A 56,876-nucleotide genomic window follows, 5' to 3' on the forward strand; every position below is an offset into this window, starting at 1 on the left:
GTTCCTGAAGGTGGCGCCGGACCTGGAGGCGGGCGAGGTCGAGGCGATCGTCGAGACCTGTGTCGCCAATAGCCTCGCCGGGATCATGGTCTCCAACACCACCGTCTCGCGCCCGGGCCTCAGGTCGCGGTCGGCCGGCGAGGCGGGCGGGCTCTCCGGCGCGCCGTTGATGACGCTTTCCACGCAGATCCTGACCGAATTCGCGCAGGCCGCGGCCGGGCGCCTGGCGCTGGTGGGGGTCGGCGGGATCGCCAGCGGGACCGACGCCTACGCCAAGATCCGCGCCGGCGCGGGCGCCGTGCAGCTTTATTCGGCCCTGGTCTTCGAGGGGCCGGGCCTGGTGACGCGGATCAAACGCGAGCTCGCCGCGCGCCTGCGGGCCGACGGTTTTGCGGCCCTGGGCGAGGCCGTGGGCGCGCGATAGGGGCGGCGCGGGGCTTGCAGGGGCCATCCGGTCGCGTTGCCGAAGCGGCGCGGCTGGATTAACTCGGAAGGATCATGGCGGACGCCGCCCCCACGCCGCAGGAGACCGACCGGCCGAGACGGCCCCGCCTCCTTTGGCCGGGCGGCCTCTCGGCGCGCCTGCTGACGCTCACCATCCTGTTCGTGGCCGCCGCCGCCGCCTTCGCCCTGCCGCCGGCGCTGGCCTCCTTCGAGCAGCAATGGCTGCTGGACCGCATCCGCGCCGCCGAGCTCGCCTCGCTGACCCCCGACGCCACGCCGGACCGCAAGGTCTCCCAGGCGATCGCCGCGCAGCTCCTTGAGGGCGCCGGCGTCAACCGGGTGGGCATCCAGGCCGACGGGGTGCGCCGCCTGGTGCTGGGCGGCCCGGCGCTGAAGCGCACGCCCTATGTGGTGGACCTGCGCTCCCAGGCGCCGGTGTCCTGGCTGCTGGCGCCGTTCCAGACCCTGTTCGGCGGCGACGGGCGGTTCGTGCGCGTGGTGGCCAGCCCCACCTTCCTGCACGCCGACTTCGTGGAGGTGGTGGCGCCGGACGCCGAGTTGAAGGCCGGCCTGGTCGCCTATCTCTGGAAGCTGGTGCTGGTGGCGGCCTTCGTCTCCACGGCGGCGGGCATCCTGGTCTACCTGACGCTCAACTTCTTCCTGGTGCGGCCCATGCAGCGGATCACCTACGCCATGGAGCGGTTCCGCGCCGATCCGGAGGACCCCGAGGCGCGCGTCCAGCTGTCCGGCCGCCGTGACGAGGTGGGCCGCGCCGAGATGGAGCTCGACCGCATGCAGGCCGATCTGCGCGTGGCGCTGAACTCCCGCGCGCGGCTCGCGGCGCTCGGCGAGGCGGTGGCCAAGATCAACCACGACCTGAAGAACATGCTGACGAGCGCCCAGATCGCCTCGGAGCGGCTGGCGGCGCTGAAGGACCCCAAGGTCAGCCAGGCCCTGCCGCGCCTGGAGCGGGCGCTGGACCGGGCGGTGAAGCTGGCCTCCGGCGTGCTGGACTACGGCAAGTCCGAGGAGGCCGCTCCCGAGCCCCGGCCGATCGTCCTGGCCGCCGCCGTCGCCGCCGCCGCCGACGAGGCCCGGCTCGCCGAGCACCGGATCCGCCTCACCCGCCAGATCGGCAAGGCCGAGCGGGTCCGCGCCGATCCCGACCAGCTGCACCGCATCCTGGCCAACCTGCTGCGCAACGCCCGCGAGGCCATCGAGCACCAGGAGGGACGCCGCGCCGCCGGCCGCATCACCGTCACCCTGACCCGGCTCGGCGACTCGAGCCTGGTCCGCGTCGCCGACAACGGCCCCGGCCTGCCGGAGCGGGTGCAGGAGCGCCTCTTCCAGCCCTTCGCCGGATCCGGCCGGCCGGGCGGCACGGGCCTGGGTCTGGCCATCGCCCGCGAGCTTGCCCAGGGCCACGGCGGCGACCTGACCCTGGTCGCCACCGGCCCCGACGGCTCGGTCTTCGAACTGCGCCTCCCCGGCGTCCCGCCGCCCGCCGCGCCGGGCCGCCGCGGGCCGGCGGCGAAGAAGGGCTAGATCGCCGCAATGCCTCCAAGATCCTCCCCCTCAGGGGGAGGTGGCGGCCGGAGCGAAGCGATCGGCAGACGGAGGGGGAAACCTAGCCGCCTCCCGCCTCGTGCAGGATCATCCGCACCGCATCGTCGAGCGATTGCAGGACATAGGCAGCCGACAGTCGCAACGTGCGAATCCCCTGCGCCGTCAGCCAACGATCCCGCCGCATGTCGCGACCGGGTTGGGCCCCAACGCCATGGCTCTGGCCGTCGATCCCGATCGCCAGCTTGGCGCTGTCGCAATAGAAATCGAGCACATAGGGACCGACAGGATGCTGCTTGCGGAAGTGCAGCCCATCCGTGCGGCGCCCCTTCAGCCTCCGCCAGATCAGCACTTCTGGCAGGCTCATTGTTCGGCGCAGCGCTCTGGCCCGTTGGCGGGTATTCAGCGGGGCTTCCAGTTTCCCCCTCCGTCACGTCTCGCTGCGCTCGCCGCGACACCTCCCCCAAAGGGGGAGGATTTTGCGACGGCGTCCTATCAATACCCCCGTGCGACGCCCTCGCGCCTCGGGTCGGCGCCGCCACGCAGGCCGTTTGGGGTCATCTCGATCCCCTGCTCGCCGGAGCCCTCGCCAAAGCCGCCGCCGCGCAGGGCGACGCCCTTGGCGGCCAGGCCAGCCACCACGCCGGGCGGATAGCGCGCCGGCTCCGAGGCGTAGATGGTGTCGAAGGCGATGAGGTTGGGCAGGTTGATCGCCTCCTGCACCGGCAGCTTCCAGGCCATCAGCCCCACCAGCACCTTGAGGTTGAAGGCGATGATCGACGGGCCGCCCGGCGAGCCGGCCCCGGCGACGAAGCGGCCTTCCTTGTCCAGCACGATGGCCGGGGCCATGGACGAGCGCGGCCGCTTGCCGCCGGCCGGCGCGTTGGCGGCCGGGGCGCCGTCCTGGTCCTTCGGCGAGAAGGAGAAGTCGGTGAGCTGGTTGTTCAGGAAGAAGCCCGCGACCATCTTGCCGTCGCCGAAGATGCTCTCGACCGTGGTGGTCATGGAGACGGCGTTGCCGTCCTTGTCGACGATCACGAGATGGGTGGTGCCGCCGGGCTCCCGGGTGCGGTCGGGCGCGCGGACCCCGGCGCCTTTCGGCGTCCCCGGACCGGGCGGCGGGCCGGCGCTGGCCGGATTGATCAGCTTGGCGCGGGCGTCCAGGTAGTCCGCCGCCAGCAGGCCTTCCATGGGCACGGAAACGAAGTCCGGGTCGCCGTAGTAGCGGTCGCGGTCGGCGTACATCAGCCGGCTCGCCTGGCTGAACAGGTACCAGCCCTGGACGTCGTTGGGGTGCTTCTCGATGTCCGTGCGCTGCAGGAGGCCCAAACCCTCCAGCACCGCCGGGCCGCCGGACGGCGCCGGGGGCACGCAGACGGTGTACTCGCGGTAGGGCCGGCAAACCGCCGGGGTGGCCTTGGGCTTGTAGGACGCCAGGTCCTTCAGCGTCATGGCGGTGGGGTAAGGCCCCTCGCGAAGCTTGGCCACGATCTCAGCGGCGATCGGGCCCTCCAGGATCGCCTTGGGCCCTTCCGCCGCGAGCCGCTTCAGGGTCGCCGCGTAGGCCGGGTTCTTCATCAGCTCCCCGGCCTGCACCTTGGTCCCGTCGGGCTTGGTGAAATAGGCGACGGCGTCCGGCTGCCGGGCCTGGGGCGCGCCGGAGACGGCGGCGTCGGCCATCCGCTTGGGCACGTGGAAGCCGTCGGCGGCGAGGTGCTCGGCGTCCCCGAACAGGTCCTTCCAGGCCAGCTTCCCGTGCTGGCTCTGCGCCAGGTAGAGCATGGCGATGGCGCCGGGCACGCCGGCCGAGCGGCCGCCGACGATCGCCTGGCCCTTGGGCATGGGCTTGCCGTCCGGGCCGTAGAACAGCTCGGGCGTCGCCGCGGCGGGGGCGGTCTCGCGGCCGTTGTAGGCGGTCACCTTGCGGGTCTTGGCGTCGTAGTAGGTCATGAAGGCGCCGCCGCCGAGGCCGGAACTCTGCGGCTCCTCCAGGCCCAGCACCGCCTGGACGGCGACCGCGGCGTCCACCGCCGAGCCGCCGGCCTTCAGCACCTTCAGGCCCGCGTCCACCGCGTCCGGTTCGGCGGCGGCGACCATGGCCGTCGGGCCCTTCTCAGGGGCGGCCAGCGCCTGGGTGGCTGGCGCGGAGACGGCCAGGACGGCGGCGGCGGCCACAAAGAAAGCGGAGGGGCCGAGGGACAGGAAACGCTTGGCGACGGTCACGTGACGGGCAGCTCCGGATTGGGGGTCAGCGCCACCATAGCGGCGCGGCGCGTGCGGACAACAAACTGCCGCTCACGAAATTCTAGGCGCCCGGCGGCTTGCGCTTCGCCACGTCCGCGACTAGGTTCCGCGCCCTCGCCGTCAGGCGGTGCGCGCCCGTAGCTCAGCTGGATAGAGCATCAGACTACGAATCTGAGGGTCGGACGTTCGAATCGTTCCGGGCGCGCCAATTTCTTGCGGAAAATCAAAGATCTAAGGCGAGCAACCAATCGCCACCGTCCTAATTTTCGAATTAGGACGGTGTTTAGGACGGTGTATTTTGGGCAACATTCCGAGAACGTTGCCGGGAATGCGAGGGCCTTCGCCGCCCTGCGAAGGCCTGCGATTCATGGTTGGTTCTCCCGCGGTCGCAGCGTTGCCGCAGCGCTGTCGCGGATTGCGGCGCTTGAAATGCCTGCGCCCCGCCGGATGACCGCGTTTTTTATTCACGCGGTGGGGCGCAATTTACGCCGACGCTGATGCAGCGGCCGATGCGCCGAGCGGAGCAGCTTGGCCACGGACGAAGCCCGCCGGCTCGTAGTCATAACCCCGGCGTTGGCTCCCTGACGCCAAGCGACGCTGATGCGCGCACGGCGCAGCAGGTCCCGAGAGTAACGCCGCCATGGCGTCGACCTCGCGACAGATCCGGTCGAGCTTGCGCCGCATCATGTCGGCGACGCTCTCTTGGTCGCACGCATCTTGTGCGATCGTCCGGCAATCGACCTCTAGCCAAAGCCGCGTCAATGCCGTGCTGAAGGCCGGATTTCGCACTTCGTAGTGTGGGACCTCGTTCAGGCAGACGTAGACGATCGTCATGTCAGAACGCCAACCCGCCACCAGGTTGGCGAGATCTTCACAGGCGCCAAGAGCCTTCAGGTCATCGAGATGCGCCTCGGTCCTGGCCTTCGCTTCGAGGCCGAGATCGCGGCATAGCCGCACCAGAGCATTGAAGTCGTCGGCCTTCTCAAGCCGCACGCGACGGCGCTCAAGGTGGGCCGCGAGCACATACCAGCCCAGCAGGATTATCGAGCAGACGGCCTGGACGACAGCGGTCGCGGTTTGCAGTCGGGCGGCTTGATCCATCACGAAGACTCCTGGAGCGGAAGGCAGGTGCGCCGGCAGCTCAAAGGCTGACGGCGCACCCGATCAGGGGAGCGTCAGACCACGGCGGCCTGAGCGTCGGACGAGGTGGCTTTGGCGAGGGCCAGGCGGTCGGCCAGGAAGGCCCATGTTCGGCCGTTCGCGAGGGCCGCGGCCTTAGCGTCGTAGTGCAGACCGGTATGGCGGGCGAAGGCGTGGTTGCAGCCGGGATAGCTGAAGACCTCGACGTTCGACTTGCCCGCCAGCGCCGCCTTGATCGCCGCCTGGGCGGGTTTGGAGATGAACTCGTCCTCCTCGGCGAGGTGCATCAGCATCGGCGCTTTGATGGCGGGAGCTTCGTCCAGGTACTTTTCGGTGTCGCCGCCATGATAGGCGACGACGGCGTCGACCTGGCCGCGCGCCGAGGTGAGGAAGCCCATCAGGGCGCCCAGACAGAAGCCCTGGATGGCGACCTTGCCGGAGGAGCCCGGCATAAGGCGCGCCGCCTCAATCGCCGCCTGAATATCCTTCACGCCTTGGTCCCGGTCGTAGGCGGTGTAGAGGGCGACGCCCTTTTGCCACTCGGCGTCCGACCACATGCTGAGGCTCACGCCCGGCTCTTGGCGCCAGAAAAGGTCCGGAGCGATGGCCAGGAAGCCTTTGGCGGCCAGCTCCTCACAGGTCTGCTTGATGTCGGCGTTCACGCCAAACACCTCGTGCAGGACGATCACCACCGGCGCGGTCTTCGAGGTGGGCCGGGCCACATAGGCGCTAAAGTCGCCATCGGCGGTGTGGATGATCAGGGTGTCGCTCATCGTCTCGTCCTTTCCGGTTGGGGGTGCGTGGTCGTCTGGGGCCACCAATCTGCTCACTCTCTGCCCGCGCCAATTGAACGATGCCGCACCGTTTGGAGTGATTGCGCCGCGCGAAGACGGCGTTTCCGTTCAAGTTGCGACGCCGGCAAACAGCGGAATGGAAGGCGCGGCTCTGACGTGCGCTAATCCCGCAGGCGGACCCGCGCACACCAGGGAGGGCGCATGTCATCGACGATCCGGATCCTGGCGGCGCTGGTGGTTGGCGTGATCGCGGGCGTCGTGCTTTCAGGCCTCGCGCCGGCCTCCGTCTCGCCAGCCGTGACCGTCGCCAAGAGCGTCGGCGGACTCTGGCTCGACAGCCTCAGGATGACCGTCGTCCCGATGATCTTCGTCCTGGTTGTCACCGGCGTGGGCGCGACGTTCGGCGTGGTCACCGCCGGCGGCATGACAGCGCGCACCCTTGTGCTGTTCGCGATCCTACTCCTGGGCGCCGCCATCTTTGGCGTCCTGCTGATGGACGCCATCCTTATGGTGTTCCCCATTCCCGGCGCTGCAAGCGTCGCAATCCGCGACGCCATGGCTGCCGGGCGCGTCGCCACACCCGTCGCGCCACCGGCGGCTGATTGGCTGAAAGGATTCATCCCGGCCAATCCCGTTGCCGCTGCGGCTGACGGCGCGATCGCACCTCTCGTGGTGTTCAGTCTGATCTTCGGCTTTGGCGTAACCCGAATTGCAGCCCCGCTCCGCCAGTCGCTGCTGCAAGTCTTGGACGCCATACTCCAGACGCTGCTGGTGATCGTGGGCTGGGTCCTTAGGGCTGCGCCCCTTGGCGTGGCGAGCTTGGCTTTCGTCGCTGCGGCGCAAGCCGGCTTGGCTACGGCCGGCACGCTGCTTCACTACGCGCTGACCGGGGCGCTGTTCTGCGCGATCCTGGTTCTTGTCCTTTATCCTCTCACGGTCGTCTGCAGCGGCGTGTCGGTCATCCGGTTCGCCCGCGCTGCGGCGCCGGCGCAACTGGTTGCCTTCAGCACGCAGTCCTCTGTCGGAAGCTTGCCGGCGATGGTCGAGGCCACGACGGCGCTGGGCGGCGAACCCGCTGTGGCGCAGGTTGTACTACCACTTGCGGTCTCACTGTTTCGGCTGGGAAGTGCTGCCTCCGGTGGCGCCATCGCGCTATATGTGGCGCGGCTATCGGGAATCGCGCTGACGCCGATGCAGATGGGAATCGCGGCTGTCCTTTCCGCCCTGATCAGCTTGGCGGCCGTCGGCCTTCCGAGCCAAGCCTCGTTCGTCACCGTCATGAGCCCGATATGCCTTGCGGTGGGCGCGCCGCTCGAAGCGCTCGTGCTGTTGATGGCCGTCGACAGCCTGCCTGACGCCGTTCGCACAGTCGTCAACGTCACGGCCGACATTTCGGTCACCGCGATCAGCGATCGCTGGCGCAAGGCACCGGCGTCAGCCGCGCTCGGCCAGGAGGGCGTTGGCGGCTCTTAAGTCGGCGGTATCGAATCCCTCGCGGAACCGGCCGACCACGGAGGCGAGGCGCTCGGCCGAGGCTGCCGTGTTGCTCTGACACCGGGCCAGGGACAACGCGGCGCGCAATTCCCAGGACAGCGCGCCCTGCGCCGAGGATGTTTCCAACGCCTCGGTGAGGCTGTCGACGGCGTCGGACGACCGATCCAAATGATGGAGCGCCTCGCCGCGGATGCGCAGCAGTTCAGCCCGCGTCCAGCCTTCGCCGGTTCGTTCGGCGCGCGCGATCGCGTCCTCGACGATGCGCAAGCCTTCCGCGGCCTGGCCGTCCCCCACGAGGGCCTCGGCCAGCACGCCAAGGAAGGCGGTGTGGTAGCAAACGAACCCAGCTGCCTCGAGCTGGGCGATCCCTGAACGAAGCAGCGCCACGCCCCGTTCACGCTCCCCGCGCCGCACGCAGACCTCGCCTTCAAAGCAGTCCCCGTAGGTTCGCCAGACATCCAAGGCTTGGAGCCCGGTATGCTGGCGGAGCAGTGCGATGTAGCGGTCCGCCAACTCCAGGTCGCCGCGCCAGAGCGCGAGGAAGCAGGCCGCGTCGGAGAGCACGTGCGCCAGCGACAAGGTATGGTCATCGGCCGTCACAGTAGCGATGTTGTCTTCGACGTCCCGCAGAGCCTGATCGGCGTCGCCGCGCAACCACAGAGCGCGCGCAAGCGTGATGCGGGCCGTGCTTCGCTGGTCGTACTGGAAGCGCGCCACATCGGCCGGCCGGGCCGTTGCACCATAGATCCGCAACATGGCTGTGATGTCAGCTGTGGCGGCTTCGAGATCGCCCAGCATTAGGCGGGACCAGGCGCGAATCCGCTGTGCAATGAGTGGGTCAGCGGCGTCCGGCGCGCTGGCCGAAAGCCTCGCGAAGCGGTCAGCGAAGTCGAGGGCTTGGCGAGCTTCACCACTATTCACGCGGTCCGTCCAAAGCGCCCAGAGCGCGCGCGCCTGATAGTCGGCATCGCCAATCTGCTCGGCGATCTCCAGGACCGAACGCCAAGCGGCGACCCCGCTAGGAAAGCCGGTGATCGCGCGCATCTGCGGGAATCCGAGGCCCGCATAGAGTCGCATGCGCACCCGCAAGTCGGGATCTGGTGAGCCGTCCAGCCAGGTGAGGGCGGCCTGCACGCGGCCCAGGCATTCGTCGACCAGCGAGAGCTGGAACCATAGCGGCACGGCGTCGGCCGTCAGGGCGACACCGATCGATCCATCGCCATCTGGCGAAAAGGCCCAGTCGAGGGCCGCCCGTAGATTGCCAAGCAGGCCAGCGGACTCCGCCAATCCCTCGGCAGGGCGCGTGGCAAGCACCTCCTCCGCTGCTGCGAAGTGATCACGATAGTAGGTCGCGTGGCGACGCCGGCGCAGGTTGGCCTCGCCAGAGGCTTCCAGCTTCTCGCGCGCGTAGGCGCGCGTGGTGTCCAGAAGTCTGTAACGGACCTCGTCGCCCTCCACCTCGGCGTTGAGCAGCGACTTTGCGGCCAGATTCAGCAGGCCGTCTTCGATCGCATCTGCTGCATTGTCGGCGGCTACCGCAATGGCGGCGGCAACGTCGAAGGGACCGTTGAAGACCGCCAGCCGCTGGAGCAGCAGCTGCTCGGCCACAGGCAAGATCCCGTAGCTCCAATCGACGGCGCCCCGCAGGGTCTGGTGGCGCGGGAGGGCTGTGCGCCGGCCACGCGTGAGCACTTGAAAACAGTTGTCCAGCGACCGCCCCAGAGCTTCAAGGCTCATACTGTCCAGGCGAGCTGCAGCCAGCTCGATCGCAAGGGCGATCCCGTCGAGGCGACGGCAGATCTCGACCACCCTTGGCGCGCCGGCCTCGTCGAGGCGGAAGCCGCCCAGCACGGAGGAGGCGCGCGCGACGAAGAGCTGTACGGCTGGAAATGCGAGCGCGTCAGCCGCCGTAGAATTCGCAGTCTCCGGGGGAAGCGCAAGGGGGCTTAGGCGATGCACCCATTCGCCATCCGCTCTTAGGGCCTCGCGGCTCGTCGCCAGCAAGGTGAGGTCGGGCGCGAGGCCCAGGAGGCGCTCTGCAAGTGTAGCCGCGGCCTCGATCACATGCTCGCAGCTATCGAGAACCAGCATGAGGCGGCGGCCGCGCACAGCCTCGGCGATCTCTTGCACCAAGTCCGCTGATCGCACCGCCAGTCCCAAACCTGAGGCCACGGCGCCCGCAACAAGCTCGCCATCCGCCAATGGCGCCAGGTCAGCGAAGGCCACGGTTTCACCGGCGTCAGCTAAGCGCTGCGCCAAGGCCACGGCGACGGTGGTCTTGCCCATGCCGCCCGGCCCGACAATCGTGACGAGCCGCTGCTCGACAAGCACGAGCGACAACTCTTCGATCAAATCGTCCCGGCCAATGATCCGCCCGACAGGCATCGGGAGCCTTAGCACCGGAAAGGCGGCGTCGGTGGCAGTCGCAGGCGCTGCCGTCGACGCTGCAGTGGTCGTGGTTGAAACTGGCGCGACGAAGGTGTAGCCGCGACCCGGGACGTTGGTGATCAATCTGACGTCACCTTCGCCGTCGCCCAACGCCTTGCGCAGCGTGGAGATGTGGACGCGAAGCGCGCTCTCCTCGATGACGACGTCGGGCCAGACCAACGCAATCAGGGCGTCTTTGCTGAGGATCTCGCCGTGGCGTGTCGCCAGCGCGATGAGAATATCCAGCGACCGGCTACCCACGCGGACCGGCGCCCCGGCGCGCAATAGTCGCCGCTCTGACGGGATCAGCTGGAAGTCGCCGAAGGCGAGCGCCTCATGTCCCTCGGAGCTAAAAGCCGCAGCCATGTCGATCCTGCGTTGGATGGTCTCGGATAGCTAGGCGATGATCTCCTGCAAAGCCATCACGCCAACACCCGATCGGGTAAAATGCGTGAAGCAGCCTCCTACACTTCTTCACAACCGATAACTCGCGCCAGGTGGGAGCCAGGCCCAACCTCCAATCAACGCCCGCGTCCACTGACGCTGCGATCTGAAGGAGACCGGTCATGTCCCCAGCCCTTTCCCCCATGCCGCCTGTCGCCGCGCCGTCGCCCGGCGCCGTGGTCTTCGGCGCTCAAGGCCGGTCATTTGCCCGGGCGGCGAATGACCTCGACGCCCCGGCTGATGTGTTGGGCCGGCTGCTGTCCGAGGCTTTCGAGGCTTTCGAACGCGATCCCGGGGCCGCGCGTCAATCGCTCAGCCGGGCCTTCGCGTTGCTGGACGTCGAGCCCCGCGAACCCGCGAAGGCGCCTAACCAAGACCTCGGGCAGCTGGCGCCGTGGCAGGCGAAGAAGGCGGCGACCTATATCGAGGAGCACCTGGATGCGCCCATCGATATCGGTGAGCTGGCGGCTCTGGTGCGGCTCAGCCAATCCTACTTCTCCCGAGCCTTCAAAGTCTCATTCGGCGCGACGCCGCAGCCCTACATCCTCGGCCGCCGGATCGCGCTCGCCCAAGACCTGATGCTAACGACCGAACATCCGCTCTGCGGTATCGCGCTCGACTGCGGCTTCAGCGACCAATCCCACCTATCCAGGATCTTCCGTCGGCTGACGGGCGACTCCCCGAACGCCTGGCGCCGTGCGCGTCGTGCAGCGCCTGGCGAGGCCGACAGCGGTCGGAGTTTCAACGCCTGACGACGGCCTTCGCAGAACTTCACAAGCGATAACTCGTGGCCCACCGAGCGTCGCGAGACACTGCCTCACCGGCCTTTGGGCCCGCCCTCTTCGGAGACTGTCATGTCCGAGACCCCATTCTTCGACCCCCTCGCGGCGTCCCGCCGCAAGGTCCTGTTCACCGGCGCCGGCGCTGCCGTCGCCATGAGCCTGCCGGTGGCGAAAGCTTTCGGCTCCCCCAGTGACTCCTCCCCCGCGTCCCCCAGCAAAGGAACAACGACGATGGCTAGCAGCACCTTCAAGACCAAGGACGGCACCGAGATCTACTTCAAGGATTGGGGGTCTAAGACGGCCCAGCCGATCGTCTTCCACCATGGCTGGCCGCTCAGCGCTGACGACTGGGACAGCCAGATGCTGTTCTTCCTGGCGCAGGGATACCGCGTCATCGCCCACGACCGCCGTGGCCACGGCCGCTCAACCCAGACCGATCTGGGCAATGACATGGACACCTACGCCGCCGACAGCGAGGCGCTGGTGAAGCACCTCGATCTGAAGAACGCCATTCACGTCGGCCACTCGACGGGCGGCGGCGAGGTCATCCGCTATGTCGCCGACTACGGCGGCAACGGCCGTGTCGCCAAGGCGGTGATCATCAGCGCCATTCCGCCGGTGATGGTGAAGAAGGCCTCGAACCCGGGCGGTTTGCCGACGGAGGTCTTCGACGGCTTCCGGAAAGGCATGTCCAACCGCGCCCAGTTCTACGTCGATATCCCGACCGGGCCGTTTTACGGCTTCAACCGGCCGGGCGCGAAAGTCAGCCAAGGCATCATCGATAACTGGTGGCGCCAGGGCATGATGGGCGGGACCAAGGCCCACTACGACTGCATCAAGGTTTTCTCGGAGACCGACCACACCGAGGACCTCAAGAAGATCACGGTCCCGGTGCTAGTCATGCACAGCAAGGACGACCAGATCGTCCCCTACGCGGACGCCGGGCCTCTGGCGGTCAAGCTGCTGAAGAACGGCACGCTCAAGACCTACGAGGACCTGCCGCACGGCATGCCTACGACCCACTCCGACATCATCAACGCGGACCTGCTGGCCTTCATCAAGGCCTGACCAATCGACCGCCGCGTCGCGTCCATGGCCTTCCCGTCCCCGCGGGGAGGCCATGATCGCGCCGGAAGAAAGTCAAGCTAATGCGGATCCTGATGATCCTGATCCCCGACCTCGATACGCCGCCGCGAATCCCGCCGGTGCTTCAGTTCGAGCGCTTCCTGTCGCCCTACTACTTGTTCATCGACGCCGGCGCGGACGTCGTGCTGGCCTCGCCCTGCGGCGGCGATCCGGCTATGCGCACGGCGACGGGAAGGCGTACCGACGCGACCTCCGCGATGCAGCGCTTTCAGCAGGATCAGACCGCGAGAGACGCTCTCGCCGACACCCTCGAACTCCATCGGGTAGACCCGGACGATTTCGACGGCGCGTTCTGCCTTGGGGTCACGGGCGGTGTTTGGCCACCAAACGCCGACAACCCGGGCGGCGCCATGATCGGCGCACTACTTGCCGCTGGAAAGCCTGTCGCAGTCGTTCCCGCAGAGCTACACCTTGAGCCGGATGGTACTGGCGATGGCTTGCTGATCACTGGTGATCGCGCCGACGCCGCGGCGCTTGCAGCAAGAGCGCTTCTTGGGGCGCTCGGTCGCCCGTGATGAGATCCGCCTGAGAGGTCTAGGTCGAGTAGGAGCGTGAATGAAGGCCTCGCGCCCGGAACGGCCAAGGCCTGGGCGCTGGAGTCCTTCGAGGTGGCGAAGACGACCGCTTATTGGCCCGGAGCGCCAACTGGCTGCGACCACGACGCGGCGCCGGTGACCCTGCCGCCTGGCTACGATGGTCCAGCCTCCGCGGCCGTCGCGCAGCAATTTGAGAAGGCCGGCGTGCGGCTCGCCTGGGTCCTCAACACACTGCTCGCCAAGCGCTGAGGCGTCAGCGATCAAAGCCGGTCTCGCCGGCGCGTGAGGGCCCCGGCGCAAAAGCAAACGCCCCGGCGACAAAGCCGGGGCGTTAAGGCAGCGCGATCAGTCGGGGGGGCGTCTTCGGCGCTGCTGACTCCCAAACCGGCGGCCAACGCTAAGGTTCCGCGACACCCCGCAACGCCGGGCTCAATTCATTCAGGCGCGCGACCTGGGCGAAATTCCCGGCCGCGCTTGCAGCGCGGCCCGACGTCTTCTCGCATCGGCCCATTCGAAACTGGTTCGCCTATTTCACGCTGGGCGGGGAGCCGGATCACTCCATCCATCACCTCGACGTTCCCGCCGATCTCCTGGCCGCCTTCGCCGACGCGGTGTCCGATTTCTGGGAGACGGTGGCGGCCCTGCAGCTAAGCGCGAAGGTCGAGGATCAGGAGAAGGCCGCCGCCGGCGACCCTCGCTAACGCGCTGCTTCCTCAATCAGGGCCGCGACCTCGGTGGGATGCGAGACCATCACGACGTGGGAGGCGCCCTTGACGACCACCGTGTGTCTGGATTTCGCCCGCTGTGCCATGAAGGCGAGCGCCTTCGGCGGAATGTTGAGGTCGCTGGAGCCGTAGATCGACCATGATGGGATCGTCTTCCACGCCGAACCCGTTGCGGGCTCCTCCAGAGCCGCCTGGGTCACCGGGCGCTGCGTGGCCGCCATGATGGCGGCCTGGCCCGGTGCGACGTCCGCCGCGAACTGGTGCGGAAACTTCTTCGCCTGGATGTAGAGATCCACGCCGCCAGTGGGCAGGCTCACGGGTGGAGCCAAGGTGTCGCCTAGGCTGGACCCCGGGAACTTGCTGGACAGTGCGAGGCCCGACTCGCCAGTCTCGGGGGCGAACGCCGAGACGTAAACCAACGACTTCACATTGCTTTTGCCGACGGCGGCGACGCTGATCACGGAGCCACCGTAGGAGTGGCCGACCAGCACGACCGGTCCCTTGATGCTGTCCAGCAGCTTGCCGACATAGGCCGCGTCGCCTGCGACGCTTCGCAAGGGATTGGCCGCCGCGAGAACCGGGTATCCGTCCTTGCTCAATTTGGCGACGACGCCCGTCCAGCTGGCGGATTCGGCGAAGGCGCCGTGCACGAGGACGATCGTGGGCTTCGCGGCCGCGGCGGAAGCGGCGTTCGCGGCGCTCGCCGCGGCCAGACCGACGACGGCCATCATGGCCGCTTGAGTGAAGGTGCGCATTGTGGGGTCTCCTGCCTGTGGGCCGAGCCGCCCGACGACAGCAGCCCAGGATGCGACGACCATGCGTTGGCGGGGTCGCGCCGAATTGCAGGCGAAGCTCGTTTTTGCACGACGCAGGCATGTAAGGGACCGCCGACGTTGATTGAGCCGATCACGTCCGGCGCGCCAATAGGGGGCGTGAATTCTACAATCCGTCAGTCAGGCGGCCCTCTAGCCTAGTCACATGAGCGACCGTCGTGCAGGCCTTACAGCCCTCGACGCCGGTCAGGGCCCACAGTGCGGACAGGCGAGACCCGAGGAGTTCGAACAAATGACCACCATGCCGGCGACCTCGAAGTTCTCGCGCCGATCGCTTATTGCCGGCGGCGTGGCGATCGGCGCCACCCTCGCGCTCCACGACATTGCAGCCGCGCAGGCGGCGGGAAAGGGCACCATGTTCCCGGTCAAAGAGACGGATATCCAGACAAACGGCATCCGCCTGCACGTCACCGAGATGGGCGCGGGGCCCGCGATCCTGTTCGTCCATGGGTTCCCGGACACGGCCTACACCTGGCGGCGGCAGATGCAGGTCGTGGCCGCCGCGGGCTACCGCGCCATCGCGCCCGACATGCGGGGCTACGGTCAAAGCTCAGCGCCGACCGATGCCGCGCTCTACACGCCGTTTCAGACGGTCGGCGACCTGGTCGGGATGCTGGACGCCCTGAAAATCCCGCAAGCCATCGTCGTGGGCCATGACTGGGGGGCGACCCACGCTTGGGCGGCGGCAATGATGCGACCGGACCGGTTCAAGGGCGTCTTCTGCCTGAGCGTGCCGTACTCGCCCCGCGGCGACGCGAGCACCTTCGACGCCATGCGCGCGGCGGGACATGGGTCTGATTTCTACATGTTCGAACAGATCCGGCCCGAGGCGGATCAGATCTGGGCGGACGCGAAGGTCACGATTCCAGGCGCGCTCTATTGGGGGTCGGGGTCCGCGCCGGCCGCTCAGGCCTGGAATATTTTTGACCCGGCGCGCAGCCTTCACCGCGCGCCGCCCGCGACTCTCCCGACGTGGATCGAGCCGGACTACCTCGCCCACAACATCGCTTCATTCCAGCGCACGGGTTTCCACGGCGCCTTGAACTACTATCGCGCCGTACAGCCGTATTTCGATCTCTCGCCTGCGTTCAAAGGCGCGAAGATCTCCGTCCCGGCCTATTTCCTCTGGGGGAAGGCCGATGGCCTGGTGCCCATCTACGCCCTCACCGAAGACAAGATGCGCGACCGCTGCCCTGCGCTGAAGGGCTACGTCGGACTCGACGGTATTGGCCACTGGGTGCAGCACGAAGCGGCGGCCGAGACGGGCAAGCAGATCCTGGGCTTCGCGCGCGCCGTAAGCCCGGTTTAGCGCGACGCCGGCGCCGGCCGGCTGGCGCGCTCCGTCAACGCGCCGCGCCGACTGACCGATGCTTTCAAGTCAGTGAGGGCCGCCAGCTCGACCTGCGCCCGACGCTCCCAAGTCAAGGCGCCCTGGGCATGTGACAGCGCTAGGGCGTGGATGACGTCGCTACGCGCTTCGGCCAAGCCGTCGCGGCCGAGGTCGGCGATGCGCGCCCGGCTTCGGAGCCTGAGAAGCTCGGGGGTGTGCCAAGCGTCGCCGACCACCGCGGCCTCTGCGAGTTCGGCCTCCAGCACCGCGCCGGCTTCGGAGGCCGCGCCAGTGTCCAACAGCGCCGCGGCCAGCGCAGCGCTGAAGGCCGAACGGTGCACCGTGAATCGAAGGTCGGTGAGCTCGCGGATCGCGGCGCGCAGGCTCTCCGCCCCCGCCGCTGGGTTTCCCTGGCGATGCAGCAGCTCGCCATGAAAGCCTCGAGAATAGGCGGCCCAGGCGGCGACCCCCAAGGTCTCCGCTTCCCGCCGCAGATCGCCGATGTAGCGTTCGGCGTTTTCGAAGTCACCAGCGGCAAGCGCGAGCGGGCAGGCGCCGTCCGCCAGGACATAGGCCAGCGTCAGGCCGTGGCCGAGGGCTTCCGCCGCGGCCACTGTCTCCCGAAGGTCGGCGTAGGCTTCGATCGGGTTTCCCATGAGCCAGCGAAGCCGGCTGTGGATGACGCGCGCGTTGAGGGTCTGCTCGTGATGGTAGCGCACGATGTGCGATCGGTTCGGCGGCGCCACATAGTCCGCCAGGACGCGGTCGATCCCGAGGCGGGCGTCGCGAAGGCGCCCGAGCAGCATCAGGGACCGGGCGCGCATGCGTTCGCCAACGAGCCGTTCATTGGGTTCGCCGGCCTGGTCGGCGAGGGCGATGAAGGCGTCCGCGAAATCGAGCGCCTCGGCGGGCCGGGCGGCGTTGCCGGCGTTGAGCCACAGGCCCCAGTAGCAGCGCAGCCTGTAGTCGACGTCGCCGAGTTCCGTGGCGATCGCGAGCGTTTCGACGAGGTCTGACGCGGCCTGGTCTTCTGTTGTGCGTCCGGCCGGCTTCCAGCCCAGGGCCGCGGACAGTTTCAGGCGCGCCTGACGCGTATCCGTCCTCAGGCGGCCGAGGCGCGAAATCGCCGCCTGGACGTGGTTGAGGCATTCTTCGACCAGCGAGAGCTGCAGGAACAACGGGATCAGAGCGACGGTCAGGCCAACGGCGGTCTCGGCGTCGCCGTCAGCGGAAAACGCCCAGTCCAGGGCGAGGCGGAAGTTTGGGACGTCGCCTGCGTAGGTCTCGACCCACGCGGTGGTCGGAAGCCGCGCCCATTCGGCCTCCGAGCGGTCGGCCACGACCTTGAAGATCTCGGCATGGCGTCGGCGCCGTCTGGCGATCTCCCCGGCCTCTTCGAGCTTTGCGTGGGCGTAGGCGCGGGTGATGTCGAGAAGGCGGTAATCGGTCCCGTCGGCGGCGAGATGGGCCACCACGAGTGATTTCGCGACGAGGCTCATCAAGGTCTGAGAGACATCGTTGACGGCCTCGTCTTGGAGCAAATCCGCGGCCGCTTGGGCGCTGAATCCTCGGAAGACCGACAGCGCGCGCAGGGTCATCTGTTCGTCCGGGGTGAGATCGCGATAGCTCCAGTCGAGGGTGGCGTTCAGGGTTTGGTGCCGCGGCGCCACGCCAGGGAGACCGTCGGACAGGGCTCCCAATCCGTCGTCGAGGGACTGGCCGAGGCCCAGCAACTCCAACCTATCCAGGCGGGCGGCGGCCAGTTCAATCGCCAGCGGTATCCCTTCGAGCCTGCGGCAGATCTCCGCGATGGGGACCACGTCGTCGGGCGCCAGCACATACCCGCCGGGTTGGCAGTTCGCGCGCGCCACGAAGAGCTCGATGGCCCCGAAGCCCAGCGCCGCCGCTGGCGTAAGAGCGGCGCCCGGCGGCGGAACGTCCAGTGGTTCCACGCGGCGCACCCACTCGCCTTCGGCGCGCAGCGCCTGCCGGCTGGTGGCCAGAATCCGAAGGCGCGGCGCCTGGCGCAACATAAGTTCGGCGACCTCCGCGACAGCCGCCACCAGATGCTCGCAGCTGTTCAGAAGGATCAGCACCTCGCGGTCGCGAACCGCGGCGATCAAGGCCGACAGGGATGTCGTCTTCGGCGACCCGATCTGTAAGCTGGCCGCCAAGGCGCCGATCAGCATCGGCGGATCGACGACGACGGAGAGGTCGACCTCGACCGTGGTGTCGAAGCGGTCGCGGACCCGTCGGACGACCTCGGCCGCCACGGTGGTCTTGCCAACGCCGCCAGGTCCGACAAGCGTGGTGAGCTGCCGCGACGCCAAGTTGTCGGTAATGGCTTTGAGGATCGGCTCACGGCCGAACACGCGGGCATTGGGGTTGGCGTCCTGTCGCGTCTCATCGCCGCCCGCCGCTTCACACCGGCTGACGCCGCCCGCGTCTGACGCCACCTCCGCGAGCGCGTATCCGCGACCTGGCACATGCACGATCCACGATGCGCCGCAGGGGTCTGCGCCTAAGGCTTTCCTCAGGTGCGAGATGTGCACTCGCAAGGCCGCGTCCCCGACAAGCCGGTCCGGCCAGACCGCGGCGACGAGATCGTCCCGAGCCACGAAATCGCCGCGGCGGGCGAGCAGCGCCAGGAGGATGTCAAACGCCCGGTCGCCCAGGTGGACGACCTCGCCGCTCTGAAGCAGAGCGCGTCGGGAGGCGACGGCGACGAAGGTCCCGAACCTCTGCCCCTCGGCCTCCGCCAATCCCTCTGCGTCATCCAGCGTCATGCCGGCATCCTACTCCAGCATCCCGCCGTCAGCGAAAGCGCAGCGATGGTCCTCGAGATAGGCCGCCAGGGATCCTGGTGCACGGCCGGTCAGGGCAAGGACACTGTCCGTAAGCGGCGCAGGCGATTGGGACTCCGTCATCGCGTCGCGGGACACCCAGTCCGCAGCCTGCGCATGGGATAGTCCTCTCGCTAGGAGGTCTGCGAGCTGATCTTCGGGCGAGACGGCCTCGTAGGTGATCTCGCGGTGAAGAATAGTGCTCAGCGCGCCGGCGACCTCGGCATAGGACAGGTGGCGAGGCCCGGTGAGTTGAACGCGGCCCAAGCCTCGGCCCTTCATGACCACCGCGCGGGCGCAGGCGACCACGTCGCGCGGATCGATGAAGGCCGGGGCGCCGCGCGCGGCTGAGCCTCGCCACTGTCCCGTTGTCGCGATCTCGGCCGCATGCTCCAGCATCGTGGAGTCGAGGAGCGTCGGTAAAAGGGTCGTCGTGGGTATCGCCGGGACGTCCAAGGGTCCAGGTCCTTCACTGTCGCGGGTGGCGGCGTGTCTCCGGCGGACGGCATCCGCCGTGGCGATCTGGATGAGGTGAGGCCGCCCGTTCTGGCTGGCGACCGCGATGAGGCGCGTCAGTCGATCCTGCGCTTTGCCAGGACCGCGATCGGCCGCGACGAGGATCGCATCGAGCCTCGCCAATTGGCCTGGCGCGTCGCCTGCAACGTCCAGCTGGCCGTCGCCGATGACCTGGATGGGGCGGACGCCTGTTCGGTCGAGGAACAGCCGGGATGCGGTGTTAGGGCTCAGTCCGAAGACCAGCACGTCCATGCCCTCAAGCTGCAGTTGGCGAACCGCGGCGCGGCCGATCCAGCCTTCGGCCTCAACGATGAGTACGCGCACAATCTGCCTCCGCCGGCGAGCGCCCTGCCTGCTGGGCGTCGCGCGATCCGAACCTCGCATTGCGGTCAGACGGGAAGCGCGCGGGGCCCGGTTATCCCGTCGTATGCCCGGTCACCGGGGGGCGCCGTCTTGCACGATCATGCTGCATCTTGGGGCTCTCTTCGGCGCGAGACGAAGATCGCCCAAGGTTGGAAAATGCGGGTATTGAGGTTTTACGACGGAACCGTCTCCAAGAATTGGCCGTGCGATGACCGTGACCGAAACCGAGATCCAGACCGAGACGGCGCATCTCGACGGCTTGGGCGCGGGGGAGAACGACCTCGCGTTCGGTCCCTTTCGGTTTTCCTTGGACCGGCTCGAACTGACAGAGCAGGGTCGGCCCGTTGCGCTGGGAAAACGCGCTCTGATGGTGCTGGCCGCCTTGGCCAAACGTCCCGGCGAAGTCATCCCGCACGATCGATTGGTCGCGGAAGCCTGGCCGGGGCTCACCGTCGTGCCGGAGAACCTTCGAACGCAGATCGCGGCGCTCCGGCGCGCGCTGAATTCCGGGGGGTCGAAACAGGCCCTCATCGTCAACGTCGCCGGGCGTGGCTACCAGTTCGTGGGCGCGGTCTCGCGCGCCACGCCGGAGGTCCGACGTCCAACCAGTGCGGGGCGGGCCGTCCCGCGGCCGCTGGTTCGAGTCATCGGACGGGCGGATTCGATCCGGGCGGTCCGCGACAGTGTGGCGGAGTATCGCCTCACCACGATCGTCGGCCCTGGCGGGATCGGCAAGACGACGGTCGCCCTGGCCGTCGTGGAGGACGCCGCGTTCGAGCGCGTGTGGTTTGCCGACCTCGGACCGGTTGCGGCGCCCATCGCCGTCTTGGGCGCTATCGCGGCGGCGGTCGGCGTGGACCTGCCCGCGCGCTCGAGCCTCGGTATCCTCGTCGACTTCTTCCGCCAGGCGCCCGGGCTTCTGGTCCTCGACAATTGCGAGCACCTGCTTCCCGGCTGCTCGCAAGTGGCCGCGCAATTGCTTGAACAGACAGACGGCCTCCACATCCTCGCGACGAGCCGCAATCCGTTGGACGTCGCCGGGGAGGCCGTCCGGCGCCTCTATCCGCTCGAGCTGCCGCCGCGCGCCACCCAGGCGCTCGCCGAAGCCCAGGCCTATCCGTCGGTGCAACTGCTCGCCGAACGCACGGCCATGGCCGGACTCGATATCGACCTCACGGACGAGGACGTTCCGGCGCTCGTGGACATCTGCCGGCGCCTCGACGGGCTTCCCCTGGCCATCGAACTGGCGGCGGCGACCGTGGCGGTCCTAGGACTCGGCGGGGCCGCCCGGCAGCTCGGCGAACGTCTCGACGCGCTCCGTCAAGGTCGGTCAACCGCGCCGCCGCGCCAGCGGACCCTCTGGGCCGCGTTTGCGTGGAGCTATGAGCTGCTGTCGGAGCTTGAACGCGCCGTGCTCCGGCGCGTCTCATTCCTCAACGCGCCCACGCCGTTCGAGGCGATCGTGCGCCTCTGCAATGATCTGAAGCTGACCGACACTGAGATCATGGGCGCGTTGATTCAGCTGGTCGAGAAGTCGCTGATCAACGTGGATGTCGGCGGCGAGCACACCCTCCACTCGCTTCTGCAAGCGACCAAGGAATTCGCCCGCGCCGCCACCGAGCCGGATGAGGCGCGGACGATCCAGGCACGGCATGCCGAGCTGATGATCGACTGGTTGGACGAGGCGACGGAGAACTGGCGCTTCGGCGATCGCGCGGCGTGGATTGCGCGCTATGAGCGGCGGTTCGATGACGCGACGGCGGCGTTTGCTTGGAGCATGTCGCCGCGAGGCGACACCTCCATTGCGATCCGCCTGCTGGCCCACGCCTACCCGGTCTTGTTCTATCTCTCGCGCAGCTACATCGCCGTCGAATGGGTGGAGCAGTTGGAGCAGCGCCTCGCAGGTGCAGCGCCTTTGGCGCCCCGCGATGAGCTCGCGGTGATGGGCGCGCACGGCGTGTGCCACACCTATGTGCCGGCCGTGACGCCGGCGCTCCGCGAGATGTGGACGGCGATGCTGGCGAAGGCGCAGGCCGCGGACGACCTCAACGCGCAGATGCTCGCCCTTTGGGGCCTGTGGATCTGTGCGACCTATCTGGGCGGCAATGCCGCGACACAGACCTGGGCCGGGGCGTTTCTCGACATTGCCGGGCGGCGTAACGACCCGTCCGATCTGCGGACCGGCAACTACATGATGGCGCAGGCGCGGCTCTCCTGCGGGGACACCACGGGCGCGCGGGAGACCGTCGAGCGGGCGCTGGCCTTTGGCAAGGTTGCCGATGTCGGTCTGGGCGCGGTCAAGTGCCAGTTCGATCCAGAAACCCTCCAGCGCGCGCTCCGCGCGCGCGTCGTCTGGCTGCAGGGGTACGTCCGCGAGGCGGTCGTCGATGCCCAGGCGAGCATGGACCTCGCCATGCGCGGCGCCCACGCGATCAGCATCAGCCAAGCCTGTCTCGATGCGGCCCAGGTGTTCCTTCTGTCCGGTGAGCTGGATGCGGCGGAGCAGGCGCTCGACACACAGGCCATCGTGATCACCAGCGTCGGGCTGGGCCGAACACCGGGTCAAGCCCGCGGCCTGCGCATCGCCCTTTACGCGGCGCGGGGGCAGACCTTCGATGTGGTGGAGCTGCGCGAGATGCTGACTGTCCACCCGACCAACACCTTCCCGCGACGCTTTCCGATCGTGGTCGGTAGCCTCGCGATCGCGCTGGGTGAACGGGGCGAGACCGCGATCCCCTTGGCGCTGATGGATCATGCCCTGGCGGACACCAACATGTCGCACTGGTGCAGCCCGGAATACCTCCGCGCACGCGCCGCGTTGAAAGGCTTGGCGGCCGGTCGGACCGGCGATCCCTCGGCGGCCGAGGACCTGGAACTCGGCCTCACCCTTGCGCGAGAGCGGGGCGCAGCGAGTTGGGAGCTCCGCCTCGCGCTTGATCTCGCCCGGCTGCGCGAAGCGGCGGGGGACCCGCGCGCGGCCCACGATCTCGCCGTCGCCACCCTGGAGCGTCTTCAGACCCTTGCGGTGAGCGCCGACTTGGGTCCGCTTCGCGACCTCGGGGCGCGCCTCAAGCCCTGAGTTACGACGCCGTACCGGCGGCGCCCATCGGCACATTGAAGTGGTTTCGTTCAATATAGGCCCAAGGCCCTGCGGCATCGATCGCGGGCCGAGGCGCCTCTCCGCCGGGCGAGACCGCGGGACTGAAGCGACGGCCCGCAAATGGAGCTTGAGCCATGTCGGATCGGTCGAAACCAGACGGGGTCACGCGGACGCGTGAGACCAGACTCGCGCGACGTACCGTATTGGGTCTTCTTGCGGCCGCGACCCAAGCGCATGTCGCCTTCGGGATGCCCAGTATGCTCAGCACCAAGACCTTCAAGTCGCCCCGCCAGACCACCCAGTATCTCGAGGCAGGCCCTGCGGGGGGACCGTTGATGATCTTCCTGCACGGCTGGCCGGAAATCGGCCTGATCTGGCGCGCGCAGATGGAAGCCTTCGCCGCGGACGGTTGGCGTTGCGTGGCGCCGGACATGAGGGGCTACGGCGGTTCGTCAGCGCCCGATGGGGCCGCGCCCTACGCGCTTGAGCAGATCGTCGACGACATGGTCGAACTGCATCGGCACCTCGGCGGCAAGCCAGCCGTCTGGGTCGGCCATGATCTCGGCAGTCCGGTGGCCGGCGCCTTGGCCGCGCATCATCCGAACCTCAGCCGCGGCGTGGTCCTGGCGTCCATACCCTATTTCCCGCAGGGCTTTGCCCTGGCGAACCTCGTGCCCCTAGTGGACCGGCAGCTCTATCCGGCCGCCGAATATCCCGACGGCCAGTGGGATTATTGCCGCTTCTACGTAACCAATTTCGACACGACGGTTCAGGACTTCAACGCTGACATCCCAGCGACCCTGGCGGCCATCTACCGGCCTGGAAGCCCGGCCGGCGTCGGCAAGGTCTACCGGTCCGCTCTGGTGAGCCGTAACGGCGGCTGGTTCGGGTCAGCCCATCGCGCACCGGTGGTGGCGCCAGACCCGTCGCTTTGGCCGCCTGCGGATTTCGACAAGCTTGTCGCGGCCTTTCGCGTCACCGGGTTCCGTGCGGGTAACGCCTGGTACCTGAACGACGCCGCCAACATCGCCTACGCGCACACTGCGCCGGATGGCGGTCGCCTGCGCCAGCCCGTGCTGTTCGTGAACGGCGACTACGACGGACTGTGCGACATCCGCACCGGCCGGATCAGCGAGCCGATGCGCGGCGCCTGTGAGCATCTGTCCATCGCCCACCTGTCGGGCGGCCATTGGCTGCCGGTGGAGCAGAAGGCGGAGCTCATCGACGCCATCCGCGGTTGGCTGAAGGCCACCGGCACGGCCTGATCGGAGCATCCCGGGCGGGCGGGGATTCCTGAAGCACACGCGATCACAGTCAGCCAACCCGTGAGGAACGCACCATGACCGAGCCCAGCACCCCCGCGGCGTCCGCGTCGCCCTTCGCCTGGACCGCCGACCACACGGCCGTCCGTGTCCCCGACTTCGAAGCCGCCGTCGCCTGGTATTCGGAGAAGCTGGACTTTCGGATGAAGCAGACTTGGGTGCTCGGCGCGGTCACCTACGCATATCTCCACCCCGAGAACGACGATCGCTTCAGCATCGAGTTGCTTGCGGGTCCCGGCGCCGAGCCGCGGCCTGCCTTCGCTGACCTGCACGAAAGCTACGGGTTCGCGGGCTGGCACCATGTGTGTCTTCGCGTGGTGAGCGTCGCGGATACCACCGAGGAGCTGAGACGGCGCGGCGTCAAGATCGTGAGCGAGCCGCATGACGTGGCCGTCGCGGGTCTCACCGTCGCCTTCTTCTGCGACCCCTGGGGCAACCTCTTCGAGCTCGCCCAGCCGATGGCCTCGGCAGGCTGACCCGCCGCGATTCCGCGGGCGCGTCGGCGCCCGGCGCCATGGAGCTCCCGCCCCATGGCGCCGGCTCGTTAGGCGTTGATGAACTTGAGGAGGTCGCGGTTGATGACCTCAGGGTGGGTCGTGCACATTCCGTGCGGATAGCCGGGGTAGAGGATCAGCTGCCCCTGCTTCAGCAGCTTCGCCGAAAGCAGGCCGGCGTCCGTGTAGGGGACAATCTGATCGTCGTCGCCGTGCATGACCAAAGTGGGCACGCCGATGGCCTTGAGGTCGTCGGTGAAGTCCGTCTCCGAGAAAGCCTTGATGCAGTCGTAGTGGGCCTTCGCGCTGCCGGTCATGCCCTGACGCCACCAGTTGAGGATGGTGCCCTCGCTCACCGCTGCGCCCGGGCGGTTGAACCCATAGAAGGGGCCTGACGCCAAGTCCTGGAAGAACTGCGACCGGTTCGCCAGCAGCGCGGCGCGCTGGCCGTCAAAGACCTCAATGGGCGTCCCGCCGGGGTTCGTCTCTGACTTCAGCATGATCGGCGGAACAGCGCCGATCAGCACCGCCTTGCCGACGCGGCCAGGCTCGGCGCGGGCCACGTAGCGCGCCACCTCGCCGCCCCCCGTCGAGTGGCCGATGTGGACGGCGTCGCGCAGGTCGAGATGGCTGGCGAGCGCCAGGACGTCCGAGACGTAGGTGTCCATGTCGTTGCCGTCGACGGTCTGCGTGGACCGGCCGTGACCGCGACGGTCATGCGCGATCACGCGGAAGCCTTCGCCCAGGAAGAACATCATCTGGGCGTCCCAGTCGTCGGCCGACAGAGGCCAGCCATGGTGGAACACCAGCGCGGGACCCGAGCCCCAGTCTTTGTAGAAAATCCGGACGCCATCGGGGCGTTCAACATAGCCGTCGGTCATTGCAGCACCTGTCTGTCTGAAAGGGGGTGGGCGTTGTCTCGCATCCGTCAGTCCCGCAACCGTCAGCGGCGGAGCCGGGGCAGCCGGGCGCAGCGATGGTCCATGGACACCGATCTGTCCTGGATCCGAGACGAGGGATTAGCGCCGCCCTTGTGGTGGCGCTCTTGAACCGCCTCTCAGGTTTTGAACGATCCTGCTGTCATCGCGCGTGAGGCGCTTCACGGCCCGAAAGACTTCGGGCGCGGTTCATTCCAATTCGCGGGGTTCCGACAACGCGGCCAACGCGCCGTCAGCCATATTCGCGGCCCGATCAAACGCGTTCCACGGAGCCTTCCCATGACCGCGCTCAGCGCCGCCGCTCAGACCCTGTTCGCTGAGAGCGGCGAGAACTCCTATGCCTATCGCCGGTTCGGTCCGCGATCGGCCTTGCCGCTGATCTGCCTGCAGCACTTCACGGGCACCCTCGACAACTGGGATCCGGCCGTCGTCGACGTCCTGGCCGGGACCCGCGACGTCGTACTGTTTGAGAATGCGGGGATCGGCCGGTCCAACGGCGCGCCGGCGTCCAGCGTCGAGGACATGACCCGCCACCTTCGGAATTTCCTCGAGACCCTGGGCATCGAGGTCTGCGACGTCCTCGGGTATTCGCTGGGTGGAATGATCGCGCAGCAACTGGCCCTGGAACAGCCGTCCAGCCTCCACCGGCTGGTCCTCGTCGGCACGGCGCCACGGGGCGGGGAGGACATCATGCATCTCGACAAGCCGACGTTGGCTCCGCATTTCGCCAATCCGGACCTGGACGGCTTCGCCCGGCTGCAGAAGATTTTCTTCGCGCCAACCGCCTCCAGCCAGGCGGCCGGCGCGGCCTTCGTGAAACGGCTGGAGACCCGGACCCAGGACCGGGAGCCCGCGGCCGGCGGCGACGTCGCCAAGGCGCAGATCGCGGCGTTTCGGGCGTGGGAGACAGGGGGCGCAAATCGCTTCGCCGACCTGAAGAAGATCGGCCATCCGACGTTCGTCGTGAACGGCGTGCGCGATGAGATGATCCCGATCCGCAATTCCTATTGGCTGGCCGAAAACTTGCCGAACGCCGTGCTGATGGCGCTGCCGGATTCCGCGCACGGATCGCTCTTCCAATTCCACCAGCCGTTCTGCCGGCAGGTGGAAGCGTTTCTCAGTTCGACGTCGGACTCGGCGGCCTTCTGAGATGACCGTGGTCCGGCATCGCACGGGGTTGGCGAGCTGACCTGATCGGCGCCCCGCTTAGGCAACCAGGCGGTGGTCGCCGCTGTCCCGCCCGCCCAGCCGCTCGCGCCGCGCGATGCAGGCCTGTTCCGTGCGCCACCGGCCGGGCGTGAGGCCCGTCGCCGTGGCGAAGGTTCGCGTGAAGTGACTCTGGTCCGCGAAGCCGCAGGCCAGGGCGATGTCAGCCAACGGGGTCGCGTCCTTCAGCAACATCTCTTTCGCCACCTGGACGCGCCGCTGCATCATCCAGCGGTGCGGGGCCAGGCCCGTGCTGCGGGTGAAGGCCCGCGAGAAGTGGCTGACGGAAAGCCCACACTCGTCGGCCAGCACCTGGAGTGAGATCGTCGCCTCTAGATTGCTCTCGACGATGTCGCACGACCGCCGAAGCTGCCACGGCGCGAGACCGCCGCGGTGCTTGGCGCGCGGAATCTGCAGGGCGCCGTAGCGCTGCGCGATGTGCAGGTTCAGCGCCAGGGCGATCTGGTCGACCGTGGCCAGATTGTCCTGAGCGGCCCCCGCCAGGATGTGGGTGAGGCAGGCGCCCAGGTGGGCCATCACAACGTCACCGCGGGCGCCGCCGTGGGCCAAAGACAGGGTGCTGATGCGGGGCGCGCCGCAATGGTCCGCGGCGCGATCGAACGCGGCGCGTGGCAGGAGCAGCTCGAGTTTGCTGCGACCATCGTAGGCCGCGTCATCGAGCGCCAGAGCGACGAGCGCGCTGGCGGACCGCCCGAACGGTACGACCGGGGCGGGCTGGCCGTCGACTAGCATCTCCGGCGCGTCGTCAGCGCCCGGCAGTAGCGTGAGCACGAGACAGCCGGCGGCGCTGGCGAGGGGCGGTGGCGCGACCGCACGGATGACGGCCGGCGCTGGCGCAGTCAGGCAGAAGTAGTCCCGATGGACGCTGGATTGCGCGCGCTGGAACATCGTTCGCGTCTCCCTTGGGGGCACGGGCGCCGTCTCGACGTGAGCGCAGCGACCGCGTTGATGACCCGAAGCTAAATGCGGTCCGCGTCGCGCCGGCCGTTAAGAGTTGTGAAAATGCCGCGCCGACGCACGTGATCCGCCGACGGGCGCGCGACGGGGCGCGGGCGGCCCGGCACGCGACCGGACGATACGGACGTATAGTCGACAGTCCGGGCGCGGGCTTTGAAGATGGAAGGCGCCCCCGGCCGTAAATCGACCCCCGCAGACGCGCGCGGTCGCGCCCGGAGGCCCAATGGGAGGCCGCCAATGACCCACGATGTGCACGACGCGCCGACGTTTAATCGCCGGGCCCTGTTGGGCGTCGCGGCCGGCTTCGCGGTGGCGGTCGGCGCCGTTTCCGCGCGCCGCAGTTTCGCCGCTGACGCGCCGGCGGGGGGCGTCAAGTCCGACGCGCCGCCGTTCGTGGCGCACAAGGTCCAGCGGGGGGCCGGCGTCCTGCAGGCGCGGGACTACCCCGGCGAAGGGCCGGCCTTGGTGATGCTCCACGGGTTTCCCGACAATCTGCACATCTATGACGAGATGCTGCCGATGCTCGTGGCGGCCAAGCGCCGGGTGGTCACCTTCGACTTCATGGGGTTCGGCGACTCCGAAAAGCCGAAGGGTTATGTCTACAACTTCGACCAGCAACTGGCCGATCTTGATGCTGTCGTTCAGGCGCTCGACCTCAAGACGATCGTTCCCGTGGCGCACGACGCGGGCGGGCCCGCGGCGATCAATTATGCCCTGTCGAACCCGCGCCGGATCGCGTCCATGGTGCTGCTGAACACCTTCTATGCCGACGCGCCGACCCTGAAGTTCCCGGAACTGATCGAGCTCTGCGCGGACCCCGGACTGCACGATCTGGCGCGCGCGATCATCGGCGACCCCGAGAAGGCGCAGTGGCTGCTGAATTTCCAGAATGCCCACTTCGAAGCCAAGGCGCCCGCCGATCTGCGGAAGCGGTTCGACACGCTCCTGCAGCCGGTAATCAACGAGAACTTCAAGAAGGGGTCGGGCCCGGCGTTCCTCGCGATGACCGCGGACGCGCGCCGCGCGGTCGCGGCGAACGACAAGCGCGTCGGGGAGCTCGCGACCTTCAAGCCGCACGTGAACGTGGTGTGGGGAATTCAGGACCCCTATCTCGACGCCGGCGTCGCGAAGGACTTCGCCGGCCACTTTCCCAACGCGACTTACAATCCGATCGAGGCGGGCCACTGGCCGCAGATCGACCGTCCGGAGGTCGTCGCCAAGGCCATCCTCGCGGGCCTTTGACCGCGAGCGTCCGTCGGCGCGCGTACGTCGGTCGGGATCAGCCGACCGCTGCGCGACGGGACGGATCTGCAGGCTCGCGCTTCGCCCCCGCCGCGGCGGGCCGTCGGGCCAGGACGTAGGCCATGTGCACGAGTTCGGCGACGGAACGCGCTTGCATCATGTGCATCAGGTGGCTGCGGTGGACCTTGACGGTGATCTCGCTGAGGCCAACGCGATAGGCGATCTGCTTGTTCATCAAGCCGGTGACGACGTGGGCCATCACCTCCTTCTGACGCTCGGTGAGTTGTGCATATCGCGCGGAGACCTCGGCCTCTTCGAGGCTCAGGACGATCTGACGCTGGCCCAGCTCCACGGCGTCCGAAACCGCCGACAGCAAGGCGTCCGCGGTGACGGGCTTGCAAAGGAAGTCCACCGCGCCCGCCTTCATCGCCCTCACCGACATCTGCACGTCGGCGTGCTCGGACATGAGGATTAGCGGGGTTCCGACGCCGGCGGCGCGAAGTCGGCCCTGCAGCAGCAGGCCAGGATTGTCGGCTAGGCCGACGTCGACCACGAGGCAGGCGGCAGCCCGGAGGATCTGGAGGTCCAGCGTCGCGGCTCCGGCCGAGGCGAGTGACATCGCCGCCATCCCGTTGGCCTCGAGCAGATCGGCTAGGCTTTCGCGGACGCGCTGGTCATCGTCGACCACGATGATTGGCTGCAACGCCCGCTGGAGAGGGAAGGCGCTGACTGTCATACGGCGGAGATCCCGGTCTGCCGTGGCCGCGGACGCCGCGCGATTACGCCGATCATGGGGTCTCGCCCAAACGCTGTTCGAGTGATTCTGGAGCCGCCATTCAAGCGACCGGCCCGACCTCGGGATTGCGCCGGCGCTCCCTTTTGGAACGTTCGGACCGCCGACCGCCTCAAGGCGCGTCATCGGGCGTCGGCAGTCAGAAGGGATACCAGCGGAGGCTGGTCATCACGATGTCCTCCGCGCCGGAGGCGGCGACATTGTCGAGGCCCGCGAAGGAGGTGCGAACGGTGTGAGAATACTGCAGGCCCCACTGGAGCCGGCCGTAGCTTCCGTCGGCGCCGCGCCACCAGAACCCGGCGGTCTCCTGTTGGATCGAACGTGTCTGCACGGAGCAGAGCGCCCCGACAGGCGCTTGGGAAGTCACCTCGAAAGCGCAGGCGCGGGCGTCGAGCCCCGGGTTTCCCAGCCCGTAATTGACGCCTGCGAGAGTCTGCACCCCCGTCGCATCCTGCTGCTCGCGACCAGCGAATCCATAGGCATCCAAACGACGCGTCACGTGCCAGGTCAGGCCGGCCAGCCAGTTGGTCTGGGGGACCGGGTCGAGTCGTCCATCGGCATGGAACGTCGCGGCTGGAAGATCCGCGGCGGAGTAGCGGCCCACGCCGCGTCCCCTGAGCCCGGCGATCTGCAAGTCCAAATCCCGAGGAACCAGTTCGGCCAGCAAACCGGCGCCGAACCCGCCGGTCCACACCGAATCCGTCCGGCGGTTGTTGGCGTCCGACCCCGCCGGGTGACGGTCGGTCTGATTGGTGAGGATGCCATAGCCTTCGAGGTGGAAGGTCCGGCCGAGCGATCGGCCGTCGAAGGCGATCTTGCCGATGACATCCGGGTACCGATTGATCGACACCAGGTTTGCCACGTCGAACCCATTCTCGCCCGGCGCCGCCGTGGTGGTGTTGGGCGGAACGGCGCCGACCGTTGTGGTCGCAGGGTTCTCGAGTGAGATCGCGGTCCAGAGGCTGTCGTCGCGCCAGGCCTTGGCGAGGCGGACCTGGGGTTGGCGCACGAGGTTGGTCCCCGGCACCAGCAGGGCGTCGATGACGCCGGGGACGACCTCAGTTCGAGGTTCGATCCCCTTGCCGTTCAGGTCCGCCAGGGACCAGTTCTGCCCCGCCAGGAAGTGCAGGCCCTGGTCCTGCCAGTCGAAGGTCAAGTACCCCTCGCGGACCCTCGGGTTGAAGCTGTTCGACTGGGTCGAGTTCGCGGTCTGCGCGGCGGCTTGGAAGTCGAGTTCGATATAGAGGCCCAAGGTCAGGTTGCGGCCGGCCTCGCCCTCGATCAGGCCGCTGAGACGGCTTTGCCGGGAAGTGAAACGGTTCTCGCTCGAATGGGCGGCGGCCTGGACGGTGTTGGCGGCCGCCGGCCCCGCGAACGGGATCAGGTTCCAGTTGGTGCCGATATCCGACACCATGTTGCGGGAGCGCTCGATATCCGCGGCCTCGAAGAAGCCGCCGGGCGTGAATCGCAGGCCACCGAACCGGATGGTATGGGGTCCGAGCGCGGGCTGCGGTTCGGGGAACGCGGCGGCGACGCCGACGACCTGGGCTTTGTCGGGCGGGATCGTCGCGGAGACCTCGGCCGGCGCGGCGCCCGCCGGTCCCAGCGCGGCGGGAAGCACCTGGTCGAGGCGCGCCTGGGTTCGCTCGAACGCGGCTGTCAGCGCATCGACGCGGGCCTTGAGCTCGGCGTTTTCGGCTTTCAGGCCCGCGATCTGCGCGGCGGTCGATGGGCCGGTATTGGACGCGACTGAAGGCGGCGCGGCCCACCCGATTCCGGACTCCGCCAACCAGATCGGGACCGCCAGCGTCAGGAGGAGGAGACGGCGCAAGGCGACCGCGCCTAGAGCCGCGGGTCGCGCCGCGGCGCGTTCAACGGCGCGGCCACCCAAGCGCAGGCGCCGCTCGCCGTGAACTGCCAGTCGGCATGGCCGCCAATCTCCGCCGCCAGGGCCGCGACGACGCGGCGACCGCGGCCCGGATTGGAGCTTGGGCTGCAGGGACCTTCGTTGCTCACGCGGCAGATCAGGTCGGGTCCGGCCGTCATCAGCGCGACGGCGATCGTGTGGTTCCGCCCGCCGTGCCGTGCGGCGTTGTGGATCAACTCCGAGACGATCAAAGCAAGGCGCCAGCATCGCTCGCCTGGCCAGATCACCTCAAGGTCTCCGATCTGCAGCTGAACGCCCGCCTCCCAGGAGAGCGCGTTGGCGACGGCGGCGCAGACGCCGGACATGTATTCGGCGACGTCACAGTGGACATCGGCCCGCGGCATCGCCAGGGCGCGATGAGCGAGGGCGTGGGCGTGGAGGCGGTCGGCGGCGGCCAGCAACCGGCGGCGAACGACGGTGTCTTCGGTGCTTCGGGCGGCCAACGTCAGGTCGGCGATGGCATGGGTGTATTCGTTGAGAACCCGGTGGGCGAACTCCTCGACCAAGACGAGGGCGGTCGTCTCGTAGATCATCACAATGGCTCCGCATTCCAGGCGGGACCGTTCTGGCCTGGAGCACAGAGCTGGGCTTGACCGAACGGTCTCGGATTGCACGACCGTGCGCAAAGCTGAGGGGCGGATCCCCAGCCAGGGCGCGTAAGCGGCGCCGCGCTCGATCCTCGCGGCGGGGCCGCCGGTTCAGCTTTCCTCGATCTGGCGCTCGTCGTCGTCGCTGATGGTCACGTCCTGGAAGTCCAGTTCTTCCTGCAGGATCAGGAAGGCCTCCGCGTCGACCTCGCCCGCACGCCGCAACGCTTCGAGGCGCTCCCGCTGCCGCCGCAACGCAACCCGCCCAACTTTCCGTTTCGCCGCCAGCGGATGGGGATCGCCGTCTGGCGCGGCGGCGGCCTTGGTCACCTCGAAGCTGGCGCGCCAATGATCGGCGGCGGGTCCTGACTGCGCTTTCAGACTCGCCAGGCCCGTTGTCGCCAGGGCGAAGCGCGCCGAGGCCAGCTCGGCCGCGAGCCCGTCCTCGCCGTCCAGCTTGAGCCAACGGACGAGCGGCGCGAGGCTGAGGCCCTGCAAGATCAACGTCGCCAAGACCACGGCGAAGGCGGTCAGCACGATGAGGTCACGCTGCGGAAAGTCGCCGGGAAGCGCGAAGGCCGTGGCCAGGGTCACCAGGCCCCGCATGCCGCTCCAGCCGATCAGAACGCCCCGCGCCAAGGTGGGTCGTGGATTGTCGCCCCGGAACGCGTGGATTCGAGCCGCTGCGGTGACATAGATCAGGACCCAGGCCACGCGGACCGCGATCAGCACGACGACGACTGCGCCGGCAAACATCGCGGCCTCCCGCAGCCGTGCAGCGTCCAGGCCGGCGACGATGGCGCGGGCCTGGAAGCCCATCAGCAGAAACGCCAGGACGTTGAGCAGGAACACCGCGACGGCCCAGACGGCGAAGCTCTGGATGCGCGTCCGCGCCGGCGTGGCCAGGCCGGCCGAACGCGCGATCGTCATGGCGTAGGCGACGACGCAGAGCACCGCCGAAACTCGCAGCCGGTCGGCGATGATCCAGATGCCGAAGCAGCTGACGAACTCGAAGATGTTGCCGCCCAAGGTGCCGGTGATGAACGGCGTGATGTGGCGGTTCAGCTTGGCCAGCACAATTCCGAGGAGGATTCCCGCCGGCGCAGCGATGCCGAGCTGGATCGCCGTCTGCAGGTCGACGCCGGTCTTGTGGTGGAACGACATGGCGGCCGTGAACAGCAGGAGGGCGGAGGCGTCGTTGAGCAGGCTCTCGCCCTTCAGGACGCTCACGGAGCGTCGCGGCATCTGGACACTGCTGAGCACCGCCGTCGCCGCGGCGGCGTCCGGCGGGGAGACGATCGCGCCGAGCGTGACGGCGGCATAGAGCGGCAGGCCCGCGAACCGCACGCCGACCCAGGCCACGGCGCCGGCGCTTAGGAAGACGGCGAACACGGCAAGGGCGAGCAGGGGGCGCCAGTAGCGACGGATGGCGCCCAGCGGGAAGTCGTAGGCGGCGTCCACCAAGACCGGTGCGATGAACAGCGCCAAGGCGGTGTGCGGGTCCAGCCGAACCTGCGGCGCGCCAGGGACCAGCGCCAGCCCGACGCCGGCGGCCGCCAGCATCGTGGGGTAGGGGACGCCGATGCGTCGCGACGCCTGCAGCAGGATCACCGCCACCGCCAGCAGCGCCACGATGCTTTCGAAGATCGTCACCCTAAGTCTCCCCCGGGAGTCGCGCCGGCCTGGCCGCGCGGCGGCGGCAAGACGACGCGCCGGACCCGCGTGTCCGTCGCGACGCGGGAAGCCTAGGGCGTCTCCGGGTGCAAGTCGCGCCAGTTGGCCGCCGCCGCGGCGTCCCAGGCGGCCTGCATACCTGCCTCGAGCGCGGCGGGGTTTTCGCGGCGCGTGGCCCAGACGTGGTGCGCCCGCTCTCCCGCCAGGACGTGATCCAGACCGGCGTCTACCCCCTCCAGCGTCCGCGCCACGACCTCCACCGGCGTCGTCTTGGCGCCGTCGAGGCCCGCCACCATGTCGGTGTCGATGAAGCCCGCGTAGACGCCGAGCACCTGGGTGCCCTGCGCCTTCAGCTGGATCCGGGCCGCGTCAGTCACGGCGAGTTCGGCATGTTTGGAGGCGCTGTAGGTCGCGAGGGCGGGCGACGTGACCCAGCTGAGGACCGACAGGACGTTGACGATCGCGCCCCCGCCGTTGGCGGCCAGCACCGGCGCGAAGCACCGCACCATGTCGAGCGTCCCAAAGACGTTGACGTCCATTTCGCGCCGCATCGCCTCGGCGGATCCGTCGGCGAGCATCGGGCTGCGCAACATGATCCCGGCGTTGTTGATCAGCAGGGTGACGTCCGTGCAGCGGGCCGCAGCCTTGGCCACATCGCTCGGCTGGGTGATGTCGAGCGCGACCGGCACGGCCGGTACGCCGGCCATTGCCGAGGGGATCCGCGCTCCGGCGTAGACCATGGCTGCGCCCCTCGCGAGCAAGCCGTCCACGAAAGCCCGGCCCAAGCCACGGTTGGCGCCGGTCACCAGTGCGACGCTTCCTTCGATCTTCATGGGGCGCCTCGTCGCTCGCTACGCACGCTGGCAAGCCAGCGCCGGATCTTCGGCCGGACATGAAGTCTGCGGGGCTGGCGATGACCTGTCGATTATACCTGGGTATCGCCGCCCGCCGACGTGCGCGCGCCAACTGTCGGGAGCTTCACTCCAGAGCGCGCCCCAGCGGGCCAGAGTCGACTATACGTCCGTATATCTTCCGTCTCAAGACACGCGGGCTATGCTCGAGGTTCAGTTTGGAGACGTCCCATGAGTGCGCAGGTAACAGAGACCGAATTCACCGGTAAACTCGTGACGATTCGGTCAAAGAAGTCGTTCGCAGAGCTTACCAGTGGCATTGAAAAGCTGTTTCATCACTATGACACAGCTAAGCTGGCGGCGCTCACCGCCGAGGGTGATACCGAAAAGCTTGCGAACTACGTGAAGGAGGTTGGCGGCTCGACCGAGTTCGCCATCTTCTTCCAGCTCGACCAAGGATCGACGCAACGCCTCGCCGGCATACCGATCGAGTCCAGATTCTACCTCTTCGGAAACGCCACCATTGCTCAGGGTCTGTTCCGCTACTCCGCGACCGCCGGCTTGGGCGCGCCTGTGCGGTTCTGCGTCTCCCAACGCGATGGTGAAGACGCCAGGATCGATATCGATCTGCCGACGGCGTTCTTCAGTCAGTTTCCAGAGCTGCGCGACTCCCCGATTCCGGCGGAGTTGGACGAGCGTATGATCCCGCTCTTGGAGAAAATTGCGGGGTAGCGCTTGTCGGAGCGCTGGTCGCTTGGCGTCTGACGGCGTTGCTCGCCAAGGCCTGATTTAATGGGTCCAAACCAGTCGAGGGGCGCCAATGTGAGAAGCTGAAACCGTCGAAGCGGAAGAGGCCGTCTGCAGAGCCACCCCAGACATAGCCGTCGTGGGTCTGGGCGATCGAGGTCGGCGGCGCGTCGAGGCCTGCCTCGCCGGTCTGCCAGGCCTTGTGCGCGTATTGCGTCAGCGCGGTCGCGGGGTCTACGGCCACTGCGTCGCCGGCCCAGCCTTGCAGGGCCAGTAGGACCAGCATGGTCAGCAGGGGACGTCGCCATCGGCCGGCGCGGGAAGGCCAGGAGCCGCCGTGCAATCGCGCCCCCAGAGGTTTGCCCGGCCGCGCCGGCCAGTGGATTGCGGAGCCGCTTCCGTCCGCAAACCCGAGCTTGCTGGACGCCGCAGGCGTCCAGGATAGAGCCATCTCCTGTCCCAGTCAGGCCATGCCTATGGATTGGTGGCCGCATGCGCGGCGCGCCCGTAGCGAGAACGGGTGCGGGCGAATCAGGGCGTGCGCGGACGTTCGCGCTTGAACCCCTAGGCCCCGTACACGGAGCTTTCCGCAACGAGGTTGCGGAGATTGCACCTGAGACTGCGGAGGACGGGTCGGCGCCGCTCATGCCGTAAGGATTGAGGGCCTCGGAAGTCCATCCGGGCTTGGCAGCCTGCAGGATCGTGTAGAAACAAAAAAACAAGCGTGAGTTGTGTAGGGCGAGTTCTATGATCGAGCCTAAAGCGGTCGTTCCCAGCCGTAGCGAAGCCTTGGGGCAGGCGCTGAGAACGCTCCGAAAGCTACGCGGCCGCCGACCGGGCGAGATGGCCGTCCTGCTCGGAATTTCCCGCCGGGCCTACGAATATTTCGAAGCCGGCAAGGGTCCGCTGAACGTGGATCGCGTCCACTTGTTCGCACAGATTCTGGATGTCGACCCGTTTGCGATCCTGACCGCCATGGAGATCCGCTCGCCGCAATTCGCGGTCGCCTGCGCGGACCACAAGATGATGACCCTGATGATGGTGGCGGCGCAGGAGTTTGACGCGGTCGCCGGCGCCGACACCGCACGGCTCAACGCCGCCACTATCATCGCCGGGTTCACCCGGGTGTTCGACGCCTTGGCCAGGGAAGCTCGCGAAGGCGAGGACTTCGCCGAGCGTTGGCTGGGCGAAGCCGAGCCGCCCGCCCCGTCTCCGACAGCCGACCCGGAGACGCCGACGCACGATGCGGAAGGCGACCCGGACCCGGATTCCTCCGACAAGCCGGACGGCTAGGTCGGAGTCGCCTCAGGGCTCTTCGGCCAGCAGACCGAGGCGGTGCGCGCGAATGACCGCTTGAATCCGCGTTCGGACCCCGAGCTTTTCGCAGGCCTTGGCGAGGTACTCCTCGACGGTGCGCGGTGAGAGGCCAAGGATGAGGCCAATATCCGCCGCGCTCTTTCCCTCCTGGACCCAGTACAGGCATTCGGTCTGGCGGCGGCTGAGTCTGACGAGGGAGGTCTTGGCCGAAACGCCGGTTTGGTCCGTGGAGCCGGGGCTTTGCATGGTTTTCGATCCCAACGCGTCGCCGGCCCATCGTCACTTCAGATCGCCGGCGGCAATCGAAACCCAAGAATATATTCGTCGTGACATAGTTCCCGCCAAGGGCAGTCGCGCGTTCGTTTGGTAAGAGGTGGTGCAGTTTCCGCAACCTGCTTGCGGAAAACCCGCATCATCTTGCGAATTCCAGATATTCGGTTTGTGGTGGAGCTGCGGTAAGGTCAGTCGGACCCCGTAAGCTTACGTCTCGTGGCGCGAACGCCGGGTTTGCCACAGTGCTGGGCATGTTCCCGCACTCCCCTGGACCCGCCCGATGAGCCTCGACCCCGCCGCCGTTCTGGCGCTGGCGCTGCGGTGCGCGCCGGCTGTCGCGCCCGAGACCCTGCTCGCGGTCGCGCGCGCTGAGAGCGGCCTTAACCCCAACGCCATTGGCGTGAATCGCGGCGCGCCTGTGACGTCGCCCCCGGCCTCACCCGCCGAGGCGGCGGCCGTCGCGCGGCGCCTCATCGGGGCTGGCGGCAACCTCGATCTCGGCCTGACCCAGATCAACAGCGCCAACCTGGCCCGTCTGGGCCTGAGCATCGACGACGCCTTCGAGCCGTGCCGCAACCTCGCCGCCGGCGCGCAGATCCTCGCCGAAGACTATGGCGTGGCCCACGTCCCGGCCGTCGACCCGCAGGCGGCGCTGAGGACGGCCCTCTCGCTCTACAATACCGGCGACGTCTCCCGCGGATTCCGTAACGGCTACGTGGCGCGCGTGGTCGCCGCTGCCAGCGGCGCCGGCGGCCCTCGCACCTCTTCACGCCCTTCGACCCCAACGCCACCCGCCTGGGACGCCTTTGGCGACCTCGGCCCGGCGGCCTTCGTCACCACCCCAGCGACCACGTCAGGAGCCGCCCCATGATCCTTCGTCCCTCCGCGCGTGTCGCGCGCCGCTTCGTGCTCGGCGTTGCGATCGTCGCCGTCGCCGCCTCGCCAGCGTTGGCGCAGACCACCACCTCAACCGGCCTCAACGTCGGCTCCGTCATCCAGAACGTGATCGGATTGCTCACGAACAATGTGGTCCGGGGCCTGGCGATCATCGCGGTGATCGTCACCGGCATCACCGCCATGTTCGGTCACCTCGACCTGCGCCGCGCCGGCCATGTGAACGAGGTCCGCCGGTCCCGCGAGGGGCGGAGCCAACCGGTCGTAGGATTTCGCAGGTTCGGCTAGAAATCGGCGGTCCGTGGACCGGTCCACATGTCCACCGGTCGATGCGTGAAAGCGTGGCCACGTGGTCACGACAGCGTTGCGAAAGGCGTCATCGTTCTGCCCGCCAAAGCGGGCTTGACCTCAACCCGCCGCCAGCCGGAGCATGGAGGGATGCGCAAGGTTCGCGATCCCAAGGCGGAAGCCCTGGCCTGGTTTGCACGGCTCGGCCACGCCATCACGACCGACGATCTCCGCCAGTTCTCGAGCTGGCGCGATGATCCGGCCCACGATGCGGCCTACCGGGAGGTCGAGCGCGAGGGTTTGCGGCTGCGAGGGCGCTTCGTGGTGACGCCGGACCCACAAGGCTACAGCGTCATCGACAGCTGGACGGGCGAACCCGCAACCTTCGCGAACGCCCAGTTGATCGGCATCAACGTAGCGGACGCGGACGACGTCCGCGAGATCCTGAATCGAAGGACCTTCGATAGCGGTGGTCGCCGGCGCCAGACCTGAGGCTCAAGTCCAACGCCGGCGGTCCCAGGGCTAATAATCCGACGCCAGCATCAGCGTCAGGATGCGCCGCGTGACCCCCGGATCCGCGGGATCGGGCGAGGCGTCCCGCAGATGCCGGTCGTAGTAGTCGATCTTCCAGATGAGCCGTTCGCGGGCCAGGTCGAACGCTCCGAAGTCACGCTCGCCATAGGGGTCATCGCCCTCGGGAAAGTCGGTGAAGCTGCCGACCGCCATCACGGCCTGGCGGACGAATACAGACCCTTTGGCTTGCAATGCGGCGGTGATCATCCAGCCGGGGCCGGGCGCGAGCCGCAGACGATCATTGAGATGGGCGATCACGGCCGCCCGGTGTTCGCGATCTTGGGAGTCGTTCGACATGTTGAGGCTCCTGACAGGGAGCCGCCCGATGCGGCTCCGAGGCCAGGCACCAGGACCGTGGGCGCGGGCCGACGCACCGCAGGGGCACGGGAAATTTGTGAGCGCGAGGAGGGACCAAGTCCCGGGGAAATTTCGAGTTGCGTCGGGAGCGCCTGAGGTCCGCTCTGGGCCGTCGGAGCGCGGCGGATGTGGTCGGCAAGGACCCTCAAACCACCCGAAACGTCCTATCCATCAGCGGGCCAAGGAGGCCCAAGCGGCGATTTCCAGATTTTTCGCCCGTCTAGGGCCCCTCCAGCGCGAAGACCCTAAGCCTTTACAATGTAAAGCAATCGCACGCACGTGAGATTCGCGGAGAAATGTCCCTAGGATCGTCGCTGAGGGCCCTAACGCGATTTAGAGTCAGGACCCCGCCTGTTTTCTCTGACGCCCCTTGTGGACAGACCTGCCGAACCGATTAGTAAGAGTGTCGTCTTCGAACCGGAGCCGACATGCCTCCCCCGCCCAGAGCCCTAATCGACCTCGCGACCGCCGCGCTGCAGTTCGGCACAGCGATGGCGCCATTGCTCACCGTCCTGATCGCTTGGCGCACGGGCAAGTCCGCTCGACGGCGCCGCGTCCCAGAGCCTCGGGCTGAGACCTGCGAGCGGACACGATCTCCGAAAGCAACTCGACAACCTGCACGCTGACGTTGATGCTGAAGTCGGTTCGGGGGATGGGTAGAGATGGCCGCGACGATTCATCCGTTTCCGGCGCGAATGGCGCCGGAACTGGCGCTGCAGGCGCTCGGCTTCGTTCCGGAAGGCGGCGTCGTCGTCGACCCGATGATGGGCTCCGGAACGGTGATCCGCCAAGCGGCAGACCTGGGCCGCAAGGCCATTGGTTTCGACCTCGACCCCCTTGCCGTGCTCATGTCACGCACCTGGACAACGCCTGTCGAAGACGCACGTGTCGGGGCGATCTATGATCGCGCCAAGACCCTCGCCCTCGCGGCGAAACCCTGTGATGTGGCGCTCCCGTGGATCGACGAGGACGAAGAAACAAAAACCTTCATCAGCTACTGGTTCGGCGAGCCCCAGGCCAACGCGCTGCGGTGCTGGGCGGGGGCAATCGCCACGTTGTCAGATACAGCTGACGCAGCAGACGCGGCGGCGCTTGATGTCATTCGAATTGCGCTGAGCCGGATCATCGTGACGAAGGAACAGTGCGCGAGCTTGGCTCGCGACACGTCGCACAGCCGGCCGCACCGTGTCGTGACGTCCTCCGATTACTGCGTCCACCTGGGGCTGGAACGTTCGCTCAAGATCGTGAGGTCTCGTCTCCTGGCTGTGCCACCGACCGCCGGCGCGATCGTCGGTCTCGGAGACGCACGCGACCTCAAGCTCGACAGCGGCTCGGCGGATGCCGTTCTGACGTCACCCCCGTATCTGAACGCGATCGACTACATGCGGGGGCACCGGCTGTCCCTGGTCTGGCTGGGGCACAAGCTCAGCGATCTTCGGCACATCCGTTCGACCAGCATCGGCGCGGAACGTGCGCCCGATGAAGGCAAGGCGATCCACGATGAGGTGAAGGCCGCGCTCGGGGATTTGACGAGCCTGCCGCGCCGCCATCACGCGATGGTCGACCGCTATGTGGCGGACGTTCTTGAAATGGTGGGTGAAATCCGGCGGGTCCTTAAACCGGGCGGCACCACCACCCTGGTCGTCGGAAACTCCTGCCTGAAAGGGGTCTTCATCAAGAACTCGGCGGGCGTCTCCAAGGCGCTGGAGATTGAAGGCCTGACCTACGACGACGAGACCGTTCGAGACCTCCCCAATCAGAGCCGATATCTTCCGACAGCCGAGGGCAGCTCGCTTTCAAAGCGTATGCGCGAAGAGACCGTTCTCAGATGGGTCGCCTAAGGCCTTACCTCGGGCGGAAAACGGGGGCCGCAGGTGTAGCGTGGCCTACTTGGGCCACTGAGTGACCCTCCCCGTCGCAACCCAGCGCGGTCCCCGCAGGGGAAGGTACTATGCGGTTTTGTACAGTGCTTCTGGGATCCGCGGCATTCCCGGCCGTTGGATGTAGGCCGCATAGCGTTGCTGCACTCGCGTCATGAAGGGAGGGAGCAGGCGACCAACTCGCTCGTATTTCCCGGCCACCATTTGCTTCAGGGTCTTCACTTTCATGTCTTTGAAGCGAACTGAGAAAGTCCGACCATCCATCATCGCGAAGATGATTACTTCGCCGTCCTTTTCGTTAAAGGTGCCGAAGTCTGGACTGATTTGCTTCTCAGCATCTTCGACGATTTTCGCCTGCAACAGGTACAGTTCGAGGCCATCGCCGCCTCGAAGGCAGTCGCACTCTGCACGGACATTGATCCAATAGGTCGTCTTTCCGGGCTCCACGGGGAATGCAAAGACATCGCCGGGCGCGTAGATGTCTTTGGTAAGGCGGTCTTCCCGCAAAAACCTCTCGCCTTCCAAGACTTTATGCATGGAAGTTAGGTAGACCGCTTCGTTCTGTTTCCGCTGTTCTTCGACTTTTCCGATGAACGAGTCCAGATTGAGATTTGTCGGCGCCATCCTTGATTCAACGAGCCGATTGAGGAGCCGGTTCATCTCGGCTTCCGGGGGCACCCCATCGGCTCCGAACGTCTGCCACAGGAGGACAGGCCAATAGGGCGCGCGATCGTGCAGGTCGATGAAGAGGTCGTTGGCCGCTTGAACGAAGGTGCGTTCCCAAGTCTTCAGGGTGAGGACCGATGGCGTGGCCGCCGCCCACTCTTCGAGCACATCGTAGAGTTTATCGATGACCTCTGATTTGCTCTTAACCAATATACGGGACTGCTCCACGCTGTGCTGAAGTTCCGCGTCCTTGGATAGTTCTTCAAGCACCTGCCCCGGGTCTTCATTGGTGAAGATGAAAACCGGCGCGTGGCGACTCTTACTGAGGCGCTTCAAGAAGGCGATGTTCTCTTGGATCTTCGCCTCGCTCAGTGCGGCTGGGAGCCGCACGCCAGCCTCTAATGGCTCGCCGTCAGCGTTCACCAGGTTCCAGTCCATGATGAAGAACGAGACTCGAGAAAAGTGCTCGAGGTCATAGTCGTCGGCGGGCAGCGCCCCGAGGGTGATGTGATGGCCCCCGCCAGCACGAATGTTGCCGAGAATCCTATCGATGGCGTCCTCTTGGCCCACGCCGTTGTCGATGACGACGGCGATACCCTTGAAGAGATTCGGAAGCACCATGGTTATGCCCGCTCCTTCACAAAGGAGACGACAAGGTTGGCCCCCTTGAGTATGCGCTGATCGCTGCGTGCGATGTCGATTGTGTATTCATGACGTTCGAGAAGCTGGCGCGCGATGTAGAGCCCGAGGCCTCGGCCATCTTCGCCCTTCCCCGAGAAGAAGGGTTCAAAGACATAGGCAAGGTCCTCCTCCCGAAAACCAGGCCCGCTGTCGGCGAATGTCATGGTCCCCTGATCCCCATCGAGCAGGATTTCGATCGTCCTCGGCTGCGGCGCGGCGGCAAGCCAGTAGGCGGCGTTGTCAAAGAGATTGAGAAGGAGCTGGAGCAGAACCGCGTCCGTCGTCTTCGCGACGAGGGGCGACCCAATGGTCTCAACGCTCACTTCGATGGAGTGACGATCGAGGAGGCTCTTGAAGATCTTCGTGACCTTCTCGACGAGATCTATGACCCGAACGTCTTTCCGACGCTGCTTGGTTGACCTGAAGAGCATTTGCATATCGCTCATCTGCGACTGCACAAAGCTCAACAGTCCTCGCATCGAGACGAGCTCGGCTGAGAGCGCTTCCTTCTCGATCTTCGCATCGTTCGCACAGAGCGACACCAACTTGTCGATGGCGGCCATCACGCGCTGCATCGCAAGCATGAGGTCATGCGAGGCCGCTTCGACCGAGAGACCGACGCCGGCCAGGTGTTCGGTGTTCTCCGCCCGCTGCACCAAATAGCGCCGCTCCGCCTTGTACTGGCGGTTCGCTTCGTTGAGCGTCTCACGCACCTTGGGAGGCGTATTTTCCGCGGCGGCGGCCGTGACGGCTTCGTCCATCAAGGTCTGCACCTTGTTGGACTTGAATACCTCCACATCTGACGTTTGCTTCAGCCGCTGGCGGTATTGCTCGTACGGCGTCTTCCGAACCCAGGCGAGAAGGGCTTGAAGCAACGACCGCAAATCGTCGACTGCGAGGCCGCTGTCGACGAGCCCTTCGCGACTGGTCTTGTCGCGAAGGTTCGGGTTCTCGGCTTGGGAGATATTCACGAAGCCGACGACCTGGTCGTTGCTCAGGAACTCGCTGGCGCGAACCGTCCCGCGACGGACGTCGATGAGCAACCAATCGTCGTCTGGATCGCCGTAGGGGAAGACGCGGATTCCGTCGCGATAAAGATAGATCCGATGCTTTTTGATCAGATCCTTATCGTCTTTATCCAGCATAAGCCGACCTTTGGCGTCGGCGCTGAAGTCGAAGACGTAGAACGTGAAACCAAATGATCCACACTCCGGACGGAGATTCTCAGCCTCCGCCGGCAAAAGGTCACGACGCTTCAGATAATCGCGGAATACGGCGAGACCAGTGATATCTGGATCGGCCAGGGCGAGCGTCTTCTCTTGACCATCCACTTCAAATTTAAACGCGGCGACGTCTTCGTCGAACCGCCCGTGAATTTTGAAGACAGAATGGTCGGCTAGAAGGACATCAAGCTTTTCGCGTAAGTCCGACCCGAGGGGCTCGTAGGTGTCACCGCGGTAGATGTAGACGGCAAACTCGTCGCCGATGGGCGACGGCGCCGTCTCAGGTTCCGGGTCACTGGCGGTCTGTTGTTCTGATGCGCCCTGGTCGGCCAGGCCGTCACCGAAAATGGACTGGAGGCGGCTGAGGTCCTCAAAGACCTTTTCGACCTTTCCGCGTGTCCACTTGCCGACTGGCGGCGAGATCTCGATCCGGGTCCCGTGCGGCGACCGTGTCGTCTTCTTCCCTGCAAGGTCGATCTCACCGGCGGTGATCACCTTCGCAGGCGTGACCTCCTCGAGCTCAAGGTCGAGCTCGTCGAGGAACATGGCTTTGTCGCCCTTGAGGAAATCGGCGTCGTACTGCGCAAGCTTGAGATCGAGGACATTTTCAGAAGGGATGCCGGCCGGCCGCGTGATCATTTTCACGTCCCTGCCCAGCTTCAGAAGGGCGAAGCGGCCGATGCCCTTCTCCCCCTGAATGATCCTCCCACGCGCTGTCCTGCGTTTGTCCTCATTCTTGGCCAGGAGCTTCATCGGGGTCGCTGGGTTGACCCAGTGATTTTCGATGACGTCGGTCGTCATGCCGTGACCGTCGTCCTCGACGATGATCTTGGCCGACGGTCCCGCGCGAAAATCCTCGTCGAAGTCTTCGAACGTCACCTTCACCCACGTCGCATCCGCATCGTAGGCGTTCTTGATGAGCTCGGACAAAGCCACCTGTTCGTTGCGGATCAGCTGATCGCCCAGCATCGTCAGCAACCGCGCGTACGGCTTGAACTTGAGAGGCGTCTTGGTCATCGGCGCTCAGCCATCAGGACGAATTCTTCCGCGTAGATGTGCATCCCCGTCGGCTGAGAAGAGAGCCTCCCATTGGGATGCCGGTAGGGGGTATTGGGTTTGTTCGTGACTGACCGTTTCACGACGCGGATGTCAGTGAACCCCGCCGCCAGCAAGCTTTCCACCATATGGTTGGCGTTGTCGATCCGCACACCGTTGAGTTGCGTATTTCCGACAACAAAGACGCAGATTCCACCGGGCCTGAGGAACTCGTGGCAACGTCCAACGGCCTTTTGCATGTCGAGGAAATAGGTCGCCATGGCCTCTGCCAGGGCGCGGTCCTTCTCGAAAAGACTGAACACCACCTGCATGCCGATTGAGTTGAGATGACGTAGCGCGCGACCGAGATCGGTGCGCCGGGTGCTTGTGCCGATGACGCCCGCGCGCAGGCGACGATGATCATCTGCGTAACCCAGCCATAGCGCCGACAACTGATGGACGTCAGCGTACTCGTACGATGTGGCGTAGGGTGGGCTGGTGATAATCAGATCGATGGGGAAGTTCGGCCGCTCGATCGTGTTCACATCGCCGTCGAGAATCTCGGCCGATGGCGCTGGCCGGTTGGGCATGGCCGCCCAAGCGTCGGACATAAAATCGCACTGTCGCACGAACGCTTGGAGGACGGCTGTCGGCGCCTTTCGCGCATCCATCGCGGGCTTCACCGACCGTTTGCGCCACTGCGAGGCGGGTTTCACAATGGCCGAGAAGGCGCAATCGAACGCAGCTCGAGAGGGGTCGCTTGCCGGGACTTTCGCACCTATCGCATTGCGGAGCTTGGCGAGGTCGCCGAACTGATCAGGCCGGTACCAAGGCGCCAGACGCGAAACCGCATCGGGGGACAGGTCCGGGACGGACGAGGCTCGGTCGAAGTTGGCCGAGATGTCGGCGGCAAGCTCGTTGAAGCGTTCAGGCTCGCCGCGGGCGCTTTTCACCCGAGCGATCAGGGTGGCCACTGGATTGATGTCGCAGCCCCAGAATTCGAGATTTCGGGCGCCGGCCACTTGCGTGACCGTTCCACTGCCACAGAAGACATCCCCGACACGCGTGACCTCGACTCCGCGAGCGGCCGCATATTCCAAGGCTCGCTCGACAATGAAGGCGGGGAAGCGCGCGGGGTAGAGATGGATCTGGTGGATCTTGTCTTCACGCGCTTCCGGTTCAGACCAAGCGGCTGATACCGGTGCATCGCGCAAACGATTGTATTTGAGCCCCGGCTTATCTCCTCGCGCATCCTCTTGTATTAGCAACATTTTGATCCGCGGGCGTCTGACTAAAATCGGTCCGCGAATCGTAGGGTGGGAGTGGTTAACAGCTGCTCGTGACTTGGACCCTAGGTCTCGATTGGCGCGATCCAGCACACTTGCTCTGAAATTCCGGAACCCTCTCCGCGCGTCGGTGGTCGTCGACCCCGGCGGTCGCCGCACAGCGAGCGCGATCAACGAAGTCCGCACGTCCACCTGTGAGCCTGTACGCTTCAGGCTAAAGGAGAAGCCTTGTCAGCGAGCGGGCTGCCTGCGACCAAAATGCGATGAACTTGATGCTGCGCAAACAGGTGAACAGGTGAACCTGTGCGCGCTAGGCGGCTTCCGCCGATCGAGGCTTTTGCGTCCGCGGTCCCATGGGCACGCCCAGGCGCGGGTCCGGCGGCGTCGGATCAAGACGCTCGTCTCCGATCTTCCGTGACGGCAGCAACGGCCAGGCGCGCTCTCGAGGCGAGCCATCCTTCGGCGGCGCCGTGCCGGCGGCGATGACGTGATCCGAGAGGCGCTGTTGCGCCGAGCGCAGGTGATCGTCCAACAGCTTCGATCGGGTGATGTAACCCTCGTTGACGTTCTCGCCCTTCAGGCTGTGGTTCATCAGGAGGTGCATATCGACGCCCGAGAGACCGGCCGCTTGCCCGAGCGTCCTATAGGTGTGGCGCAGGTCATTGCCCCACTTCGCGAGGACGTTGTCCCGGTCCTCCTTCTGCTCGACGATGTGCCCTTCTTCGCTGTCTGCAGCGAAGATCCAGGTCTCCGCAGCCTCGGCGTGCAGCATGCGGCTCACCCGCATCGCCCGGATCAGGCAGCAGATCATCGCCCGCGACAGCGGGATGTCGAAGGCCTTCTTCTCGCCGCCCTTGGGCTTGGTGATCCGCAGAATCCGGCCGCTGAGGTCCAGGTCCGGGACCCGGGCGGTCTTCAGGGCCGTCGGTCGACTGCCGGAGAGCAGAGTGAAAAGGTGGAATTCGCGTCGGATCGCATTGCGCAAGCGGCCCGCCTGGGTCATCCAGCCGGCGATGTCGGCGGACCCCATCGCGACGTCCCGGCGCAACTCCTCGTTCCAGTCCACCGCCGTGACCGGGTTCTCGGGCGGCAGCCCGCGGACGCTCCGACGGGCGTGATTGTAGATCGCGCGCAGCGTCCGCATGGAGCCGTTGGCGCCATATGGTCCGGAGCTGACCGTGAGGTCATCATGGCGCTTGGCGACCAGGCTGGGTTCCTCACCGAGCTCCCGCAGCGGCCGGTCAAGCCAGTCCGCGAGGAGACGCTCAACATGGTCGGTGTAGCCCGCGATCGTGGCTGGGCTGCGCCGCTTCCGTTCAAGGTGCGCGACCTTGTAGCGGACCCAGGCCTCGCGGAGGGTGATCTCCGACGAGGGCTTCACCTCCACCTTCGGCGGCTCCTTGAACTCACCCTGGAGAATCTTCACCAAGGCGGCCCGCGCGGCGACCCGCGCCTCGCGTGTCGTCATGTCCTCCGACGAGCCGATGGAGATTTTCTTCGTGACCCGCTTCCCGTCAGTGCGGAAGTCCGCCTGCACGGTGAAGGTCTTGGTGCGCGCACCCACTCGAACGAAGAAGCCGGGCAGCTCGGTGTCGCGAACGATGTATTGTCCGTCCGTGCTCAGCGGCAGCTGAAGGACGACTTTGTCGGTGAGGGTCTTCTTAAGATCAGGCATGGCACGCCGGAATTCTAGGACGGTATTAGGACGGTGTTTGTGCCAACCGGGTTTGTGGGGCGGGACACGAAGAAACCCTACCACGTACGAGAAAGAAAAGCAAATACAGATACTTATCGTGCTCTAGCGTAGTTTGGCGAAGAGCCTCTGGATCCCGCTGCAGGAACTACGAATCTGAGGGTCGGACGTTCGAATCGTTCCGGGCGCGCCATTCTTCCGAAAACCCGAGCGGTTTCAGGAAGTTCAACGCTGACAAGCCTTTCTGAACCCTTTGCCGTGCAAAACGGGTGTGCAAAGTGGGTCGGCGCATGAGCGGTCTGGAGCGGATTTCGAAGACAGGGGCCTATCGGTTTCGCCGAGGCATCCCAGCGCATCTTCGGCCTTATTTTCCGGATCGCGGGACGGTCTGGCGAGAACACCTCGACACGAAGGTCGAACGCGAGGCGCGAGTTCGATGCCTCGATGTCGCCGCTAGGGTGGAGCGGCTGTTCCAACAGGCCCAGGCCCAATTCGATGCAGAGCGCGACGAAGCGCCCGCCTATACGTCCGACCTGAGCCTCGAATATCTCACGGCGCTTGTGGCAGATTGGAAGCGCAGCGAGCGAAGCCGGCGAGCGCAGTTCGTCCTGGTTCGTCCCGTCATGCCGGGGTGGTCCGAGTTCCTCCACGAATGCGGGCTGCTCGGAATTGCGGTCAGAAGCCCAAGAACGAGGAGCCGGAGGCGTTCATGGCCCGGCTCACTGGCGAACAGTCATTCCTCGACGCCGTGATCCAGGAGCTCACGCAGAGCCGCGGTCTGCTGCTTGGACCGGATCATCCCGCGCGCGCCATCCTGAGCGATCTGCTGCGCTGCGCCTGGATCGAGGTGCTGGAAGCGGAGCATCGCTGGCGGACCCGAGACTATTCGGATCTTCCCATCGACACCGTCGTCGCGGTGGCGCCGGCGCCACCGCAACCGAAACCGGGCCACACTGTCAGTCCCAGCCCGCTGACCGATGAAGGCGGCCCGCTCCTAAGTGAGGCGTTCGAGGATTGGCGGAGACTCGGCAAGCCGGCGCCGCGGACCCTGATGGAGGCACGTACAGCACAGCGCCTGTTCCGGGAGCTGCACGGCGATCTTCCGATCGGTCAAATCGGAAAGCCGCACGCGCGAGCCTTTCGTGACGCGCTCGCCAAGCTTCCGAAGCATCTCAGCGCGGAACAGAAGTCCAAACCGCTCCCGGAACTGCTGGCGAGCAACCCACCCGGCGAACTGCGGGCGCCTCAAACCGTCAACAAGACCCTCAATCTACTCAGCGGTGTCCTCAGCCGTGCCGAGAAGGAAGGGCACTTCGACGATCGCCTATGGAGCAACCCGTTCAGCGTCCACCTCGACGTGGGCGACGATGACGAGGACAGCTAGCTGCTCTTCAGCGCATCACTCAGCGCGGTGAGAAAAAGTCGGGTTTTCCGGGCCACGTGCTCCGCGGACGGGATCAGGGCGTAGATCGGCGCGGCGGGACTGCGCCAATCCGGCAGCACCCGTTCCAGCCGACCGAGCTTCAAGTCGGTCGAAACGTCGATAGATGACTTCAGCATGATCCCGCGGCCCTGAAGGCCCCAGTCATGGACCACTTCGCCGTTGTCGCTGCGCAGGCGGCACGTCGGATGGATGTCGACGAGTGTTCCGCTCGCGTTTGAGAGGCGCCAGGGTCCGGTCCAACCGATCGACCTCAGCCCGTCATGCTCCGCGAGGTCGTCTGGTGTCTTCGGCCGTCCGCGCCGGTCGAGGTAGTCCGGCGAAGCGACCAGCACGCGGTGGCTGTCGGCCAGCTTGCGCATTACGTAGCTGCTGTCCTGGGCGGGGCCGATGCGGACCGCGACGTCGATGCGAGCCTCCATCAGATCGATGAGGCCGTCGCCCAGCCGCAGCTCGGTTTCGAACCGAGGGTGCGCGGCCATCATGGCCCCCAGCACCGGCGCCACGTGCAGGCGTCCCAACGAGATTGGGGCGCTGACCCGAAGTGTGCCGACGGGCTCGTCGCGACCTTCCGCAATCCAGTCCTCGGCAGCGTCAAGCGCCTCCAGCACGCGTTCGATCCGCGGCAAGAGGGCGGTCCCCTCGTCTGTGGACGAGAGGCTCCGTGTCGTGCGGTGGATCAGGCGCTGCCCGACCCGCCGTTCCAGGGTCGCCAGACGCTTGCTTACCACGGCTAGGCTCACGCCGAGGTCTCGCGCCGCGGCCGACAAACTGCCCAGCGCCAGGATCCGCTGGAACGTCCGCATCTCGTCGAGGTCATCGAGCATTATGCGCCAAATCGAAAGAGTGAGTTCGGGATTGGCCACGTTCTCGCTGTTTCGACGAGAGTGCGAGGATCGCGAACCGTCTCCCGTTCTCGATCGGACATTTCATGACACCGACAATCCTGGCCGCGCCGCTGAGACTGCCTTGCGGCGCCGTGCTCGCCAACCGCATCGCCAAGGCGGCGATGAGCGAGGGTTATTCTGACCCAGCCGGCCATGCGACGCCCCGGCTAGAGGCCCTCTACCGCCGTTGGGCTCAGTCCGGGGCGGGCATGCTGCTATCCGGGAATATCCAGGTGGACCCAGCGCATCTTGAGCGGCCGCTGAATGTAGTCGTGAGCGACGACAGCGGGTTTGAAGCCCTGGCGCGGATGGCGGCGGCGGGAACGTCCGGCGGCATGCACTTCTGGGCGCAGATCAGCCACACCGGCCGGCAGGTGGACGCCAAGATCAACGCCGCGCCGCTGTCGGCGTCGGCGGTGGAGATCGACGTCGTGCGCGGCGTCGGCTTCGACTTCGCCCCGCCCACAGCGATGACCGAGGCGCAGATCCAGGCCGCCATCGCGCAATTCGCCTTCACCGCCAAGACCGTCAAAGCGGCCGGCTTCACCGGCGTGCAGCTGCACGCGGCCCACGGCTATCTGATTTCGCAGTTCCTCAGTTCGCACTCCAACACCCGGACCGACCGATGGGGCGGATCGCTGGAGAACCGCGCGCGGTTCCTGTTGGAGACCCTGGCCGCCGTTCGCGCCGCAGTCGGGCCAGCGTTCCCGATGTCGATCAAGCTGAACACCTCCGATTTCCAGAAGGGCGCCTTCACCAATGCGGAATGCGTTGCGCTGGTCGGCATGCTGAACGGGTCGAGCCTCGACCTGCTGGAACTGTCCGGCGGATCGCTGGAGCAGCCCAAGCAGGTCGGCGCCTCGCTGAAGGACGAGGGCGAGGACCGGTTGCCGGAGAGCACCCGCAAGCGCGAAGCCTACTTCGTGGAGTTCGCTGGCGCCGTGAAGGCGGCGGCCCAGATGCCGGTGATGGTCACCGGCGGCTTCCGCACGGTGGCCGGCATGGTCGAGGCGCTCGACAACGGCGAGCTCGACGTGGTGGGCCTTGGCCGGCCGATGATCGCCGACCCTGAGGCGCCCCGGAAGATCCTGTCCGGCGAGGTCGACAAGGCGCTGACGCCGGAGGCCAACATCGGCCTCTTCCATCTGCTCGGCTGGAACAACATACAGCTCGAGCGGCTGGGCGACGGGCTCGATCCGGATTTGGACCTATCCGGCGAGGCCGCGGCCGCGGCGTTCAAGGCCCTAGAGGCCGACAATTTCACAGCCTTGCTGCAACGCCGGTCGGCTTAGGGACTGCGAAAGTGCTGATCCGGCTCGCCCACTATTCTGTCCGGGCGACCGATCTTGCGGTCTCCACAGCTTTCTACACCGAGGCGCTCGGCCTTGCCGTAGGGCCACGACCGCCGTTCGGGTTTCCAGGCGTATGGCTCTATCTGGCGCGGGACGAGGCGCATGCGGCGCAAGGATGCGTCCATTTGATCGGCGATGGAGACGCCGGCGCGCTCGATGCCTACCTCGGCCGCCGCAACAAATCCTGCGTCGGCCCGACCGGCGCGTTGGATCACATCGCCTTCTTCGCGGACGACTGGTCGGCCTGCCGCGCGCGCCTCAATGCGCTGGGCGTGGGCTTCACAGAGCGGGCCGTTCCGGTCCTGGGCATACGGCAAGTTTTCCTGGTCGACCCCGACGGGGTGACGGTCGAACTCAATTTCCCTGAGGCCGCTACTTTGGCATGACGCTGGGTCATCCATCGAGCGCCGCGAATGTCGTATTTGCGAAGAAGGCTGGATGTCCGTTACTGGCGCATTGAGACGCAGCCGAACGACCGGCCGTGACTCATCTCTCCCGTTGGGAACGTCCGGTTCAGCGCGGTCGAGATGAGTCTGCCAACGGCGAGTTTCCGATGCCGAGCCAACGGGCGAGATCGACCCAAAGCGGTGGTTGATGAATTCGAACATTGGTATCCGATCTGGGCCGAGCAGCCGTAGCCATGCCTCCCCGAAGCCGGCTCATCCCAGGTAAGGCGGCATCCGCGTGACGCATCGCCGCTCGGAGCGCCTGAACCCGCAGCTTTAGCTCACACCATCTATACATCTAGGTATTATTACCTATGAGCGATGTTAATGGAATTCATCCAAGTACACATCGTAATGAGACCCGACACGTCAGACCTATATCGGGCTCATAGTTATGAAAACGGCGATCATATCGCGAACTTCCGCGATATCTTACTTTCATAAGCTTCGGAATCGGCTTTTACGGCAAAGTTATACGCTTTCTATAAAGCTCATTACGCTGTGCGTCATTGCGACGGTCGGGGCGCTCGCGCTGACCTTCGCCCTCTTCCAATGGCAGGACTGGTCGGCGGACCGGGGCGATCTCGTGCGGGAGGAGCTGGGGACCGCGCGCGGCCTTGCGGCGGCGGCAAGCCTTGCCGTCGAACGCCACGACAGCCACGCCGCGGCCAGGGTTGAAGCGATCTTCGAGAACGACGGCCAGGCCCTGGCCGCCAGCTACGTGTCCGTGAGCGGGCAGCGCCTGGATCTAACCCGTCCGGGACACCGACCCTTCAGCCTCAAGCCGAGCGGCGACGCCCGGTCGGCCTTCGGCGCGCGCGGCCTTGAGATTCATCTACCCACGAGCCTAGACGGCCATGGGGTGGGCGAGCTGGTCATGGTCGTCAGCGAAGCCGACATCGAGCGCTCGCTTGGGCGCAACGTCGTTATGGCGCTCGGCCTGGCGCTGTTCAGCGCAACGCTGGCCGGACTCGCTGCGCGGGTGGTTGTGCGCGGCATGTTGGGGCCCTTGAGCGAGCTCGGCGAGGCCATCGACCGGATCGGCCGCACCAAGGATTTCTCGGTGCGGGTGCGACCGAGGTCGAGCGACGAGATCGGTCAGTTGAGCCGCGGCTTCAACGCCCTGCTCGGCGAACTCCAGGCCTACGACGGCGAACTGCAGCGGACGATGAGCGACCTTACCGGAGCCCGCGACGCGGCTCAGGAGGCCAATCTCGTAAAGTCGCAATTCCTTGCCAATATGAGCCACGAGATCCGCACGCCGCTCAACGGCGTCTTGGGTATGGCCCAGATCCTGGCGGCTTCGGAGTTGAATACGGCCCAGGCCGAACAGCTCGACGTCATCCAGAAGTCCGGCGCGACACTGCTGTCGGTGCTCAACGACCTCCTGGACCTCTCGAAGATCGAGGCCGGCCGGATGGAACTCGAGGCCGCGCCATTCGACATAGGGGAGGTCGCCCAAGGCGCGTACGCGACCTTCACCTCAATGGCCAACGCCAGCGGCGTTTCGTTCTCCATGACCATCGACGAGGCGGCAGCGGGCTTGTGGCGCGGCGACTCCGTGCGGGTGCGCCAGGTGCTCTACAACCTGATCTCCAACGCCTTGAAGTTCACCAGCGAAGGCGAGGTGCGGGTCGCGATCGACAGCACCCCGTCGGTGTCCGGCAAGGACCTCACGCTCACGATCCGCGACACCGGGGTCGGCATCGCGCCCGAGGCCTTGGCCACGCTGTTCGACAAGTTCGTACAAGCCGATAACACCATGACCCGGCGCTTCGGCGGCACGGGACTGGGCCTCACCATCTGCAAGCAGATCGTCGAGCTGATGGGCGGCTCGATCGCCGTCGAGAGCCAGCTGGGCGAAGGCGCGGTATTCCAGGTTCGGCTGCCACTGCCCTGGCTAGGTCCGGTCTTCGCCCTGCCGGCCCCAACGGCCGCGGAGGATCAAGTCCCGGGGACCAGTCTGGAGGGACTGCGGGTCCTGGCCGCGGAGGACAACGCCACCAATCAGTTGGTCCTGAAGACCGTGCTGCATTCCCTAGGCGTGCAGCCGGTGGTCGTCGAAAACGGCCGACTGGCGGTCGAGGCCTGGGCGCAGGCGCCGTTCGATCTGATCCTGATGGACGTCCAGATGCCCGAGATGGACGGGGTGGCCGCGACGCAGGAGATCCGCCGGCGCGAGGCCGAGACTGGCGCTGGGCGCACGCCCATCGTCGCCCTCTCGGCCAACGTCATGAAGCACCAGGTCGCCGAATATCTGGCCGCCGGCATGGACGCGCACTTGGCCAAGCCGATCAATGTCGCACAGCTCTACGATGCACTGCTCTCGGTGCGCACCCCACGCGAACTTGGCCAGGCCGAGGCCGCCTGAGCGACGGTTCAACGCTTCGCTTTCGCGGCCGCAATGACTTGCGGCGCGATCGCCGCCGCGCCGGCCTGCGCGGAGGCGCCGCCCTTTGTCGCCACCGACACCGATATCGCCGACGCGCTGGAGCTTGCCACCTTCGTCAGCGTCGCCGCGCGTCACGACGCCGGCTTCAGCACCCTCGGCTTCGACTTGGCCGTACCGCTGGCATCGGCATGGGAGCTGACCCTCGTCCCGCGGTTCGCAGAGACGCGCCATGGCGATCAGCACGCATCCGGGTTCGGCGACACCGAGGTGGCGGTCAAATATCTGGCGCTCACGGAAGCCGACGGCAGGCCCGCGGTGGCCTTCGAACCCAACCTGACCTTTCCCACAGGTGGGCGGCGGCTGGCGAAGGACGCGTCGCGATCGAGCTTCCGCTACTGGTCAGCAAGGGGTTCGGTCCCTGGCGAGTGTCGGGGCAGGTCGGCTTTGAGCGGGTGGGCTTCAAGAAGCCGGAGAGAGAAAGGACGCACCTCCGCCGTCTCGCCGGGTACAGGGTAAGGCGGACCGAGACACGGTCAAGGGAACGCCACGTCGACCTCACCTTCGTATTGCGGGAGGCTGTCCGGACGGCTGCCGCAGGCAACAAGCGCTACTTGAACGCAATGCCACTCTGGTGACAATGGCGCCAGGAGCGGGGGCAGCGACCGCTCCTGGCGCGTCTAAGCCTTTGGCGGTTTGGTACCGACGCACATCTCAGCGTCTGTCACGACGGAGACTCACGGCCGCGTTCTCCACCACGGCCAGTTTCCAGAACTCGAGCGCCCCGGGGGCCCGGCATCAAGTCCACCGTGCGGCCAAGCTCGGGCGATGTCTGCCCGAAACCTAGCCTCGCATAGTGCTCCGTCCCAGCGCGATCCAGTACGATCACCCAAGATACGCTGCCGAGTTCGTCGTGCGCGCCGCGCCTAACGACCCGACCATGGACGCGTTCGGTTCCGACCTCCCTGACCACCCGGCCGGCTTCCAGCCGTCGTTGGTGCAGCGTGCGGATGATGTCCTGCCGTAGCTGAAGCATGCGAAGGCGCGTCTCCAGATCGGCGTCCAGCCGGTAGCGGTGACCTTCCCGCCTCGCCAATCCAAGCGTCTCCAGATGCCGCAGGCGTCCACGGGAAAGCGCCGCCCAGGCGCCGGTCGCGCCCAGACCATCGTCAACCAATCGATCTTCGTCGGCGCCGTCCAGCAGCCGCCGGTCGAAGCGCGTGAAGCGGTCGGCCCGCGTCTCCCGCCAGACCCGCCGTTCCGCTTCGGCGCGCGACAGGTCGCCGAGCCGTTCGTGCGCCACCTCCTGAGCTCGTGCGCGAAACCCAATGCGGCGCGTCTTCGCCAAGCTCGATGCGGAGGGATTCATCGCGCGCAACAAGGCGCTCGGTGAGGCGCACCCAGGCCTATACGAGGTGGTGTTCACCCTAGAGGCCTAAGGCTGGCGGCCGCTGCGCTCGGGGTCCGCGCGCAGCGGCCGTTCGACCCGTGTGCGCCGAAGGACCTGAGAAAAGCTTAGGCGAGGAAATATCCCGTCAGCGCGGCCGCCACGCGCTCCGGAGCGCCATGGTCCGCCGCAGCGGAATGTCCGGCGCCCTTTATCGGATGCGGCATGCCTGTGGCAGCGCCTGCTCCAGAGCGTCAAGCGCCCGAGTTAGATATGGCTGGCTCTTGGAACCCCCCAACAAGAGGACCGGCATCGCAAGACCGCCGCACCGTTCCAGCGCGCCAGACCGCGGCGTCCGCAGGCGCCGTGGCGGCCCATGCCAGAAGGGCGAGCGCCGTGTCCCTGAAGTGCACCTCGTGCCCATGGACGTTTGTCCACTTGGTCCGAAGACGGCCGGCCAGGGAGCCGCCGAGCCCGGCGGACAGGACTTGGACCACAATCATCCAGGCGCCGAGGACCGGCGTGAGGCGATCGATCCGGCCCGTCGACGCCGGCCACGGCCCGGCCAGGTCCAGCCTAAAGCCGGCGGCCAAGGGCACCAGGACGACGGACAAGGCTAAGGGCGGCGACAGGGCCCGCCACGATAGCGCCCCACGCCACAGTGGACTGGATTCCCACGGCATCCGTACGGTAATCAAAGGCGACAGGTCGCTTTGCGTTTGAGCCTCCCAGTCTGCGACAGCGGCGTTCCGTCATCGGACGGCGGACGTTTGCACCCCAAAGCCCGACCTCCGCTGAAGGTCCGAAGCGGAGCGAGCTGCGCCAAGCTGGCGGCGGGCGGCGGCTTTAGTCCCCTCATCGCACGCCGTCCCCATCACCGGCGGCGCGCAAGAACTGCGCCTTCCTCGTTCAGATCCGGGGTGGAGCGGAATTTCCGTGAGCGTACCGTCACGTCGTTATTTTATAGTGGCCAGAATATACTGCTTAGGACGTCGATATAGGGGTCCTAAGACCGTCCTAAGACTTTGAAATATTTCTCCTATTAGGTGATCCATCTTGACGATCCGGCTTCGTGATCTAGATTGATTAACGCGCTGCCGTCCAATCAGCTTCGGTCGGCCGGAAAACATGACGCCCACCACGGCGTTACAGATCAATCGTGTAACAAGCAGGAGTTTTCACGATGAAGAGATCATTTATAAAGAATATGGCGCTGGCTTCGGTCGCCGTAATGGCGCTGGCGTCTGGAGCCAAGGCCGCCACGGTGACCGAAACCTATGACTTCACCCTGAGCAACTTTGTCGACATCATCAACAATGCCCCGG

49 protein-coding genes and 1 tRNA gene (2 of these 50 cut by a window edge) are annotated in these 56,876 nt (G+C 66.6%); 27 read left to right on the top strand and 23 right to left on the bottom strand.

Annotated elements, in window-relative coordinates:
* Both E8A49_RS14265 and E8A49_RS14270 read left to right on the top strand, forming a co-directional pair.
* Positions 1–424, top strand: the final stretch of a protein-coding gene (locus tag E8A49_RS14265) for a quinone-dependent dihydroorotate dehydrogenase (protein ID WP_293382423.1). It extends 632 nt beyond the left edge of the window; the window shows 424 of its 1,056 coding nt (coding positions 633–1,056); its start codon lies beyond the left edge, outside the window; the stop codon is at positions 422–424.
* Positions 425–498: 74 nt separating this feature from the next.
* Positions 499–1,989 carry a HAMP domain-containing sensor histidine kinase gene (locus tag E8A49_RS14270; RefSeq protein ID WP_293382426.1) on the top strand — a complete coding sequence of 497 codons (1,491 nt, stop codon included), beginning with the start codon at positions 499–501 and terminating at the stop codon, positions 1,987–1,989.
* 82 nt (positions 1,990–2,071) lie between these two features.
* On the opposite strand, the gene E8A49_RS14275 is transcribed toward E8A49_RS14270, so the two are convergent.
* Both E8A49_RS14275 and E8A49_RS14280 read right to left on the bottom strand, forming a co-directional pair.
* Complete coding sequence (locus tag E8A49_RS14275) at positions 2,072–2,374, bottom strand: endonuclease domain-containing protein (protein WP_293382429.1); 303 nt, start codon at positions 2,372–2,374, stop codon at positions 2,072–2,074.
* A gap of 128 nt (positions 2,375–2,502) precedes the next feature.
* Positions 2,503–4,230: a gamma-glutamyltransferase family protein gene (locus E8A49_RS14280; RefSeq protein WP_293382432.1), complete on the bottom strand. Its 1,728-nt coding sequence runs from the start codon at positions 4,228–4,230 to the stop codon at positions 2,503–2,505.
* Positions 4,231–4,382: 152 nt separating this feature from the next.
* Here E8A49_RS14280 and E8A49_RS14285 point away from each other — a divergent pair.
* Positions 4,383–4,459 (top strand) — tRNA-Arg (locus E8A49_RS14285).
* A 275-nt stretch (positions 4,460–4,734) separates the two neighbouring features.
* Here E8A49_RS14285 and E8A49_RS14290 read toward each other — a convergent pair.
* Together E8A49_RS14290 and E8A49_RS14295 are read right to left on the bottom strand one after the other, a co-directional pair.
* On the bottom strand, positions 4,735–5,352 hold the full coding sequence (locus E8A49_RS14290; protein ID WP_293382435.1) for a hypothetical protein: 618 nt from the start codon (positions 5,350–5,352) through the stop codon (positions 4,735–4,737).
* Between the two features lie 74 nt (positions 5,353–5,426).
* Positions 5,427–6,164 (bottom strand): dienelactone hydrolase family protein, encoded by a 738-nt coding sequence (locus E8A49_RS14295; protein ID WP_293382438.1) that lies wholly within the window; start codon positions 6,162–6,164, stop codon positions 5,427–5,429.
* 222 nt (positions 6,165–6,386) lie between these two features.
* Between E8A49_RS14295 and E8A49_RS14300 the strand changes: the two genes are divergently transcribed.
* The gene (locus E8A49_RS14300; protein WP_293382440.1) at positions 6,387–7,658 is read left to right on the top strand and encodes a cation:dicarboxylase symporter family transporter; all 1,272 of its coding nucleotides are present in this window, start codon (positions 6,387–6,389) and stop codon (positions 7,656–7,658) included.
* Here the strand turns inward: E8A49_RS14300 and E8A49_RS14305 are convergent.
* On the bottom strand, positions 7,620–10,472 hold the full coding sequence (locus tag E8A49_RS14305; protein WP_293382443.1) for a winged helix-turn-helix domain-containing protein: 2,853 nt from the start codon (positions 10,470–10,472) through the stop codon (positions 7,620–7,622). The genes E8A49_RS14300 and E8A49_RS14305 overlap by 39 nt on opposite strands.
* Positions 10,473–10,672: 200 nt before the next feature.
* Between E8A49_RS14305 and E8A49_RS14310 the strand changes: the two genes are divergently transcribed.
* The 4 genes from E8A49_RS14310 (at position 10,673) to E8A49_RS14325 (ending at position 13,263) form a co-directional block, all read left to right on the top strand.
* Positions 10,673–11,302, top strand: a complete 630-nt coding sequence (locus tag E8A49_RS14310; protein WP_293382446.1) for an AraC family transcriptional regulator — start codon at positions 10,673–10,675, stop codon at positions 11,300–11,302.
* A gap of 261 nt (positions 11,303–11,563) precedes the next feature.
* Positions 11,564–12,400 carry an alpha/beta hydrolase gene (locus E8A49_RS14315; protein ID WP_293382449.1) on the top strand — a complete coding sequence of 279 codons (837 nt, stop codon included), beginning with the start codon at positions 11,564–11,566 and terminating at the stop codon, positions 12,398–12,400.
* An 80-nt stretch (positions 12,401–12,480) separates the two neighbouring features.
* Positions 12,481–12,993 carry a hypothetical protein gene (locus E8A49_RS14320; protein ID WP_293382452.1) on the top strand — a complete coding sequence of 171 codons (513 nt, stop codon included), beginning with the start codon at positions 12,481–12,483 and terminating at the stop codon, positions 12,991–12,993.
* Positions 12,994–13,029: 36 nt separating this feature from the next.
* Positions 13,030–13,263 carry a S1/P1 nuclease gene (locus tag E8A49_RS14325; protein ID WP_293382455.1) on the top strand — a complete coding sequence of 78 codons (234 nt, stop codon included), beginning with the start codon at positions 13,030–13,032 and terminating at the stop codon, positions 13,261–13,263.
* A gap of 448 nt (positions 13,264–13,711) precedes the next feature.
* On the opposite strand, the gene E8A49_RS14330 is transcribed toward E8A49_RS14325, so the two are convergent.
* On the bottom strand, positions 13,712–14,494 hold the full coding sequence (locus E8A49_RS14330; RefSeq protein ID WP_293382458.1) for an alpha/beta hydrolase: 783 nt from the start codon (positions 14,492–14,494) through the stop codon (positions 13,712–13,714).
* 310 nt (positions 14,495–14,804) lie between these two features.
* On the opposite strand from E8A49_RS14330, the gene E8A49_RS14335 reads away from it, so the two are divergent.
* Positions 14,805–15,881 carry an alpha/beta hydrolase gene (locus E8A49_RS14335; RefSeq protein WP_293382461.1) on the top strand — a complete coding sequence of 359 codons (1,077 nt, stop codon included), beginning with the start codon at positions 14,805–14,807 and terminating at the stop codon, positions 15,879–15,881.
* Here the strand turns inward: E8A49_RS14335 and E8A49_RS14340 are convergent.
* Positions 15,878–18,688, bottom strand: a complete 2,811-nt coding sequence (locus E8A49_RS14340; RefSeq protein WP_293382464.1) for a winged helix-turn-helix domain-containing protein — start codon at positions 18,686–18,688, stop codon at positions 15,878–15,880. The two genes, E8A49_RS14335 and E8A49_RS14340, sit on opposite strands and share 4 nt — an antisense overlap.
* 9 nt (positions 18,689–18,697) lie before the next feature.
* Entirely contained in the window at positions 18,698–19,585 is an 888-nt protein-coding gene (locus E8A49_RS14345) for a hypothetical protein (protein WP_293382467.1), read from the bottom strand.
* 247 nt (positions 19,586–19,832) lie between these two features.
* Here E8A49_RS14345 and E8A49_RS14350 point away from each other — a divergent pair, with 247 nt between their 5' ends.
* The 3 genes from E8A49_RS14350 to E8A49_RS14360 all read left to right on the top strand — a co-directional run bounded on the left by E8A49_RS14350 (position 19,833) and on the right by E8A49_RS14360 (position 24,522).
* Entirely contained in the window at positions 19,833–22,703 is a 2,871-nt protein-coding gene (locus tag E8A49_RS14350; RefSeq protein ID WP_293382470.1) for a winged helix-turn-helix domain-containing protein, read from the top strand.
* 278 nt (positions 22,704–22,981) lie between these two features.
* Positions 22,982–23,989 carry an alpha/beta hydrolase gene (locus E8A49_RS14355; protein WP_293382473.1) on the top strand — a complete coding sequence of 336 codons (1,008 nt, stop codon included), beginning with the start codon at positions 22,982–22,984 and terminating at the stop codon, positions 23,987–23,989.
* 74 nt (positions 23,990–24,063) lie between these two features.
* Entirely contained in the window at positions 24,064–24,522 is a 459-nt protein-coding gene (locus E8A49_RS14360; RefSeq protein WP_293382476.1) for a VOC family protein, read from the top strand.
* 68 nt (positions 24,523–24,590) lie between these two features.
* Here the strand turns inward: E8A49_RS14360 and E8A49_RS14365 are convergent, their stop codons facing one another.
* Complete coding sequence (locus tag E8A49_RS14365) at positions 24,591–25,421, bottom strand: alpha/beta hydrolase (protein WP_293382479.1); 831 nt, start codon at positions 25,419–25,421, stop codon at positions 24,591–24,593.
* A gap of 183 nt (positions 25,422–25,604) precedes the next feature.
* Between E8A49_RS14365 and E8A49_RS14370 the strand changes: the two genes are divergently transcribed.
* Positions 25,605–26,627, top strand: coding sequence for an alpha/beta hydrolase (locus tag E8A49_RS14370; protein ID WP_293382482.1), 1,023 nt, complete (start codon positions 25,605–25,607; stop codon positions 26,625–26,627).
* Between the two features lie 57 nt (positions 26,628–26,684).
* Here the strand turns inward: E8A49_RS14370 and E8A49_RS14375 are convergent, their stop codons facing one another.
* On the bottom strand, positions 26,685–27,593 hold the full coding sequence (locus E8A49_RS14375; protein ID WP_293382485.1) for an AraC family transcriptional regulator: 909 nt from the start codon (positions 27,591–27,593) through the stop codon (positions 26,685–26,687).
* Between the two features lie 306 nt (positions 27,594–27,899).
* Between E8A49_RS14375 and E8A49_RS14380 the strand changes: the two genes are divergently transcribed.
* Positions 27,900–28,904 (top strand): alpha/beta hydrolase, encoded by a 1,005-nt coding sequence (locus E8A49_RS14380; RefSeq protein ID WP_293382488.1) that lies wholly within the window; start codon positions 27,900–27,902, stop codon positions 28,902–28,904.
* Between the two features lie 37 nt (positions 28,905–28,941).
* On the opposite strand, the gene E8A49_RS14385 is transcribed toward E8A49_RS14380, so the two are convergent.
* The 5 genes from E8A49_RS14385 to E8A49_RS14405 all read right to left on the bottom strand — a co-directional run bounded on the left by E8A49_RS14385 (position 28,942) and on the right by E8A49_RS14405 (position 34,718).
* A complete protein-coding gene (locus E8A49_RS14385) occupies positions 28,942–29,640 on the bottom strand; it encodes a response regulator (RefSeq protein WP_293382491.1) in 699 nt (232 codons plus the stop codon).
* A 196-nt stretch (positions 29,641–29,836) separates the two neighbouring features.
* Positions 29,837–31,528, bottom strand: a complete 1,692-nt coding sequence (locus E8A49_RS14390; RefSeq protein WP_293382494.1) for a hypothetical protein — start codon at positions 31,526–31,528, stop codon at positions 29,837–29,839.
* 11 nt (positions 31,529–31,539) lie between these two features.
* Positions 31,540–32,157, bottom strand: a complete 618-nt coding sequence (locus E8A49_RS14395) for an ATP-binding protein (protein ID WP_293382497.1) — start codon at positions 32,155–32,157, stop codon at positions 31,540–31,542.
* 165 nt (positions 32,158–32,322) lie between these two features.
* Positions 32,323–33,864, bottom strand: a complete 1,542-nt coding sequence (locus tag E8A49_RS14400; protein WP_293382500.1) for a cation:proton antiporter — start codon at positions 33,862–33,864, stop codon at positions 32,323–32,325.
* 92 nt (positions 33,865–33,956) lie between these two features.
* Positions 33,957–34,718 carry an SDR family oxidoreductase gene (locus E8A49_RS14405; RefSeq protein ID WP_293382503.1) on the bottom strand — a complete coding sequence of 254 codons (762 nt, stop codon included), beginning with the start codon at positions 34,716–34,718 and terminating at the stop codon, positions 33,957–33,959.
* A gap of 249 nt (positions 34,719–34,967) precedes the next feature.
* Between E8A49_RS14405 and E8A49_RS14410 the strand changes: the two genes are divergently transcribed.
* Positions 34,968–35,468, top strand: a complete 501-nt coding sequence (locus E8A49_RS14410) for a hypothetical protein (RefSeq protein WP_293382505.1) — start codon at positions 34,968–34,970, stop codon at positions 35,466–35,468.
* Positions 35,469–36,230: 762 nt separating this feature from the next.
* Positions 36,231–36,776 carry a helix-turn-helix transcriptional regulator gene (locus E8A49_RS14415; protein ID WP_293382508.1) on the top strand — a complete coding sequence of 182 codons (546 nt, stop codon included), beginning with the start codon at positions 36,231–36,233 and terminating at the stop codon, positions 36,774–36,776.
* A gap of 12 nt (positions 36,777–36,788) precedes the next feature.
* Here the strand turns inward: E8A49_RS14415 and E8A49_RS14420 are convergent, their stop codons facing one another.
* Positions 36,789–37,046, bottom strand: a complete 258-nt coding sequence (locus E8A49_RS14420) for a helix-turn-helix transcriptional regulator (protein ID WP_293382511.1) — start codon at positions 37,044–37,046, stop codon at positions 36,789–36,791.
* Between the two features lie 307 nt (positions 37,047–37,353).
* Here E8A49_RS14420 and E8A49_RS14425 point away from each other — a divergent pair, with 307 nt between their 5' ends.
* From E8A49_RS14425 to E8A49_RS14435, 3 genes are all read left to right on the top strand, one after another.
* Entirely contained in the window at positions 37,354–37,944 is a 591-nt protein-coding gene (locus E8A49_RS14425) for a lytic transglycosylase domain-containing protein (RefSeq protein WP_293382514.1), read from the top strand.
* Complete coding sequence (locus E8A49_RS14430; protein ID WP_293382517.1) at positions 37,941–38,255, top strand: TrbC/VirB2 family protein; 315 nt, start codon at positions 37,941–37,943, stop codon at positions 38,253–38,255. The genes E8A49_RS14425 and E8A49_RS14430 overlap by 4 nt, the downstream gene beginning before the upstream one ends.
* A 150-nt stretch (positions 38,256–38,405) precedes the next feature.
* The gene (locus tag E8A49_RS14435) at positions 38,406–38,747 is read left to right on the top strand and encodes a FecR/PupR family sigma factor regulator (protein WP_293382520.1); all 342 of its coding nucleotides are present in this window, start codon (positions 38,406–38,408) and stop codon (positions 38,745–38,747) included.
* A 30-nt stretch (positions 38,748–38,777) separates the two neighbouring features.
* Here E8A49_RS14435 and E8A49_RS14440 read toward each other — a convergent pair whose 3' ends face one another.
* Complete coding sequence (locus E8A49_RS14440) at positions 38,778–39,125, bottom strand: DUF3768 domain-containing protein (protein ID WP_293382523.1); 348 nt, start codon at positions 39,123–39,125, stop codon at positions 38,778–38,780.
* A 722-nt stretch (positions 39,126–39,847) separates the two neighbouring features.
* Here E8A49_RS14440 and E8A49_RS14445 point away from each other — a divergent pair.
* Positions 39,848–41,026 (top strand): DNA methyltransferase, encoded by a 1,179-nt coding sequence (locus E8A49_RS14445; RefSeq protein ID WP_293382526.1) that lies wholly within the window; start codon positions 39,848–39,850, stop codon positions 41,024–41,026.
* A gap of 108 nt (positions 41,027–41,134) precedes the next feature.
* Here E8A49_RS14445 and E8A49_RS14450 read toward each other — a convergent pair whose 3' ends face one another.
* The 4 genes from E8A49_RS14450 to E8A49_RS14465 form a co-directional block, all read right to left on the bottom strand.
* Complete coding sequence (locus E8A49_RS14450; RefSeq protein ID WP_293382529.1) at positions 41,135–42,352, bottom strand: hypothetical protein; 1,218 nt, start codon at positions 42,350–42,352, stop codon at positions 41,135–41,137.
* A 2-nt stretch (positions 42,353–42,354) separates the two neighbouring features.
* Positions 42,355–44,652 carry a sensor histidine kinase gene (locus E8A49_RS14455; RefSeq protein WP_293382532.1) on the bottom strand — a complete coding sequence of 766 codons (2,298 nt, stop codon included), beginning with the start codon at positions 44,650–44,652 and terminating at the stop codon, positions 42,355–42,357.
* Positions 44,649–45,884, bottom strand: coding sequence for a class I SAM-dependent methyltransferase (locus tag E8A49_RS14460; RefSeq protein WP_293382535.1), 1,236 nt, complete (start codon positions 45,882–45,884; stop codon positions 44,649–44,651). Before E8A49_RS14460 ends, E8A49_RS14455 begins: the two co-directional genes overlap by 4 nt.
* Before the next feature lie 382 nt (positions 45,885–46,266).
* Complete coding sequence (locus E8A49_RS14465) at positions 46,267–47,715, bottom strand: integrase arm-type DNA-binding domain-containing protein (RefSeq protein ID WP_293382538.1); 1,449 nt, start codon at positions 47,713–47,715, stop codon at positions 46,267–46,269.
* A 224-nt stretch (positions 47,716–47,939) separates the two neighbouring features.
* Here E8A49_RS14465 and E8A49_RS23205 point away from each other — a divergent pair, with 224 nt between their 5' ends.
* Positions 47,940–48,401, top strand: coding sequence for a DUF6538 domain-containing protein (locus E8A49_RS23205; RefSeq protein ID WP_366928828.1), 462 nt, complete (start codon positions 47,940–47,942; stop codon positions 48,399–48,401).
* Positions 48,359–49,033, top strand: a complete 675-nt coding sequence (locus E8A49_RS14470) for a hypothetical protein (RefSeq protein ID WP_293382541.1) — start codon at positions 48,359–48,361, stop codon at positions 49,031–49,033. The genes E8A49_RS23205 and E8A49_RS14470 overlap by 43 nt, the downstream gene beginning before the upstream one ends.
* Here the strand turns inward: E8A49_RS14470 and E8A49_RS14475 are convergent.
* On the bottom strand, positions 49,030–49,917 hold the full coding sequence (locus tag E8A49_RS14475) for a LysR family transcriptional regulator (RefSeq protein ID WP_293382544.1): 888 nt from the start codon (positions 49,915–49,917) through the stop codon (positions 49,030–49,032). The two genes, E8A49_RS14470 and E8A49_RS14475, sit on opposite strands and share 4 nt — an antisense overlap.
* A gap of 104 nt (positions 49,918–50,021) precedes the next feature.
* On the opposite strand from E8A49_RS14475, the gene E8A49_RS14480 reads away from it, so the two are divergent.
* The 4 genes from E8A49_RS14480 to E8A49_RS14495 all read left to right on the top strand — a co-directional run bounded on the left by E8A49_RS14480 (position 50,022) and on the right by E8A49_RS14495 (position 54,683).
* On the top strand, positions 50,022–51,269 hold the full coding sequence (locus tag E8A49_RS14480) for an NADH:flavin oxidoreductase/NADH oxidase family protein (protein ID WP_293382547.1): 1,248 nt from the start codon (positions 50,022–50,024) through the stop codon (positions 51,267–51,269).
* Between the two features lie 11 nt (positions 51,270–51,280).
* Positions 51,281–51,715, top strand: coding sequence for a VOC family protein (locus tag E8A49_RS14485; protein WP_293382550.1), 435 nt, complete (start codon positions 51,281–51,283; stop codon positions 51,713–51,715).
* 454 nt (positions 51,716–52,169) lie between these two features.
* A complete protein-coding gene (locus E8A49_RS14490; RefSeq protein WP_293382553.1) occupies positions 52,170–54,146 on the top strand; it encodes an ATP-binding protein in 1,977 nt (658 codons plus the stop codon).
* 33 nt (positions 54,147–54,179) lie between these two features.
* Positions 54,180–54,683: a transporter gene (locus E8A49_RS14495; RefSeq protein ID WP_293382556.1), complete on the top strand. Its 504-nt coding sequence runs from the start codon at positions 54,180–54,182 to the stop codon at positions 54,681–54,683.
* Positions 54,684–54,888: 205 nt separating this feature from the next.
* Here the strand turns inward: E8A49_RS14495 and E8A49_RS14500 are convergent, their stop codons facing one another.
* A complete protein-coding gene (locus tag E8A49_RS14500) occupies positions 54,889–55,467 on the bottom strand; it encodes a DUF3363 domain-containing protein (protein WP_293382559.1) in 579 nt (192 codons plus the stop codon).
* A gap of 1,291 nt (positions 55,468–56,758) precedes the next feature.
* Between E8A49_RS14500 and E8A49_RS14505 the strand changes: the two genes are divergently transcribed.
* Positions 56,759–56,876: the beginning of a PEPxxWA-CTERM sorting domain-containing protein gene (locus E8A49_RS14505; RefSeq protein WP_293382562.1), read on the top strand. 509 nt of this gene lie beyond the right edge of the window; the window shows 118 of its 627 coding nt (coding positions 1–118); its start codon is at positions 56,759–56,761; its stop codon lies off the right edge, out of view.

The sequence above is a fragment of the Phenylobacterium sp. genome (assembly GCF_004799515.1).
In the GTDB taxonomy this organism is placed as follows: domain Bacteria; phylum Pseudomonadota; class Alphaproteobacteria; order Caulobacterales; family Caulobacteraceae; genus Phenylobacterium.

What these genes read in the sequence shown, in the direction of transcription:
- E8A49_RS14455 (WP_293382532.1), bottom strand. Translation starts at nt 44,652, where the DNA reads ATGACCAAGACGCCTCTCAAGTTCAAGCCGTACGCGCGGTTGCTGACG.
- E8A49_RS14410 (WP_293382505.1), top strand. Translation starts at nt 34,968, where the DNA reads ATGAGTGCGCAGGTAACAGAGACCGAATTCACCGGTAAACTCGTGACG.
- E8A49_RS14360 (WP_293382476.1), top strand. Translation starts at nt 24,064, where the DNA reads ATGACCGAGCCCAGCACCCCCGCGGCGTCCGCGTCGCCCTTCGCCTGG.
- E8A49_RS14395 (WP_293382497.1), bottom strand. Translation starts at nt 32,157, where the DNA reads ATGATCTACGAGACGACCGCCCTCGTCTTGGTCGAGGAGTTCGCCCAC.
- E8A49_RS14425 (WP_293382514.1), top strand. Translation starts at nt 37,354, where the DNA reads ATGAGCCTCGACCCCGCCGCCGTTCTGGCGCTGGCGCTGCGGTGCGCG.
- E8A49_RS14275 (WP_293382429.1), bottom strand. Translation starts at nt 2,374, where the DNA reads ATGAGCCTGCCAGAAGTGCTGATCTGGCGGAGGCTGAAGGGGCGCCGC.
- E8A49_RS14355 (WP_293382473.1), top strand. Translation starts at nt 22,982, where the DNA reads ATGCTCAGCACCAAGACCTTCAAGTCGCCCCGCCAGACCACCCAGTAT.
- E8A49_RS14365 (WP_293382479.1), bottom strand. Translation starts at nt 25,421, where the DNA reads ATGACCGACGGCTATGTTGAACGCCCCGATGGCGTCCGGATTTTCTAC.
- E8A49_RS14495 (WP_293382556.1), top strand. Translation starts at nt 54,180, where the DNA reads ATGACTTGCGGCGCGATCGCCGCCGCGCCGGCCTGCGCGGAGGCGCCG.
- E8A49_RS23205 (WP_366928828.1), top strand. Translation starts at nt 47,940, where the DNA reads ATGAGCGGTCTGGAGCGGATTTCGAAGACAGGGGCCTATCGGTTTCGC.
- E8A49_RS14310 (WP_293382446.1), top strand. Translation starts at nt 10,673, where the DNA reads ATGTCCCCAGCCCTTTCCCCCATGCCGCCTGTCGCCGCGCCGTCGCCC.
- E8A49_RS14295 (WP_293382438.1), bottom strand. Translation starts at nt 6,164, where the DNA reads ATGAGCGACACCCTGATCATCCACACCGCCGATGGCGACTTTAGCGCC.
- E8A49_RS14430 (WP_293382517.1), top strand. Translation starts at nt 37,941, where the DNA reads ATGATCCTTCGTCCCTCCGCGCGTGTCGCGCGCCGCTTCGTGCTCGGC.
- E8A49_RS14320 (WP_293382452.1), top strand. Translation starts at nt 12,481, where the DNA reads ATGCGGATCCTGATGATCCTGATCCCCGACCTCGATACGCCGCCGCGA.
- E8A49_RS14305 (WP_293382443.1), bottom strand. Translation starts at nt 10,472, where the DNA reads ATGGCTGCGGCTTTTAGCTCCGAGGGACATGAGGCGCTCGCCTTCGGC.
- E8A49_RS14450 (WP_293382529.1), bottom strand. Translation starts at nt 42,352, where the DNA reads ATGGTGCTTCCGAATCTCTTCAAGGGTATCGCCGTCGTCATCGACAAC.
- E8A49_RS14335 (WP_293382461.1), top strand. Translation starts at nt 14,805, where the DNA reads ATGACCACCATGCCGGCGACCTCGAAGTTCTCGCGCCGATCGCTTATT.
- E8A49_RS14415 (WP_293382508.1), top strand. Translation starts at nt 36,231, where the DNA reads ATGATCGAGCCTAAAGCGGTCGTTCCCAGCCGTAGCGAAGCCTTGGGG.
- E8A49_RS14470 (WP_293382541.1), top strand. Translation starts at nt 48,359, where the DNA reads ATGGCCCGGCTCACTGGCGAACAGTCATTCCTCGACGCCGTGATCCAG.
- E8A49_RS14385 (WP_293382491.1), bottom strand. Translation starts at nt 29,640, where the DNA reads ATGACAGTCAGCGCCTTCCCTCTCCAGCGGGCGTTGCAGCCAATCATC.
- E8A49_RS14380 (WP_293382488.1), top strand. Translation starts at nt 27,900, where the DNA reads ATGACCCACGATGTGCACGACGCGCCGACGTTTAATCGCCGGGCCCTG.
- E8A49_RS14340 (WP_293382464.1), bottom strand. Translation starts at nt 18,688, where the DNA reads ATGACGCTGGATGACGCAGAGGGATTGGCGGAGGCCGAGGGGCAGAGG.
- E8A49_RS14300 (WP_293382440.1), top strand. Translation starts at nt 6,387, where the DNA reads ATGTCATCGACGATCCGGATCCTGGCGGCGCTGGTGGTTGGCGTGATC.
- E8A49_RS14445 (WP_293382526.1), top strand. Translation starts at nt 39,848, where the DNA reads ATGGCCGCGACGATTCATCCGTTTCCGGCGCGAATGGCGCCGGAACTG.
- E8A49_RS14490 (WP_293382553.1), top strand. Translation starts at nt 52,170, where the DNA reads ATGAAAACGGCGATCATATCGCGAACTTCCGCGATATCTTACTTTCAT.
- E8A49_RS14440 (WP_293382523.1), bottom strand. Translation starts at nt 39,125, where the DNA reads ATGTCGAACGACTCCCAAGATCGCGAACACCGGGCGGCCGTGATCGCC.
- E8A49_RS14330 (WP_293382458.1), bottom strand. Translation starts at nt 14,494, where the DNA reads ATGCGCACCTTCACTCAAGCGGCCATGATGGCCGTCGTCGGTCTGGCC.
- E8A49_RS14475 (WP_293382544.1), bottom strand. Translation starts at nt 49,917, where the DNA reads ATGCTCGATGACCTCGACGAGATGCGGACGTTCCAGCGGATCCTGGCG.
- E8A49_RS14375 (WP_293382485.1), bottom strand. Translation starts at nt 27,593, where the DNA reads ATGTTCCAGCGCGCGCAATCCAGCGTCCATCGGGACTACTTCTGCCTG.
- E8A49_RS14315 (WP_293382449.1), top strand. Translation starts at nt 11,564, where the DNA reads ATGGCTAGCAGCACCTTCAAGACCAAGGACGGCACCGAGATCTACTTC.
- E8A49_RS14405 (WP_293382503.1), bottom strand. Translation starts at nt 34,718, where the DNA reads ATGAAGATCGAAGGAAGCGTCGCACTGGTGACCGGCGCCAACCGTGGC.
- E8A49_RS14350 (WP_293382470.1), top strand. Translation starts at nt 19,833, where the DNA reads ATGACCGTGACCGAAACCGAGATCCAGACCGAGACGGCGCATCTCGAC.
- E8A49_RS14290 (WP_293382435.1), bottom strand. Translation starts at nt 5,352, where the DNA reads ATGGATCAAGCCGCCCGACTGCAAACCGCGACCGCTGTCGTCCAGGCC.
- E8A49_RS14435 (WP_293382520.1), top strand. Translation starts at nt 38,406, where the DNA reads ATGCGCAAGGTTCGCGATCCCAAGGCGGAAGCCCTGGCCTGGTTTGCA.
- E8A49_RS14480 (WP_293382547.1), top strand. Translation starts at nt 50,022, where the DNA reads ATGACACCGACAATCCTGGCCGCGCCGCTGAGACTGCCTTGCGGCGCC.
- E8A49_RS14270 (WP_293382426.1), top strand. Translation starts at nt 499, where the DNA reads ATGGCGGACGCCGCCCCCACGCCGCAGGAGACCGACCGGCCGAGACGG.
- E8A49_RS14420 (WP_293382511.1), bottom strand. Translation starts at nt 37,046, where the DNA reads ATGCAAAGCCCCGGCTCCACGGACCAAACCGGCGTTTCGGCCAAGACC.